Annotated in this window: 44 protein-coding genes; 25 read left to right on the top strand and 19 right to left on the bottom strand. The window is 41.4% G+C overall.

Annotated features, from left to right (window positions below; translation table 11 throughout):
• The 7 genes from A3G3_RS14605 to A3G3_RS14490 form a co-directional block, all read left to right on the top strand.
• Positions 1-652, top strand: a 652-nt coding sequence (locus A3G3_RS14605; protein WP_040631390.1) for an SEL1-like repeat protein, incomplete at its 5' end; no start/stop codon positions are given.
• Between the two features lie 61 nt (positions 653-713).
• Positions 714-1,145 (top strand): hypothetical protein, encoded by a 432-nt coding sequence (locus tag A3G3_RS0106415; RefSeq protein WP_019519716.1) that lies wholly within the window; start codon positions 714-716, stop codon positions 1,143-1,145.
• A gap of 74 nt (positions 1,146-1,219) precedes the next feature.
• Positions 1,220-1,744 (top strand): DUF4189 domain-containing protein, encoded by a 525-nt coding sequence (locus A3G3_RS0106420; RefSeq protein ID WP_019519717.1) that lies wholly within the window; start codon positions 1,220-1,222, stop codon positions 1,742-1,744.
• A 159-nt stretch (positions 1,745-1,903) separates the two neighbouring features.
• The gene (locus A3G3_RS0106425; RefSeq protein ID WP_019519718.1) at positions 1,904-2,443 is read left to right on the top strand and encodes a DUF4189 domain-containing protein; all 540 of its coding nucleotides are present in this window, start codon (positions 1,904-1,906) and stop codon (positions 2,441-2,443) included.
• Positions 2,444-2,513: 70 nt separating this feature from the next.
• Positions 2,514-2,993 (top strand): hypothetical protein, encoded by a 480-nt coding sequence (locus A3G3_RS0106430; protein WP_019519719.1) that lies wholly within the window; start codon positions 2,514-2,516, stop codon positions 2,991-2,993.
• Positions 2,994-3,014: 21 nt separating this feature from the next.
• Positions 3,015-3,290, top strand: coding sequence for a hypothetical protein (locus tag A3G3_RS0106435; protein WP_019519720.1), 276 nt, complete (start codon positions 3,015-3,017; stop codon positions 3,288-3,290).
• A gap of 86 nt (positions 3,291-3,376) precedes the next feature.
• Positions 3,377-3,523: a hypothetical protein gene (locus tag A3G3_RS14490; RefSeq protein ID WP_019519721.1), complete on the top strand. Its 147-nt coding sequence runs from the start codon at positions 3,377-3,379 to the stop codon at positions 3,521-3,523.
• Between the two features lie 6 nt (positions 3,524-3,529).
• On the opposite strand, the gene purE is transcribed toward A3G3_RS14490, so the two are convergent.
• Complete coding sequence (gene purE / locus A3G3_RS0106445) at positions 3,530-4,063, bottom strand: 5-(carboxyamino)imidazole ribonucleotide mutase (protein WP_019519722.1); 534 nt, start codon at positions 4,061-4,063, stop codon at positions 3,530-3,532.
• An 884-nt stretch (positions 4,064-4,947) separates the two neighbouring features.
• Entirely contained in the window at positions 4,948-5,418 is a 471-nt protein-coding gene (locus A3G3_RS0106455; RefSeq protein ID WP_019519724.1) for a glycine-rich domain-containing protein, read from the bottom strand.
• Between the two features lie 62 nt (positions 5,419-5,480).
• Here A3G3_RS0106455 and A3G3_RS0106460 point away from each other — a divergent pair, with 62 nt between their 5' ends.
• A complete protein-coding gene (locus A3G3_RS0106460) occupies positions 5,481-5,738 on the top strand; it encodes a helix-turn-helix domain-containing protein (RefSeq protein ID WP_019519725.1) in 258 nt (85 codons plus the stop codon).
• A 50-nt stretch (positions 5,739-5,788) separates the two neighbouring features.
• Here the strand turns inward: A3G3_RS0106460 and uvrA are convergent, their stop codons facing one another.
• Both uvrA and A3G3_RS0106470 read right to left on the bottom strand, forming a co-directional pair.
• Positions 5,789-8,635: an excinuclease ABC subunit UvrA gene (gene uvrA / locus A3G3_RS0106465; protein ID WP_019519726.1), complete on the bottom strand. Its 2,847-nt coding sequence runs from the start codon at positions 8,633-8,635 to the stop codon at positions 5,789-5,791.
• 80 nt (positions 8,636-8,715) lie between these two features.
• The gene (locus A3G3_RS0106470; protein ID WP_019519727.1) at positions 8,716-9,099 is read right to left on the bottom strand and encodes a transcriptional regulator; all 384 of its coding nucleotides are present in this window, start codon (positions 9,097-9,099) and stop codon (positions 8,716-8,718) included.
• 106 nt (positions 9,100-9,205) lie between these two features.
• Here A3G3_RS0106470 and A3G3_RS0106475 point away from each other — a divergent pair, with 106 nt between their 5' ends.
• Positions 9,206-9,838: a hypothetical protein gene (locus tag A3G3_RS0106475; protein ID WP_019519728.1), complete on the top strand. Its 633-nt coding sequence runs from the start codon at positions 9,206-9,208 to the stop codon at positions 9,836-9,838.
• A gap of 52 nt (positions 9,839-9,890) precedes the next feature.
• Here A3G3_RS0106475 and A3G3_RS14925 read toward each other — a convergent pair whose 3' ends face one another.
• On the bottom strand, positions 9,891-9,998 hold the full coding sequence (locus A3G3_RS14925; RefSeq protein ID WP_407635255.1) for a hypothetical protein: 108 nt from the start codon (positions 9,996-9,998) through the stop codon (positions 9,891-9,893).
• 93 nt (positions 9,999-10,091) lie between these two features.
• Here A3G3_RS14925 and modA point away from each other — a divergent pair, with 93 nt between their 5' ends.
• The gene (gene modA, locus A3G3_RS0106480; RefSeq protein WP_019519729.1) at positions 10,092-10,850 is read left to right on the top strand and encodes a molybdate ABC transporter substrate-binding protein; all 759 of its coding nucleotides are present in this window, start codon (positions 10,092-10,094) and stop codon (positions 10,848-10,850) included.
• A 73-nt stretch (positions 10,851-10,923) separates the two neighbouring features.
• On the opposite strand, the gene nfuA is transcribed toward modA, so the two are convergent.
• Positions 10,924-11,565 (bottom strand): Fe-S biogenesis protein NfuA, encoded by a 642-nt coding sequence (gene nfuA / locus A3G3_RS0106485; protein WP_019519730.1) that lies wholly within the window; start codon positions 11,563-11,565, stop codon positions 10,924-10,926.
• 280 nt (positions 11,566-11,845) lie between these two features.
• Here nfuA and A3G3_RS0106495 point away from each other — a divergent pair, with 280 nt between their 5' ends.
• The 4 genes from A3G3_RS0106495 to fadA all read left to right on the top strand — a co-directional run bounded on the left by A3G3_RS0106495 (position 11,846) and on the right by fadA (position 18,159).
• Positions 11,846-12,934: a bifunctional nicotinamide-nucleotide adenylyltransferase/Nudix hydroxylase gene (locus tag A3G3_RS0106495; RefSeq protein WP_019519732.1), complete on the top strand. Its 1,089-nt coding sequence runs from the start codon at positions 11,846-11,848 to the stop codon at positions 12,932-12,934.
• A gap of 251 nt (positions 12,935-13,185) precedes the next feature.
• Positions 13,186-14,589: a nicotinate phosphoribosyltransferase gene (locus tag A3G3_RS0106505; protein WP_019519734.1), complete on the top strand. Its 1,404-nt coding sequence runs from the start codon at positions 13,186-13,188 to the stop codon at positions 14,587-14,589.
• Positions 14,590-14,695: 106 nt separating this feature from the next.
• Entirely contained in the window at positions 14,696-16,852 is a 2,157-nt protein-coding gene (fadB, locus tag A3G3_RS0106510) for a fatty acid oxidation complex subunit alpha FadB (protein ID WP_019519735.1), read from the top strand.
• 134 nt (positions 16,853-16,986) lie between these two features.
• A complete protein-coding gene (gene fadA / locus A3G3_RS0106515) occupies positions 16,987-18,159 on the top strand; it encodes an acetyl-CoA C-acyltransferase FadA (protein WP_019519736.1) in 1,173 nt (390 codons plus the stop codon).
• Between the two features lie 83 nt (positions 18,160-18,242).
• Here the strand turns inward: fadA and ribA are convergent, their stop codons facing one another.
• Positions 18,243-18,824, bottom strand: a complete 582-nt coding sequence (gene ribA / locus A3G3_RS0106520; protein ID WP_019519737.1) for a GTP cyclohydrolase II — start codon at positions 18,822-18,824, stop codon at positions 18,243-18,245.
• Between the two features lie 263 nt (positions 18,825-19,087).
• Between ribA and A3G3_RS0106525 the strand changes: the two genes are divergently transcribed.
• Positions 19,088-21,247 carry a 1-deoxy-D-xylulose-5-phosphate synthase gene (locus A3G3_RS0106525; RefSeq protein WP_156802121.1) on the top strand — a complete coding sequence of 720 codons (2,160 nt, stop codon included), beginning with the start codon at positions 19,088-19,090 and terminating at the stop codon, positions 21,245-21,247.
• Between the two features lie 64 nt (positions 21,248-21,311).
• The gene (locus A3G3_RS0106530) at positions 21,312-22,145 is read left to right on the top strand and encodes an inositol monophosphatase family protein (protein WP_019519739.1); all 834 of its coding nucleotides are present in this window, start codon (positions 21,312-21,314) and stop codon (positions 22,143-22,145) included.
• Between the two features lies 1 nt (position 22,146).
• Here the strand turns inward: A3G3_RS0106530 and bioB are convergent, their stop codons facing one another.
• Positions 22,147-23,181, bottom strand: a complete 1,035-nt coding sequence (bioB, locus tag A3G3_RS0106535) for a biotin synthase BioB (protein ID WP_019519740.1) — start codon at positions 23,179-23,181, stop codon at positions 22,147-22,149.
• A gap of 179 nt (positions 23,182-23,360) precedes the next feature.
• Here bioB and A3G3_RS0106540 point away from each other — a divergent pair, with 179 nt between their 5' ends.
• Positions 23,361-24,455: an FAD:protein FMN transferase gene (locus A3G3_RS0106540; protein WP_019519741.1), complete on the top strand. Its 1,095-nt coding sequence runs from the start codon at positions 23,361-23,363 to the stop codon at positions 24,453-24,455.
• A 47-nt stretch (positions 24,456-24,502) separates the two neighbouring features.
• Here the strand turns inward: A3G3_RS0106540 and A3G3_RS0106545 are convergent, their stop codons facing one another.
• The 4 genes from A3G3_RS0106545 to A3G3_RS0106560 are packed head-to-tail and all read right to left on the bottom strand — an operon-like array spanning position 24,503 to position 29,255.
• Entirely contained in the window at positions 24,503-25,912 is a 1,410-nt protein-coding gene (locus tag A3G3_RS0106545) for an ABC transporter ATP-binding protein (RefSeq protein ID WP_019519742.1), read from the bottom strand.
• 4 nt (positions 25,913-25,916) lie between these two features.
• On the bottom strand, positions 25,917-26,705 hold the full coding sequence (locus A3G3_RS0106550; RefSeq protein WP_019519743.1) for an ABC transporter permease: 789 nt from the start codon (positions 26,703-26,705) through the stop codon (positions 25,917-25,919).
• An 8-nt stretch (positions 26,706-26,713) separates the two neighbouring features.
• Entirely contained in the window at positions 26,714-27,661 is a 948-nt protein-coding gene (locus tag A3G3_RS0106555; protein ID WP_019519744.1) for an ABC transporter permease, read from the bottom strand.
• Positions 27,662-27,665: 4 nt separating this feature from the next.
• Positions 27,666-29,255 carry an ABC transporter substrate-binding protein gene (locus A3G3_RS0106560; protein ID WP_019519745.1) on the bottom strand — a complete coding sequence of 530 codons (1,590 nt, stop codon included), beginning with the start codon at positions 29,253-29,255 and terminating at the stop codon, positions 27,666-27,668.
• Between the two features lie 173 nt (positions 29,256-29,428).
• On the opposite strand from A3G3_RS0106560, the gene A3G3_RS0106565 reads away from it, so the two are divergent.
• The 3 genes from A3G3_RS0106565 to hemH are packed head-to-tail and all read left to right on the top strand — an operon-like array spanning position 29,429 to position 31,046.
• Positions 29,429-29,647: a hypothetical protein gene (locus A3G3_RS0106565; protein WP_156802122.1), complete on the top strand. Its 219-nt coding sequence runs from the start codon at positions 29,429-29,431 to the stop codon at positions 29,645-29,647.
• Between the two features lie 2 nt (positions 29,648-29,649).
• Positions 29,650-30,015 carry a PIN domain-containing protein gene (locus A3G3_RS0106570; protein WP_040631392.1) on the top strand — a complete coding sequence of 122 codons (366 nt, stop codon included), beginning with the start codon at positions 29,650-29,652 and terminating at the stop codon, positions 30,013-30,015.
• On the top strand, positions 30,012-31,046 hold the full coding sequence (gene hemH / locus A3G3_RS0106575; RefSeq protein WP_019519748.1) for a ferrochelatase: 1,035 nt from the start codon (positions 30,012-30,014) through the stop codon (positions 31,044-31,046). Before A3G3_RS0106570 ends, hemH begins: the two co-directional genes overlap by 4 nt.
• Positions 31,047-31,074: 28 nt before the next feature.
• Here hemH and A3G3_RS0106580 read toward each other — a convergent pair whose 3' ends face one another.
• Both A3G3_RS0106580 and A3G3_RS0106585 read right to left on the bottom strand, forming a co-directional pair.
• A complete protein-coding gene (locus A3G3_RS0106580) occupies positions 31,075-32,367 on the bottom strand; it encodes a hemolysin family protein (protein WP_407635256.1) in 1,293 nt (430 codons plus the stop codon).
• 119 nt (positions 32,368-32,486) lie between these two features.
• Positions 32,487-33,284, bottom strand: a complete 798-nt coding sequence (locus tag A3G3_RS0106585) for a cytochrome C assembly family protein (RefSeq protein ID WP_019519750.1) — start codon at positions 33,282-33,284, stop codon at positions 32,487-32,489.
• 164 nt (positions 33,285-33,448) lie between these two features.
• Between A3G3_RS0106585 and ffh the strand changes: the two genes are divergently transcribed.
• Positions 33,449-34,945: a signal recognition particle protein gene (gene ffh / locus A3G3_RS0106590; RefSeq protein WP_019519751.1), complete on the top strand. Its 1,497-nt coding sequence runs from the start codon at positions 33,449-33,451 to the stop codon at positions 34,943-34,945.
• Positions 34,946-35,196: 251 nt separating this feature from the next.
• Here the strand turns inward: ffh and A3G3_RS0106600 are convergent, their stop codons facing one another.
• The 4 genes from A3G3_RS0106600 to A3G3_RS0106615 form a co-directional block, all read right to left on the bottom strand.
• Positions 35,197-36,198, bottom strand: a complete 1,002-nt coding sequence (locus tag A3G3_RS0106600; protein ID WP_019519753.1) for a bile acid:sodium symporter family protein — start codon at positions 36,196-36,198, stop codon at positions 35,197-35,199.
• A gap of 112 nt (positions 36,199-36,310) precedes the next feature.
• Positions 36,311-36,799, bottom strand: a complete 489-nt coding sequence (locus tag A3G3_RS0106605) for a flavin reductase (protein WP_019519754.1) — start codon at positions 36,797-36,799, stop codon at positions 36,311-36,313.
• 15 nt (positions 36,800-36,814) lie between these two features.
• On the bottom strand, positions 36,815-37,864 hold the full coding sequence (locus tag A3G3_RS0106610) for a methionine synthase (RefSeq protein WP_019519755.1): 1,050 nt from the start codon (positions 37,862-37,864) through the stop codon (positions 36,815-36,817).
• A 137-nt stretch (positions 37,865-38,001) separates the two neighbouring features.
• Positions 38,002-38,979, bottom strand: a complete 978-nt coding sequence (locus A3G3_RS0106615; RefSeq protein ID WP_019519756.1) for a DUF1852 domain-containing protein — start codon at positions 38,977-38,979, stop codon at positions 38,002-38,004.
• 305 nt (positions 38,980-39,284) lie between these two features.
• Here A3G3_RS0106615 and A3G3_RS0106620 point away from each other — a divergent pair, with 305 nt between their 5' ends.
• From A3G3_RS0106620 to pepD, 4 genes are all read left to right on the top strand, one after another.
• Positions 39,285-39,854: a YceI family protein gene (locus A3G3_RS0106620; protein WP_019519757.1), complete on the top strand. Its 570-nt coding sequence runs from the start codon at positions 39,285-39,287 to the stop codon at positions 39,852-39,854.
• A 200-nt stretch (positions 39,855-40,054) separates the two neighbouring features.
• Positions 40,055-40,678: a PH domain-containing protein gene (locus tag A3G3_RS0106625; protein WP_019519758.1), complete on the top strand. Its 624-nt coding sequence runs from the start codon at positions 40,055-40,057 to the stop codon at positions 40,676-40,678.
• A 183-nt stretch (positions 40,679-40,861) separates the two neighbouring features.
• Complete coding sequence (locus A3G3_RS0106630; RefSeq protein ID WP_019519759.1) at positions 40,862-42,193, top strand: homoserine dehydrogenase; 1,332 nt, start codon at positions 40,862-40,864, stop codon at positions 42,191-42,193.
• Between the two features lie 11 nt (positions 42,194-42,204).
• Positions 42,205-43,692, top strand: a complete 1,488-nt coding sequence (gene pepD, locus A3G3_RS0106635; RefSeq protein WP_019519760.1) for a beta-Ala-His dipeptidase — start codon at positions 42,205-42,207, stop codon at positions 43,690-43,692.
• Positions 43,693-43,813: 121 nt separating this feature from the next.
• Here the strand turns inward: pepD and tnpA are convergent.
• The coding region (gene tnpA / locus A3G3_RS14265; protein WP_019519761.1) for an IS200/IS605 family transposase at positions 43,814-44,015 on the bottom strand (202 nt) is incomplete at its 5' end.

Genomic DNA, 44,015 nt, shown 5'->3' on the forward strand with positions numbered 1-44,015 from the left:
TGCGATGAATAATTATGCCAATTATTTAAGCGAAGATGACGCCTTAGCATGGTATAAAAAGGCGAGCGAATTAAATCAACCGCACGCCAAAATGGCTTTGGCAATGTATTATATTAACAGCAAAAGCAATATTCAAAAAGGCGTGGATTTGTTATTAGAGCTTGGTGAAAATGGCTTTGCTCCTGCTTATCTTTTATTATCGCAATTGTCTGACGAATTGCCTACGGACATTTATCAAAAACTGTATCCCAATAAAAAAGGCTCAGTCCATCATATCATCAAATCTGCCGAAATGGGATATAGCCACGCCCAAGTGTATTTGGCACAGTTTTCTGGTATGTTATTTTTCTTTGGGGCGGATATTGACGAAAATGGCGAAAAAGCCGATGATGACAATGCGATATTATCAAAATCAAAACAAAATATCGTCAATTCTTATGGCTGGGCAAAACGAGCCTGTAATAATGGCAATGAGTTGGGCTGTCAATCCGCAGAATATTATGATGAGTTAAGAACTCGGGATTTAAGCGAGTTTAAAAAAGAATGCGAAAGCCAAACAGACCAAAAATTAAAACAAGACTTTTGCCGAGCCTATGAATTTAATAATGACATCAAAAACGAGCTAGACAATATATACAAACGCTATGAATGATGAGTTAATCAAATTTTAATGTCGTTTTTTAATTCAGTTTTAATTTACTTAAAAGAAAACCATGAAAAAATTTATTTTACCTTTAACCCTTGCTTTAATCGCAAGTCCTGCCTTTGCCGAAACGGTGTTTTTGTGCGATACTACAAACGGCAAACAAATTAAGCTTATAGATAATGGCAATTCATTTACTTATGAGTTTAGCAAGGGCAAAAAGACCGAGCTTAACTTTTCTATTGCCAAACATAAAATTGACTACACAGAAGGGGCTTGGAAGGCAGAAAGTGGGTATTATTGGACAATGCCTTATAAAGGCAATACCTACACCGTCTTTTCTAGTATGATTAATTTGGACGAAAATAGTAAAGAATTCTCAGAGCCTAAAAAAGAAGCAGGGATCATTGTCAATCAAGACAAACCCAATTCAAAAACCATTTTGTGCAATCCCAAACAAATTAAAGTTGATGAGCTTGAAAATTATGGTACACCAAACTAATTTTTAAGCCAAAAACTAAAACGGTGCGTTGTACACACCTTAGGATTTAATCTTAACTTTAAAAGGAAAAATTTATGAAAATTTTAAAACTCTCCGCCACCGCCCTAATCATCGCAGGGGCAAATATGTTATTAAGCCAATCGGCTTTGGCGTGCCAAGACGGTGGTTCTGGGCGTTGTGGCAATGTTGGCTGGACAGGAAATCGTGATAATAGTGCATATTATGGCGGTTATGGCAATTCTGGCGGTGGCTATAGCGGTGGTTATATTGACAAGTATTTGGGGCTTGCGTGGACAAAAGACGGTAAACCATTCTTTTATAATGCACAATATCGTACTAACTATGGCTTTACAGAAAACCATTTTAAACAAAGTGATGCTGACACACTATATGAATGCAATAAAAGCAGTCGCCGTAGCCCTTGCAAATTTGCCACCTCGTGGATAAATGGCTGTATCGCCATCGCCAAAGTTGGTGAGGTGATGTATAGCGACGGCGGTGCAACTTGCAATGAAGCCAAACAAAAAGCAATGCAACTTTGCCAAGCCTACGATAGCAATCCTAATGCTTGTAAAATTTACAAAACCAGAAAGTCTTAATTTTTTAAGTCTAATTCATTAAAAAAAATTGGGCGAAAGTGTTTATTTTTATTCGCCCAAAAAAGTAAGGTGCGTAATACGCACCATTAAAAACCTAAGACAAAAATGGTGCGTTGTACACACATTAGGATTTAATCTTAACTTTAAAAGGAAAAATTTATGAAAATTTTAAAACTTTCTGCCACCGCCCTAGTTATCGTAGGGGCAAATATGTTGTTTAGTCAATCGGCTTTGGCGTGCCAAGACAGTGGTTCTGGGCGTTGTGGTAATCAAGGATATTCAGGTAATACCTATAATGGCGGTTATGGTTATGGTAATTCTGGCGGTTATGGTAATGCTAATTCTGGTGGTTATAGTGGTACACAGCATAAATACATTGGGCTTGCTTGGACAAAAGACAACAAGCCATTTTTTGATAATAGCATCATGATTACACTGTCTGATACACCCACCGAAAATGATTGGACAATACAAGACAAGCTTACGCTTGGTCAATGCGAGCAAAGCAGTCGCCGTAGCCCTTGCAGAATGGCTCATTCTATGACAAATGGCTGTATCGCCATCGCCAAAGTAGGCGAGATGATGTATGCTGATGGCGGTGCAACTTGCAATGAAGCCAAACAAAAAGCAATGCAACTTTGCCAAGCCGAAGAAAATAATCCTAATGCCTGTAAAATTCATACAAGCAAAAAATCCTAATAAATGCCAAACACACCATTTAAAATAAATCTTTAAATGGTGTGTGCCAATTCATTTAAGAGAAATTTTAATGAAAAAACTTACTTTATCTACCATAGCCTTAATCGCTTTTGCCAATTTATCAGGCTGTATGTCCATCGTCTCTGAAATTAAAAATGAGCGAGAAAAAGCCGTTGCCGACTGTGATAAATTCCCAAAAATTAAAGGGCATCATTTGACCTATTGCCCGAACACCCATTATGCCATCGCCAAAAAAGATATGGGGCAATACACGCTTATCAAACCGACAGGCGAAATGAGTGCTTATTATGATAATATAAATTTTTCAACTCGTCATAAAGAGCAGTTTTATTTTATTGTCAAGCAAAATAAGCAAATGGGCGTGATGAATTTGGACGGAAAAATGATTTTGCCATTGGATAATTATACAGGTTTTATCAGTTATGATTATACTAATGGCTTTGCTGTTTGTGGGGCATTTGGCAGTATTGGCGATGCAGGCTATCAAAAAATTTGCTATGATGAAAATGGCAATAAAACCACAGCTTAACTGATTTAAAAGGAAACCGTGATGAAAAAGTTAATGTTATTCGCTTTAATAAGTACGGTTTTATGTTCTAATATTACCGTTGCCCAAACTTTTATCAAAATTCATCATTTACCCGAAAATATCAAAAGCCATGATGAATTGGTACAAATAACCACCCCCATCGCCAATTCAAATCCTAATTCTTACTATGCGTTTGAATTTGAATTGATTGGTGTGCCGAAAAATTTGGAGCTTATCTCGGTCAATGGTAACTATTGGGCGAATAATTGCTTTTATTCTTTATACGGTAAGCGATAATAAATATACGGTGCGTATTGATGATGATTATTGATAAAATTAAGATTATTTAAAAAATGGCGTGATATGTGAATGGAAACTCAATCATGGCGAATTTGTTTTTTGTCTTTGTCCAAAAAGACAATCCCAATTTAACCCAAAAAAATACCATGACCTTTGATGATTTTATCAAGAAAAACCACCCACAAAAGCCCTATGCTCTCATGGATTTGTCAATCATTTTATCAATTTAGGGGCAATCAATTCATAACGCCGGGAATAGGGTTATCCAAGATAGTTTGCGTTTGTTTGGCACGGAATTCAGCAACTTTGTCACCCAAGGTTGCATCGTTAATCGCCAGCATTTGCACCGCCAACAGACCTGCATTAAACGCTCCCGCCGTCCCAATCGCAAGTGTACCAACCGCTACCCCTTTGGGCATTTGCACAATGGATAACAGGCTATCCCAACCGCTTAGCATGGATGATTTAACAGGCACACCAAGCACAGGTAAATCGGTCTGTGAAGCACACATCCCCGGTAAATGTGCCGCTCCGCCTGCCCCTGCGATGATGACCGACAAGCCACGCGTTTTGGCAGATTTGGCATACTCAAACAGGCGATCAGGCGTGCGGTGGGCAGACACCACTTCGCATTCAAATGCCACGCCAAAATCGGCTAATATTTGGGCGGAATGTTGCATGGTTTCCCAGTCGGACTGAGAGCCCATGATGATGCCGACTTTTGGGTTGCCGTCTGGGGAATGGATGGGAGCTGGTAGTTGGTTTGACATTTTTTACTCCAAAAAATTATTTAAATTGTGCAGCTATTTGAATCATGATAATTACAATGATAAAAACACTTAAAAGAACGCCTATGTTAATTATCCAGCGTCTTTTATTACCTTCATTTAATTGATTATATAGCTTTGTTGGGTTTCTATTAATTGTTCAGCTAACTGTATTGGAACTTCAGTCATGCGTCCTTCATGATAGGCATGACGATTAATAGAAAACTTAACTTGATTGGTATTAAAACCCTTTTCATCAATATATTAAAACCCTTTTCATCAATATGATAATTCTTATCTCTGCTTAGTAGGTAATGATAAAGCTTAATTGATAAAAAATTTGCTAAAAGTTTATAAAAACTTAAACCAATCAACGCACCAATAAAAAAACCAGTTTTGAAAGCGGATATAACTATTTTAGCTTGATTTGGCATTAAAAAATAGATGATTGTAAACGATGCTACAAAAACAATCAACATATTGAAAAAAGATAACATCAGTCGCTCAGACTGATTGAAAAATCTGTTTTGTTGTCTAAAAAATAAATGTGATGTTTATAAACGCACTTGCCATTGAGCTGACCAATATACCAACAGATTTATTCACGAAAACCGCAATTAAAATTGAAAATACAATATCTAATAGACAAAAACATAATAGATAAGGTAGTAATGAAGCTTTTGATTGGTTGGGATACATGATTATCTTTTGTAAAATTATAAAATTACATTTTTTGGCAACATCGGACGCTTATCATCTTTTGTAAACATTTGGGAGTTGGTTTGTGAAAAAGGGGATTTATTGTACTGATTTTATAGGGGGTTGTAAATAAAAAAGCATAACTTGGGGTTATGCTTTTATTTTAGGTGTTAATGAAATAATTATGCTTATGCAACTCTTAATGTAGGTCTGATATCCATTGCATACATTGTTGTATTTGTTGGTGAACGTCTTCCACAATTTGGGCAACGTGCAGAGCCAACCCATAACTCACTTAATGAACCAAAGCGATTCTTGTATAAATTACAAGTTTCTTCCCAAGCATTTGATAAATTTTTTGCATCTTCTTCGCCACGCATCCCAAAATATGGGAAATGATGTAAAAAATACCCAAAAATTATTTGACAATCTTCAGCATATTTTTGTGTATCAAGGATATGTAAATGCCAAAAATCATCAATCATTTTTGCAGGGACGATGGCTTTATTTGTATAATCTAAACATAAGGTTAAGTATTTTTTATATTCTTCAGCGATTTGCTGAGCAAACTCTAAAGTCCACCCATAGCCTTCTTCGCTATCCATTGCTTTCACAATAATGGGGTCTAAATCTAAATTTTTGATTACATCGGGATACATCTTTTTGCCCCTATTTTGCACCTAAAACAGGTGCATTATATAATATCTCTATAATTATTGCAATGAAAAATTTACGATTATCCGTACATTCCCAAGAACATTTAGCCCTTAGAACCTTGTTGATTAATCGGCGGTTAGAACTTAACCTTAGCCAAAGAGCCTTAGCTACTAAGTTGGATGTAGTGTATTCTTTTGTGGGTAAAGTAGAAACAGGTGATAGGCGATTGGATATTTTTGAGTTATCTGTTTATTGTCAGGCATTGGAGTTGGATATTCAAGATTTGATTGTTCAGTTAAAAAAGCAAAACTATATAAAATAAAAAACGCACTAAAATTAGTGCGTCTTGATACGATTAATATTGAGTTAAAATTATTTTAACATCGGCTTTAAAAACCGCCCAGTATGCGATTTTTTGTCTTTAGCGACTTCTTCAGGCGTGCCTTCGGCAACAATTTCACCACCGCCACTGCCGCCTTCATAACCCAAATCCACAATCCAATCCGCTGTTTTTATCACGTCCAAATTATGCTCAATCACTACCACTGTATTGCCTTTATCTCGCAAAGTGTGCAAAATATCCAGCAGTTTGGCAATATCATGAAAATGTAGCCCTGTGGTTGGCTCGTCCAAAATATATAAGGTTTGTCCTGTATCCCGTTTTGACAGTTCTTTTGCCAATTTAACCCGTTGGGCTTCGCCACCTGATAGGGTTGGGGCAGATTGTCCTAGCGTGATATAGCTTAGCCCCACGTCCATTAACGCCTGTAATTTGCGGTGAATGGACGGAATGGCTTCAAAAAACGCGGTCGCATCTTCCACCGTCATGTTTAGTATCTCATTGATATTTTTACCTTTATAACGGATTTCTAGCGTTTCACGGTTATAGCGTTTGCCCTGACAGGCATCGCATGGCACATACATATCAGGCAAAAAGTGCATTTCTACCTTGATTAAGCCATCGCCTTGACAAGTTTCGCAACGTCCGCCTTTGACGTTAAAACTAAAACGCCCTGCCTGATAGCCACGAGCTTTGGCATCAGGCGTTTGGGCGAACAAATCACGAATATTGGTAAACACGCCTGTATAAGTGGCAGGGTTAGAACGTGGCGTGCGACCGATTGGGCTTTGGTCAATGTCCACCACTTTATCAAGATGTTCTAATCCTGTGATACTGTCAAATTTTTCCGCAACGTGGGTGGTGGCATTGTTGAGTTGCGTGGTGGCAAGTGGCAACAGGGTTCGGTTAATCAAGGTAGATTTGCCAGAGCCTGACACGCCAGTAACACAAGTCAAAATGCCAATCGGCAATTTTAAGGTAACATTTTTGAGATTATTGCCACTTGCCCCAGTCAAAGTGAGCATTTTTGGCTGACCTTTGTCGTCTTTTTGGGCTTGATGACGCACCTTTGGCACAGCAATTTTTTGTTTGCCTGATAAATATTGACCTGTTAAAGAGTTTTTATTTTTGGCAATCTCGTCCGCTGTGCCTTGTGCAATCACGCTTCCGCCATGCACGCCAGCCCCCACGCCAATGTCAATGATATGGTCAGCAAGGCGAATCGCATCTTCATCATGCTCTACCACAATCACCGTATTGCCCAAATCTCGCAAACGTGTCAAAGTCTGCAAAAGTCGGTCATTGTCTCGTTGGTGCAAGCCGATTGACGGCTCATCAAGCACATACATCACGCCCATCAAGCCTGCACCAATCTGACTGGCTAGGCGGATACGTTGGGCTTCACCGCCTGACAAGGTTTCGGCAGAACGAGCCAATGTCAAATAATCCAAGCCCACACTGACTAAAAATTCTAAACGTTCACGGATTTCCTTGATAATTTTATCGGCAATTTCGCCCTTTGCTCCGTGCAATTTTAACGATTGATAATAAGTTTGAGCATCGCCAATGGACTTTTGCACAATGTCAAAAATGGTGGTATTGTCAATTTGTACATGACGAGCGATTTCGTTCAAGCGTGAGCCATGACAACTGTCGCAGGTTACGTCCGCTAGATATTTTGCCAATTCATCACGCACAAGGTTGCTTTGCGTGGACTGATAACGGCGTTGCATATAGGGCAATACACCTTCAAACGCCACAGTTTTGGTGGATTTTCGCCCACGTTCGTCCACAAAATTAAAGGTCATTTTATCCTTGCCAGAGCCATTTAAAATAATTTGTTGTTGTTTTTTTGGTAAATCTTGCCATGCCATATCCATGTCAATTTTATAAAACTCGGCAACGGTTTGCAAAAGCCCGAAATAATAAGCATGGCGTTTATCCCAACCTGTGATTGCCCCTTGATTGAGCGATTTTTCAGGGTGGCTAATCAATTTTTCTGCTGAAAAATATTGGCGTTTTCCCAAACCATCGCACACAGGACAAGCCCCATGCGGATTATTAAAACTAAATAACTTTGGCTCAAGTTCAGCAACCGCACGGTCGCAAGCAGGGCAGGCGTGTTTGGCGGACAAAACTTGCTCATCTCGTTCACCGTCCATAAAATGCAAAATCGCAATATCGTTACCCAAATTCAGAGCTGTCTCCAAACTTTCTGCCACACGATTACCCAAGTCATCACGCACTTTAAAACGGTCAATCACCACATCAATAGTATGTTTAAAGGTTTTGGCAAGGGCTGGCACTTCGTCAATGTCGTACACCGTGCCGTCCACTCGCAACTTGGTAAAACCTTGACTTTGTAACTGTTCAATCACCGCCAAATGTTCGCCTTTTCGGTCGTCAATCACACGAGCCAAAATCATCAATTTGGTATCGGTGGGCAATGCCATAACCGTATCCACCATTTCGGTAACGGTTTGGGCGACCATTGGTAAATGGTGTTCTGGACAAAAGGGCGTTCCCACACGAGCATAAAGCAAACGCAAATAATCATAAATCTCGGTAATCGTGCCAACGGTAGAGCGTGGGTTATGATTGGTAGATTTTTGTTCAATGGCAATGGCAGGGGATAAACCGTCAATGCTATCCACATCAGGTTTATCCATTTGCGACAAAAATTGGCGTGCATAGGCGGACAGGCTTTCTACATAACGGCGTTGCCCTTCGGCATACAGGGTATCAAAGGCAAGGGATGATTTGCCAGAGCCTGAAAGCCCTGTGATAACCACCAGTTTATCTCGTGGAATGTCAAGGTCAATGTTTTTTAGGTTATGGGTTTTTGCCCCACGGATTTTGATAAACTCGTGCTGTGCCATGGTGTACTTCTTATTTTGCTAAAATGGGAAAAGATAGCTGTTTAATGGGGGAAATTGGGGGCGGTTTCAAGTATTAATATTCATTCTTTCTTTGGTAAAAGCGATGTTACCAAATCCATCACAATTTTTTGATGCGTAGGGCTTAATAAAGCAAAACCTTTAATAAGCAAGGCTTGGTCGCCAATCGCCCCTAACATGACTGGCTTGGTGTTATCGCCAAAGCGTAGCCATTGGCTATCCACAGAAAGCCAATTTGCCAACACTTGCAATTTATCTTGGCTAGGGATAGCCACGCCTGATAGCCAGTTACTCGCTGTTTGGATACTAATGGGTTTGCCGTCATATCGCTCGTTAAAGGCATTACGCAGGGCGGTCGGGCTTGGGCTGATATCGCAATTATTGAGTGCGATTTTTAGCCGTTGGCTAAATTCAGTTTTGATGTTTTGGGCTGGGTCATTTTTCATATCAATAAATTAACAGAAAATTATTCAAATTTTTATTGAAAATTTTATCAATCAATATTGGAATATGAAAACTTTTACATTTTTAACATTTCACAAGGATTTTCGTATGAAAAAATTGCTTGCTCTTTCAATCAGCTCAATACTACTTACAGCTTGTGGTGGTGGCTCGGACGGTGGTGCTACAAAATCAACGCCAACGCCTACAACACCAAGCATTCAAACCCCAACAACCAAATTACAAACTAACAATCCAAGCATTGGTCAAAAATTGGTCTTTGGTAATGGGGCGTTAAAAGCGGATAATATTGCAGGCAAAAAATATTATGCTCGTTATGCCTATTGCCCCACCCATTGTAGTGTGGGTGTCAATGTTGGTGAGATGAATTTTAGCCTTGAAAAAGATGGTGATACTTTTAAAGTCAGCCAAAACAGCGTCAGTGTGGATAAATTTGGTAATATTCACTTTTTTAAAAATGGACAAGGTGGTGTGCAATGGACACAAAAACGGGTAAAATATATAGAAAAGCTAATTAATGCTTTAGAAAAAGGTGATAGCCAAGAAGCGATTACCAATATGGCTTTACTTGCCAATAGCTTGTATGGTACGGATTTACAGAATATTAACTTGTTACCAGCCGATATTGATGAGTACCTAGTGCATATTGGCGTAGATAGCAATGCAAGATTGGCAATTAAAGATTATATTCAAGAGAACCTGCATCACATTAGGGAACTGTAAATTTGGTATCAACTAACATAATATAGTAGAAAGATTAACTTCTCTACTACATTTAAACGCTTAAAAATTCTATTCTATCCAACACAACGCTTTCCCCAGTCCACAATTCAAAACTTAACGCCCCTTGATTAATCAGCATTCCCAAGCCATCATAACAAATCGCCTGATTTTACCCACTTTAGGAGTATCGTTTTTTGCGATGAAATTGCTTATAATCAAAACAATTTTATCAAACTGATTTTAAAGGAAAAATATGAAAGCTTTATCAAAAATTGCCTTAACCGTCCTTGCATTTTTTTCCCTTTCCACCTTAACCGCCCACGCCGACGTTACCGTGTACGCTGCCACAAGTCTAACTGATGCCATGAGTGACGTGAACAAGCTTTACCAAAAAAAATACGGCACGCACGTAAAATCATCTTTTTCCGCATCATCAACCCTTGGCAAACAAATCCAAAATGGGGCAAAAGCAGACGTTTATCTATCTGCAGACATCGCATGGATGACACATTTACAAAACAAAAATTTGGTAAAATCAGCAAATCTTACCCATTTAGTCGGTAATCGTTTGGTAATTATCGCCCCAAAATCTAGCCCAATCCAAACCATTAACCTAAAAGCCCCAACCCTTACCAACCAATTCACAGGCAAACTTTGCACAGGTAACACCGACTCTGTCCCTGTCGGCAAATATGCCAAAACTGCGATGAAAAACCTAAACTGGTGGGGTGATGTACAATCTCGTATTGTCGGCACCTCAGATGTACGGTCGGCGTTAAACTTTGTGGATAGGGGCGAATGCGGACTGGGTATCGTGTACGCCACCGATGCCAAAATTGCCAAAAATGTGAAAGTAGTCGGCACATTCCCGCTCACCACGCACACGCCAATCATCTATCCTGTCGGACTTATCAATGATAAAAATACCGATGCCAAACGCTATTATCAGTTTTTACAAACGAGTGATGCCAAACAAATCTTTGTGAAATATGGATTCGAATATTTGAAATAGTTTTTAGTTTTTTTAAAAAACTACAAAGGTAACATATTGATTACGTTACCTTTTTTACTGTTTAAATGAAGGTTTATTTATAAAACGCATTGGCTTTATAACTATGGTCAGTTTCGTCAACCACTTGGGTGAGTTCAGGAATTTGTTGTTTTAGGGTAACTTCGACGCCTTGTTTTAAGGTCATATCCACTGCGGAGCAACCTTGGCAACCACCGCCAAATTTTAACACAGCGGTGACGCCAACGCCTTCTTCTTCAATCAAATCAACCAGTTGCACATTACCGCCATGCGATGCAAGGTTTGGGTTGACTTCCGCTTGTAGCACGTAGTTGATACGCTCTTCAAGGCTTGCATTTTCGCCAACTTGTGGCACTTTTGAATTGGGGGCTCTAAAAGTTAATTGTCCACCAAAACGGTCTTTGTTGTAGTCAATCACCGCATCTTGCAAATACGGAATAGACGGCGTGTCAATATATGCCGAAAACGCTGGGTAATCCAATTTTAAATCATCAGGATTATGCTCGTCAGGCTGGCTATAAGACATACAGCATTCCGCCCGTGGCGTGCCTGCGTGTTCCACAAAAATCCGCACGCCGATACCGTCCGTTTCTTGTTTGGCTAATAACTCTGTTAAGTATTGTTGAGCAGAATCGGTGATTTTGATATTGGTGGTTTTTTCGGTGATGTCCGCTTCGGTGGTTTGTTCAGTTGTCATGCGAGTTCTCGGTGTTTTGAATGTTTTTAACGATAAAATGAAAAGTTGAGCAGAATACTCAAGTTTATGCTTATATTATGGCATTGAAAAAAGATTTATCAAGCAAATTTTGTCAAATTATGCCTTAAAATAAAGTTAAAAAAACAACCACAAAAAATCGCTTGATTTTTTGTTGAAAACTGAGCAATATACTTGACAACCTTTTAATATTTTTCATTAATATTTTCCACCCTATCACTTTGGATAGACCGAAGTGGCTTTTTTCTGCAAGGAGCTTGCAATGACTGACCAAATTTTTGCTGTTGATGATAACGATTTAGCTACCAATCATTTTACCAAAGCTACTAACACAGATGGTTATGCCTATGATTATTTGGTGTTTATTGGGCGTTTTCAGCCGTTTCACCTTGGGCATAAATCGGTGGTGGATGAAGCGTTAAAACTCGCCAAACATGTGATTATTTTAATCGGTTCGGCAAATTTACCCAGAAGCACGCGTAATAGCTTTAGTTTTAGCGAGCGTCAGTCGATGATTTTGGGAGCGTTTTCATCTGCAGAAGCCAAGCGTATTCATTGTGTGGCGTTAGATGATGTGTTATATAACGATACTCGCTGGTTGCAATATGTACAGCAATGCGTGAAGTCGGTCACAGGTGATTTGTCAGCAAATATTGGGTTGATTGGGCATTCTAAAGATAGTTCGTCTTATTATTTATCGTTGTTTCCAAATTGGCAATCGGTCGCTGTGCCAAATTTTCACAATTTATCCGCCACGCCGATTCGTGAAGGGTTTTTGCTTGGGGCTGACCCACTCGTGGATTTAGTGCCAGAATCCACCGTGGCGGTGATGCGTGCGTTTAAGCAAACGGCAGAATTTGAGCGTTTGCACAAAGAAGCAGGTTTTATTGACAAATATAAAAAACAATGGGATAACGCCCCATATCCACCGACTTTTATGACGGTTGATGCGGTGGTGGTGCAGTCTGGGCATATTTTGCTGGTGGAACGGCGTGGTATGCCAGGACAAGGGCTGTGGGCGTTACCGGGCGGATTTGTTGATCCAAAAGAAACTTTGTTTGATGCGTGTATCCGTGAATTGCGTGAAGAAACTCGCCTAAAAGTGCCAGACCCTGTATTGCGTGGTTCTCGCCATAGTCAGCATACGTTTGACGACCCTTATCGTTCGGCTCGTGGGCGTACGATTACGCAGGCGTTTTATTTTGTGTTAAAAAATGACCCAAAAGGTTTGCCACCTGTCAAAGGCGGTGATGATGCGGTGCGGGCGTTTTGGTTGCCGTTGGCACAGTTGCAAGCGGATAAAATTTTTGAAGACCATTATGCGATTATTTGTAAAATGGTTGGTTTATAGACAATTTTTAGGGAAAAACCATGTCTGATAGCCAAAAAAAGTTGATGAACACCAATACAAAAGTGACAAAAAATTATGATGACTATTTTTTTGATTTTTGTTTTCATGTTTTGGATTTAGTATTGATATTGCCAAGATTAATTGGTTGTTTTTTAATCAGAATGCTTTAAGTTTAACGAGAGTTTTTAGCGGATATTTCATCAACCCCAAGCCGATAGACGGTTTGGTTTTTTACAACAGAGGAGTTCTGTATGTTTAGTTCAAATTTTCATAACTTTATTTTAAACACCGACAGCTACAAAACATCGCATTGGCGACAGTATCCACCCAATACCGAGTATGTTTCTAGCTATATTGAGGCTCGTGGCGGACAAAATAGCTTTGAAAATGTACTATTTTTTGGCTTGCAGGCTTTTATCAAAGAATATTTAACCAAACCGATTTGTCAAGCCGATATTGACGAAGCAAAAATTATTTTTCAAGCCCACGGCGTACCGTTTAACGAGCAAGGTTGGCAACGTTTGATTGATAAGCATGGCGGATTTTTGCCCCTGCGTATCCAAGCCGTGCCTGAGGGTATGGTTATCCCCACAGGGCAGGTGCTATGCCAAGTGGTGAATACTGACCTAGAATTTTATTGGCTAACCAGCTATATAGAAACATCGCTGTTGCGAGCGATTTGGTATCCATCCACGGTGGCAAGTTTATCTTATTATTGTAAACAAGTTATTAAGGCAAGTTTAGAAAAATCGGCAGATAACTTGGATAGTTTGCCTTTTAAATTGCATGATTTTGGGGCAAGGGGCGTGTCTAGTCTTGAGTCGGCAGGCTTGGGCGGTTTGGCACATTTGGTCAATTTTTTGGGAACGGATACGGTGAGTGCCTTGGTGGCAGGCAGTCGTTGGTACGGCATGAATGACACCTTGGCGGGCTTTTCCATTCCTGCTGCTGAACACAGCACCATGACGGCGTGGGGGCGTGAGTTTGAAGCCGATGCCTATGCCAATATGTTAAAGCAGTTTGGCGGACAAGGGCAGACGGTTGCGGTGGTGAGCGATAGTTATGACTTGTGGAAAGCAATTGATAATATTTGGGGCAATGAGTTAAAATCGCAGATTGAAAGCATGGGGGGTACGCTCGTCATTCGCCCTGACAGTGGCGACCCGATTAAGGTGGTGCGTGAAGCCCTGCAACGGCTTGCGGTCAAATTTGGCACGACAATCAATAGCAAAGGCTATAAAGTATTGCCAAATTATATCCGACTGATTCAAGGTGATGGTATCAATCCAAGCAGTATCGGCAAAATCATTGATGCGGTGTTAGACGCAGGATTTAGCCTTGATAATATTAGCTTTGGTATGGGTGGTGGGCTACTGCAACAGGTGAACCGTGATACGCTTGGCTGGGCGATGAAAACCAGTAGTGCCAGAGTCGATGGCTATTGGCGAGATGTCTACAAAGACCCAATTACCAGCGTGAGCAAACGTAGCAAACGTGGGCGGTTGGCATTGGTGCGTCATCAGGGCAGTTATATGACGGTGCGTGAAGATGAGCTTGCTGAACAAAATAATCTGTTGCAAGATGTGTTTTTAAACGGTGAATTATTGGTAGATGATAGTTTGGTAGCGATTAGAGAGCGGTCATTACACAAATAAAAAAAGATGACTTATCAGTCATTTGACATTGCCCAATTTATCCCAAAAATAACCTAAACTATAGCGAATTTATTTTTTAACTGTAACCAAAAAAAGGACTAAGGATATGAGCCAAACACTCTATCAATCAAATAGCATCACGGTATCACGCCTTGATGACGGTATTGTCAAATTTCATTTTGATAACCAAACCGAAAGCGTCAATAAATTTGACAAAGCCACCAATGAAGCATTTGCCGAAGCAGTAACCGTTCTAGAAAATACAAGCGATATCAAAGGCTTAATCGTGACTTCTGGTAAAAAAGTATTTATCGCAGGGGCAGATATTACCGAATTTGTTGGTTATTTTAACCAAGACGAACACGAAATTGAACAATGGATTGTGGAGATTAACAAAGTCTTTAACCGTTTTGAAGATTTGCCATTTCCAAAAGTGTGTGCCATTAATGGTCCAGCATTGGGCGGTGGTTGTGAAATGACATTGGTGTGCGATTATCGGGTGATTAGCCAGACAGCGAGCATCGGTTTGCCAGAGGTTAGCCTTGGTATTTTCCCGGGTTTTGGCGGTTCTGTGCGGACGCCACGCTTGATTGGTGTGGATAATGCCCTAGAAATTATTGCCAATGCCAAACCGTTAAAACCTAATGATGCGTTAAAAATCGGCTTGGTAGATGCAATAGTATCAGCAGAAAACCTTGAGCAATCCGCAATTGACACCGTGAAAAAATGTATCAAAGGTGAGTTAGATTGGCAAGCTCGGGTTCAAGAAAAACTAAACCCTGTTAAACTCAATCCACTTGAACAGGCCATGGCGTTTAACTCAGCCAAAGGCGTGCTACTAAGTAAAGCAAATCCTGCTCAATACCCAGCCCCAAAAATTGCGTTAGATGCAATTGAAAAACACGCCACTCTGCCACGTGATGAGGCGTTATTGGTAGAAGCTAAAGGTTTTGCTAAAGCTGCCAAAACCCCACAAGCAACGGCGTTGGTTGGTTTATTTTTAAACGACCAAGTGGTCAAAAAGCTTGCCAAAAAACATAGCCAAAATGCCCACGATATCAAAGAAGCCGCCGTACTTGGTGCAGGGATTATGGGTGGTGGTATCGCTTATCAATCGGCTTCAAAAGGCTTGCCGATTATCATGAAAGACATCAAGGCAGAACAGCTTGAACTTGGCATGAACGAAGCGAGTAAATTGTTATCAAAACAAGTGGAACAAGGGCGTTCAACCCCTGCCAAAATGGGCGAAACCTTAAGCCGTATCCGCCCAACCTTAAATTATGGCGACTTTGGTTCTACCGATATCGTGATTGAAGCAGTGGTTGAAAATCCAAAAATCAAAACCGCCGTATTGGCAGAAGTGGAAGATTTGGTCAAAGATGATTGTATTTTGGCATCAAATACCTCAACGATTTCAATTACGTATCTTGCTAAGTCCCTAAAACGCCCAGAAAATTTTGTCGGTATGCACTTTTTTAACCCTGTGCATAAAATGCCACTGGTTGAAGTTATCCGTGGTGAAAAATCAAGCGAGCAGGCGATAGCGACCACCGTTGCCTTAGCCGAAAAAATGGGTAAAGTGCCTGTTGTGGTCAATGATTGCCCCGGATTTTTGGTAAACCGTGTGTTGTTCCCATATTTTGGGGCGTTTGATTTGTTGTTAAAAGACGGTGCGGATTTTACCCAAATTGACAAGACCATGGAAAAATTTGGCTGGCCGATGGGTCCTGCGTATCTGATTGACGTCGTCGGTCTTGACACAGGTGTGCATGGGGCGGACGTGATGGCAGAAGGTTTCCCAGACCGCATGAAACCTGATTATAAAGGCAGTATTCAAGCACTGTTTGAAGCGAGCCGTTTGGGTCAAAAAAATGGCGTGGGCTTTTATAAATACGAGCTTGACAAAAAAGGAAAACCTGCCAAAAAAACTGACCCTGCCACGCTTGACGTGTTAAAGACAGTGGTAAGCGAGCCAAAAGCCTTTGACGACCAAGAAATCATTGACCGCATGATGTTAGCCCTGTGCAACGAAACGGTGCGTTGTTTAGAAGACAATATCGTGGCAACCCCGTCAGAAGCGGACATGGCGATGATTATGGGGATTGGTTTTCCGCCGTTCCGTGGTGGACCATGCCGTTATATTGACCAAGTTGGTGTGGCAAATTATGTGGCATTGTGCAACAAATACGCCCAACTTGGCAAGGCGTATGAAGCACCACAAATGTTAAGAGAAATGGCGGAAAACGGTAAGTCGTTTTATTAATTAAAATTGATTGATAAAAAAATGTAGCGTAAGTTAATCCCATCAAAATATCGGATTTTAACGTGGTGGGTAGAACCCGCCCTACTATCAATCAATAAAAAGACTAAATTGACAAAATTTTTAAGGAAAAACTTATGACAACTCTAAACCCAAAAGATGTCGTCATTGTGGACGGTGTACGCTCTGCGATGGGCAAATCCAAAAATGGTATGTTTCGTAACGTGCGTGCGGACAATCTATCTGCTGAAGTCGTTCGCCAACTGTTAAAACGCAACGAATTTGACCTAAATCTGGTAGAAGACGTGGTGTGGGGTGCGGTAAACCAAACGCTTGAACAAGGCTGGAATATCGCTCGCCATATTGGACTACTTGCTGGCATCCCAAAAACAGCAGGCGGACAAACGGTCAATCGTCTGTGTGGTTCGTCCATGCAAGCCCTGCACACAGCAGCGGCTCAAATCATGACCAATCAAGGTGATGTGTTTATCATCGGTGGTGTGGAACATATGGGGCACGTCAATATGATGCACGGTGTGGATTTAAATCCACAAGCATCAAAACATTATGCCAAAGCGTCCAACATGATGGGCTTAACTGCCGAAATGCTCGGTCGTATGAATGGTATTACCCGTGAAGAGCAAGATGCCTTTGGCGTGCAATCGCACAAACGTGCGTGGGACGCAACCGTCAATGGTCGTTTTGATAATGAAATTGTGGGCGTAGAAGGTCACGATGAAAACGGCAATTTACAACTTTGCACCGTAGATGAAGTGATTCGCCCTGATGCTAATTTGGAAGCCTTCCAAGCCCTAAAACCTGTGTTTGATCCAAAAGGTGGTACTGTTACTGCAGGCACCGCATCTGCCTTGTCGGACGGTGCGTGTGCGATGCTTATCATGTCAGCTCAAAAAGCCAAAGACTTAGGGTTAAAACCACGAGCTAGAATTCGTGGTATGGCAATCGCAGGCTGTGATGCTGCGATTATGGGCTATGGACCTGTACCAGCCACCCAAAAAGCGTTAAAACGTGCGGGCATGAGTATGGACGATATTCAAACCATTGAATTAAACGAAGCCTTTGCTGCCCAAGGTCTATCGGTGATGAAAGGCTTAAACATCAGCGATAAGCAAGACATCATTAACCTAAACGGCGGTGCGATTGCACTTGGACACCCATTAGGCTGTTCTGGGGCAAGAATTACCACGACCTTACTAAACGTCATGGAACAACAAGACACTCAAATCGGTCTTGCTACCATGTGTATTGGTTTAGGTCAAGGCATTGCTACGATTATTGAAAGAGTGTAATGCTTTTTTAAAAAGCACAAAAAACCCCAAAATTTACGATTTTGGGGTTTTACTTTTAATATTTGTTAAATTTAAGTTTAAAATTAAATCAAATGTCCCATACGTTGTTTTTTGGTATTGAGATAATCTTGATTAAAGTCATTTACCCCCACCAGTAACGGCACTCTCTCTACCACTTTCACACCAATTTCATTTAAATAATTCATTTTATTGGGATTGTTGGTGATTAATTTGACTTGGTTTACCCCAACGTGGTTCAGCATCGGACGGCACATTTCATAAGTACGAGCATCGGCAGGCAAGCCTAGCAACAAATTGGCATCTAGCGTATCATGTCCTTGGTCTTGTAGCGCGTAGGCACGGATTTTATTCACCAGTCCAATGCCACGTCCTTCTTGGCGTAGGTACAAAATCGCTCCACAGCCATATGCCTGTATCATCTGCATGGTGGCGTTTAACTGTGGACCGCAATCGCATTTTAGTGAGCTAAACGCATCGCCTGTCAAGCACTCAGAATGAATCCGTACAAGTGGAATTTTATCGTCCGTAGGTAGCCCCACTGTGAGCATGACGTGTTCTTGTTTTTCTTCATTTTCAAACACATGAATGTCAAACCCTCCATGAGCGGTCGGCAATTTGGCTTGACTGATAAATTGATACGGCACGACATTTCCTTAATAAAACAAAATGTAAAAAATTGCACTTTTTATAGGCATTTTTTTAATAAAATCAAGGTAAAAACCAACCGAACAACGATTTTTTCACAAAACTTTTAAAAAAAGCAAAAAAATTCACCATTTTTTCACTGATAAATAGGTGTGGTAATTGTCAAAAAATGCTATCATGCACGCTAAATTTTAACGTTTTTTCCAAAACAATTAGCCAATTTATTTTAGCCAAAAAATTGATACAAAAAAGACACGCCAAAATGCCAAACAACGATTTACATACCGATTTGAACAAAAACACCCTAACCATTTTTCATGAGTTACCGACTGTGCGTCCGTCTACGCCGTTACTAGATACTGTGAATAGTCCTGATGATTTAACGCATTTTTCTGATGATAAACTCGTGCAACTTGCCAATGAATTGCGTGAATTTTTGCTGTATTCAGTGGGGCAGAGTGGGGGGCATTTTGGGGCGAATTTGGGGGTAGTGGAGCTGACCGTTGCACTTCATAAAGTGTTTGATGCTCCAAACGATAAACTTGTGTGGGATGTCGGTCATCAGGCATATCCGCACAAGATTTTGACAGGTCGGCGTGAGCGATTGACGAGTATCCGTAGTAAAGACGGCTTGACCGCTTTTCCTGAGCGTTCTGAGAGCGTTTATGATAGCTTTGGTGTGGGGCATAGTTCTACGGCGATTTCGGCAGGGCTTGGTATGAGCCTTGCGATGCGGTATCAGGGTAAGTCTAATAGCGTAGTGGCAATCGTTGGCGACGGTGCGATGACAGGGGGCATGGCGTTTGAAGCGATGAACGATGCGGTGCAACAAAACGCCGATATTATCGTGGTGCTAAACGACAATGATATGTCCATTTCACAGGCAACAGGCGGATTTTCCAAGCATCTAGCGACTCTTTGGCAACGTGGGCTTGCGGTGGATATTGACAAACTTGGCAATCCGATTATCACGCACCGCACCATTTCTAGCGATGACAGACGTATTCGCCATTACTTGCACATGGCAGGCGATGCTTTTGATGATTTGTCAGTGAAAATCCCAAAAAAATTGAGCGAAAAAATTGCTGAAAAAATTGCCGAAGGTTTGCCAACGCCTGCCCAAATTATTCATTTACCTGAAAAAATTGCCAATAAAATTGCCGATAATATGTTTCCTGAAAACTTATTTAAGGCAATCGGTTTTCAATATTTTGGGCCGTTTGACGGTCATGACGTGGTAAAACTATCGCAAGTTTTTGAACGTATTAAATATCTAAAAGGGGCGGTTTTGGTCCACGTTCATACCGTGAAAGGCAAAGGCTTTTCCCCTGCTGAGCACGACCCAATCGGTTATCATGCGATTGGCAAATTACCAAAAAATGACTTGGCAAAACAACCTGTACCATTAACCAATGCTCATAAAAACGTTAAAAAATATTCTCAAGTATTCGGCGAGTTTTTAATGGATACCGCCAAAACCGACAAAAAACTTATCGCAATCACCCCAGCCATGGCGGAAGGTTCAGGCATGGTGGCATTTGCCAAAGCATTCCCAAATCAGTATTTTGACGTGGCAATCGCCGAACAGCACGCCGTAACCTTGGCAGGAGGCATGGCGTGCGAAGGGCTAAAACCGATTGTGGCGATTTATTCCACGTTCTTACAGCGTGGCTACGACCAGTTAATCCACGATATCGCCCTGCAAAACCTAGATGTTACCTTTGCCATTGATAGGGCAGGGCTTGTCGGTGAGGACGGGGCGACCCACGCAGGCGTGTTTGACATGAGTTTTATGCGGTGCGTGCCGAACATGGTGATTGCCTGTCCGTCTGACGAAAACGAGTGTTATCAACTACTTAACGCCTGTTATCAATACCAAGGCACGTCTGCAGTGCGTTATCCACGGGGCGAAGGCGTGGGCGTAGAAATTGATAAAGCGGGAATTGACAAAAATGGGGCGAATAATGCCAATCATTTTGCGATTGGTAAGGCGGTGCTTGATTGCCAATTTAACAATAAAAATCAAAAAGTTAATAAAAAAATTGCCGTGCTTGCCTTTGGTTCAATGTTAAAAACTGCCAAACACGCGTGTGAAATTATCGCAAAAAATTCCCCTAAAACTCAATTTTCGGTTTATAATATGCGGTTTGTCAAACCGCTTGATAATGAGTTGATTGACACGCTGATTAGAGAGGATTACCACATTATCACCCTAGAAGAACATCAGCTAATGGGCGGTGCAGGCAGTGCGGTTAATGAATATATTTTGTCAAAAACCTACATGACATCCGTGCCAAACGTGCTAAATATCGGCATTGATGATAAATTTATCCCGCACGGTAGCCATAGCCAACAGCTTGAATATTGTGGGTTAGATGTGAATGGGGTAGTGCAAAAAATGAATCATTTTTTACATCATTAACCTTTTTTATCATAAATTCTTTTTAAATATCTTTATGAATCATTTTAATTTTTAAGGTACATATATGGAACCAATGGTCGTCATGGCAGTGCGTGCTGCTCAAAAAGTAGGCAATGAGATTTTAAATGCTCACTTTAATCGGCATAAAATTGAGCTAAACATTGAAAGCAAAGGCTTGGACGGTTTGGTTACCCAAATTGACCGTTATAGTGAAGAATTGCTAATCGCCACTTTAAAAGAAAGTTATCCAACCCATTCATTTTTGGGTGAAGAATTTGGCTTGCAACAAGGCAAGGGCAACGACCAAGATTGGTGTTGGGTCATTGACCCATTGGACGGTACGCATAACTTTGTGCATGGTTTACCGCATTTTTGCGTGTCTATCGGCGTGCAAAAAAATGGTGTTACCGAACACGCAGTTATCTACGACCCTGTACGTGATGAAGTGTTTTCAGCGAGTCGTGGTAAAGGGGCGAGATTAAACCAACGCCGTATCAGTGTGAGCGAGCATAAAACCATTCAAGGCGGTTTTTTTACCACAGGTCACCCGCTAGAACGTAACCGACATGACGGTGTGCATTCGTATGCCAAAGAACATTTTGAAACCTTGCAAAAAATCTGCGAACAAGGTGGCCAAGTGCGTCGTCTAGGTTCGGCGGCCTTGGATTTGGCGTATGTGGCGAGTGGGCGAGTGGACGGCTATTTTGAAATGTCTATCAAACCGTGGGATATCTGTGCAGGTGAGTTGATTGTCAGCGAAGCCCGTGGCACGGTGGTTGACCATACAGGGGCTCACGAAGCGATGAGTACAGGCTCGGTGTTTGCCTGTAATGTCAAACTGTTAAAACCGCTTATGCAATTAGTTGTGCCTGTGTGGGGAAATGCGGTTAAAGGGTAATTTAACCGTTTAATATCCCAATCCGACCATTTACTGCATCGGTAATTGGAATTTGGCGAGGCATGGCTGTTTCTACGGTTAGCCCCAAGGTTTTTATCAATTCATCATCGTGATGGGTGGTGGCGTTGTCGGTAGTTAATAATTTATCGCCATAAAAAAACGAATTTGCCCCTGCCATAAATAATAAAGCCTGCTCAGCATCGCTGAGTTGCTCACGCCCTGCGGAAATGCGGACATAACTGGTTGGACAACATAGCCGTGCCACTGCAATCGTGCGTGCCCATTCTAAAACAGGCAGGCGAGTTTCGCCGAGTTTATCCGCAACTGGCGTTCCTTTAATTGGCACAAGCATATTAATCGGAATAGACTGGGGCAGTGTTGGCAAATTGGCAAGTTCAAACAACAAATCAATGCGGTCATCACGGCTCTCGCCCATGCCAATAATACCGCCACTGCACACGTTAATCCCTGCACGGCGTACACATTCAAGCGTATTTAAACGGTCGTCAAAGGTGCGTGTGCCAATGATTTTTGGATAAAAATCCCTCGACGTATCTAAATTATGGTTATAATAATCAAGCCCCGCATCGGCAAGCAGTTGTGCTTGATTTTGCGTGAGCATTCCGAGCGTCATGCAGGTTTCTAGTCCCAACGCTTTCACTTCTTTTACCAACTCAAGCACATACGGCATATCCCTATCGTGTGGATTTCGCCAACCTGCCCCCATACAAAAACGGCTAGAACCTTTTGCTTTGGCAAGACGAGCCTGCTCAATCACAGTTGCCACTGCCAGTTTTTTTTCACCTTGCAAATCGGTGCGATGATGTCCTGACTGCGAACAATAACCACAATCTTCAGGGCAATTTCCTGTTTTGATTGATAATAAGGTACTGATTTGTACCGTATTTTTGGGAAAATGCTCACGCAACGTTTGTTGTGCTAATAACAATAAATCCATGAGTGGTAGCTCAAACCATGTTTGAATTTGGTTTCGGCTTGGTGTATTTTTTAGATTGTGATTGGTAGTAGATGCCATTTTTTATCCTTAAACGGTTGATTATTCGGCTGATTTAATTGTGGCAAAATCGTTATTGTATAAGTAAACATCTGTTAACGCAAGGCTATTTTGATTGAAAAACTTTTGGCAAAAATACGCAATCAGTCGTAAAAAATGTTAAAATAACGCCTATTTTTTAGTTTGATTAGCAACCATTTATGAAAAAAAATATCAACACCACTTTTGCTATCAGCGTGATTGTCGCATTGACAATCAGTGCAATTGCCTGTCAACAACCGCCGACTTATCAAAGTCTTGAAGGTAAAACCATGGGAACAAGCTACCATATTAGCTTTGAAATGCCCAAAAATACCGATTTGGCAAGCATTCAAGCCAGTATTGATAAACGTTTGTTGGATATTAACAAAAGTATGTCCACTTATGACGACACGGCGACCATTATGGCGTTTAACCGTGCCAAAGTTGGTGAAAAAGTACACATTGACCCCGATTTTATCCAAGTGTTGAATGCTTCTAAAACCATTTATCAAGCATCAAAGGGGGCATTTGACCCAACCGTGATGCCGTTGGTGAGCTTGTGGGGATTTGGCAAAGAAATGCGGATTGACCGTTTGCAATCACCGCCCACCCCAGCCGAAATTAACCAAGCTCGCAGTTTGATTGACTTTGACAGCGTGGTGTTACAAGCCAATCAATTAAGCAAAAATAAAGCGGGTGTGGCGTTGGATTTTTCAGCGATTGCCAAGGGTTATGGCGTGGATGTGGTCGCTGATGTACTAAAATCTGAGTATAAAATTAACAATTATATGGTAGAAATCGGTGGCGAAGTAGCGACACTTGGCAAAAACGCCAAAGGGCAGGCGTGGCAACTAGGGATTGATGAGCCTGTCATTAACAGTAGCGTGAGCAACCGCAATACCATTGCACTCATTCGTGAGCCAAAGCAAGGCAAAATTAACCTTGCCACATCAGGTAATTACCGCAATTCGCTCGTGTATAACGGCGTTCGCTATAGCCACACGATTGACCCTGATACAGGCAGTCCTGTGGTAAATGGGGCATCCTCCGTAACCGTGGTGCATGACACGACCGCATTGGCGGATGGTTGGGCGACCGCACTCACGGCGATGCCTTATGAAAAAGCGTTAAAAACCGCCCAAGATAACCAACTTGCGGTGCTATTTATCGTGCATCAAGACATGAGTAAAGCCAACCAAAATGACGAGAAAGCCCAAGATTGGCAAATCGTAGAAACGGATAAAATGAAAGCGTTGCGAGCTAGGACACCTTAATGTTGGTTAAAAAATACTAAAGGTTTTAAATATACTGAATAATTAAATTAAGACTGAAACTGTGTCAAATCCAACACTTTATCTGCATAATAATCCACCAAATGCCTATCATGGCTGACGATAACCAGTGTACAGTCACAGGCTTTACACTGTTCTATCAATAAATCCATGGTCTGCTGTTGGGTAATTGGGTCTAGCCGATTGGTAACTTCATCTGCAAATAAAAGCACAGGATTAAACAATAACGCTCGCAAAATCGCAATGCGTTGCAACTCACCGCCTGACACATTTAACGCACTGCGATTTAACAAGTCTGGGTTAAGTTTTAATGCTTTTAACAGTTTTGGCACACGGCTTTTGTCAAGTTTGTGCTTGTCAATGACATCATTTAGCAAGGTTTGCAAGCTGACATGACTGGCAAAGGCAGACGGCGGGTCTTGGTACAGTTTTAGCACTTGGTGACGTTTTGGTGGTTGTTGCCAATGGATTTTGCCCGATTTGGGTTTTAACAAACCGCACAACGCATCACCTAATGAGCTTTTGCCAATGCCACTATCGCCCACCAATCCCAACACTTCACCAACTTTTAACTCAAAATTTAAGCCACAAAACAAGTCACGATGACCACGAGCAAGGCTCAAATCTGTAACGGTTAATAAAGTTTTGCTCTGATAGTCGGCTTTTGTGTTTTTTTGCCAGTTGGCAGGGGCAGATGCGATGAGTTGTCTGGCATAGTCTGATGTGGGATTGTTTAATAGCGTTTTGGCATCACCTTGTTCCAAAAGTTTGCCATTTTTCATCACCATGATTTCATCGCTTAACGCTGTTGCTACGTCAATGTCGTGGGTGATTGTCAAAAGCGTTCCACCGTTTTTGGCAATTTGTTGTAGTAGCTGTATGACGATTTGTTTGTTTTTTTCGTCCAGTCCTTTGGTCGGTTCATCGGCAATGACGATGTTCGCACCGCCTGTGGTCGCAACCGCAATAGACGCACGCTGTGCCATACCGCCCGATAATTCATGGGGATAATACTCACAAAATTTTGCTAAGCCCAGTTGTTCCAATATGGTTTTGCTTGAGTTTTTGGCAGTTTGGTTGTCTTTTTTTGCCACAAAAAACAGGCTTTCCCACGTTTGCCAAAAAATATTCATGGTTGGGTCAAGGCTTCTGGTCGGCTCTTGTGGTAGCATGGCAATCTCATGCCCCCAGTAGCGTTCACAGTCGGCTTGTTGCAGTAATTGTGCATTTAGCCACACTTCACCTGTTTGTATCAACCCTGCTGGTAAAGCCCCCATAATCGCCTGTGCCAATAGGCTTTTGCCTGAGCCTGTCTCGCCAAGAATGGTTAAATTTTTGCCTTGATACAACTGTAAACTAATCGGTTCAACCAAACAATGCTTGTCTGTGGTAAAAACGCTTAAATCTTTGGTTTTGATTAAAATTTTTGGGTTTTGCATAGGTTTATTTTACCTGACCTGATAGCAGTTGAAAACTTAACACCAACAAAAACACGGCAATAATCGGCTGTGCAAAAATCATTGGTGCTTCATAATAATATGGAAATAACTCCGTCATCATTAAGCCAAGCTCGGCTGTGGGTGGGCGTAATCCCACATTGACAAAGCCCAAAGTTGCCAAAGCTAACACCGCATTGCCTGCACTAAACGCACTTAAGGTCATCATCACTGGGGCAAGTTTTGGTAAAAAATGGCGTTTCACACAATACCAAAAATCCATGCCCATCAGCCGTGAGCTTTCTATTTCTGGGCTTTTGGCAAGGGTTTTGCTAATGGCTCGTGTCATGCGAAAAAACTCCACCCACATCACCAGCGAAATACCCAAATATAACGCCAAAAATGAATTGGGAGCGATAGAAGCAAACAATAAAATAAACAAAAGTCCGGGCAATGCCATAATCATATCGCACAAAAAACCCAAAACTTTGTCAAACATTCCGCCAAAATACCCTGCAATAATGCCCGTTATCAGCCCTGACACCAGTGAACACAACACCGAAATCACAATCAGCGAAAAGGATAAACGAATGGCGGAAGCAAGCCGTGAAAGCATATCTCGCCCAAAATGGTCTGTGCCAAACCAATATTTTGGCGAGCTTGCCTGCAAGGTTGCGTTGAGATGTTGCAAATTTTCATCGGTCGGATAATAAAATGGCTGTAAATAAGCGAATGCCAGTAAAACTGTTAAAATTATCAGTCCAAGCCATTGCGATTTTTTAAATTGTTTTAACATAAAAATCCTTACACCGCCTGATGGGTATCGCCAATGCGTGGGTCTATCATCGCATTTAACATATCCACCAAAGTATTTAACAACACAAACAGCCCACCCATCACCAATGCCGTGCCTTGTATCATCGGCACATCACGGGCAATCACCGCATGAACCAAAGCATGACCAGAACCCGGCCAAGCAAACAACGACTCTACCACGACCACGCCTTCAATCAAATAAATCAACTGCACCGAATGATACGCCAAAATCGGAATGGCAACATTGCGTAACCCATGCCTTGTAAACGTGCGAAACTTGTCCAAGCCTTTTAAACGTGAAAACTCATAATACGACATATTTTGCACATCCGCCATCGCATGACGGCTGACACGCACCGACACCACCGACAACCCCAACGCCAACGTCAAAGCAGGCAAAATAAAATGATACCACTCGCCATAACCTGCCACAGGTAACCATTTTAGCCATACCGCAAACAGCATCATCAGCAAAATACCAATGATAAAAGACGGCATAGACCGCACCACCGTACTCACCACCAAGCTCAAACGGTCAAAAAAACCGTTCGGTTTTTGGGCAATCAACAAGCCAAGCGGTGGACCAATCAACAATGATATTAACAACGCCACCAACGCCAGCGACAACGTATGCCCAAACTGATGAGCAATCTCTGTCCACACACGCTCACCACTCACCAAAGAATTGCCCAAATTCAACTGAGCCAAATCGCCAAGCCACGAGCCATAGGCTTGCCACCAAGGTTTATCCAAATCTAGCTCTTGACGTACCAACTCGGCAGATGTTGCATTGGTCTGGTCGTAGCCATAACGACTGGCAGCAATACGATACGCCATATCGCCTGACAAACTTCGCATCAACACAAAAGTGAGCGTTCCCACCGACCACATCACTAAAATCAGCTGAATAAATCTAGCGAATAATAACTTTAACATAAGCTTACCAAGATAGTTTATTCAAACGGAAATGACGCTCAAATGGGTCTATTTCCAAGCCTTTTAATGACTTACCAACAGCCACATTCTGCTGATAATACAATACAGGGGTTACAGGGCGTTCGTCTACCAAGATTTGGGCGACTTTTTGTTTTAAGGCTTTTGATTCTGGATTATCACTCGTCATACGATTTAATTTTTCTAACGAATCTATCAAATCTGCGTTATGCCAGTTCATCGCCCCCCAGTCTGCCCCTTCTGCAGAAAAATCTTCCATTAAAGCCCCAAGTGGGTCAGGAATTAAGCCGTAATTGCGTGCGTACAATGCCATTTGCAATGTGCCATTTTGGTGCGAAGCAGGAATATCAGAAAAATTACCCACCGCAACATCAACGTCTATACCAACCTGTTTCCACTGATTTTGCAAGGCGGTGGCAATAATCGGTAATTCTGGACGGTCAGAAAAGGTTTTTAAGCTAAATTTAAAGGGCTTTCCGTCTTTGATTAACATACCCTTGGCATCTTGCTGATAGCCAAGATTGATAAATTGTTGCTTGATTGCGGGATAATCTGGTGCTTGAGACTCAGTTTTCACTTGCCAATCGTGAAAAATTGGTGGCAAAATCTGTTCTGCCATACCGTCTTTGATATTTAACACCGCCTCGGCAATGCCTTGTCTGTCAATGGCTTGCGACATTAATTGACGTACTTTGACATCGGTAAATAGCGGGTCTTTGGCATTGACTTTAAACTGAATAGTACGGGCGATAGACTGCGATAATACTTGGATATTTGGGTCGGCTTGTAGGCGTTTGACACTGGCAGAATCAAGGTTGTAAACCAGATAATTGGGCTTACTTTGTGCCAACAGGGTGCGTGTTTCGCTACGGCTGTTGGCAAGGTAAGTTACGTTTTTGATTTTGGCTTTTTCACCCCAGTAATGTTCAAATGCCACCTGTTCCATTTTTTGCGGTGGCTCTATTTTGGTTGCCTTGTACGCCCCTGTAGCGATAAGTTTTTTCACATTATTTTTGTCATCAAAGGCAGATTTTGCCAAAATAATACTGGTAGAATGTGCCAAATAAGCAGGAAAATTCGTTAAAGGTTTTTTTAACACAAACTGCACCGTCATCGGGTCAATTTTGTTCACCTTTTCAATATTGGCTTTTTCCAGTGCGGTCGGTTTGCTCAATGCCACATTTAAACTTTGCACCACGTTATCGGCGGTAAAATCGCTATTGTCATGGAATTTGACATTTTCACGCAGGCTAAACGTCCACGTCTTGCCGTTGTCATCGGATTGCCATTTGCTTGCCAAGCCTGCCACAAGCTTGCCCTGATTGTCCACTTCAACCAAGGTTTCAGCAATCCCCAATCGCTGAAACAAAAAACCTGATTTACTGGGGTCTTCGGACGTGATTTCCCAAGGCGTCACCACGATAAGCTCGTCATGTTGCTCATGGCTGTGGTCGTGTCCGTCATGATTGTGTCCGTCATGATTATGGGCTTTTGTTTGCTCTGGTGTACGGTTTATCATCACCACAACCGCACCCAAAATCGCCAAAATCACCGCAAGTGGGGCAAATTTTTTCATACCAAATTTTCCTATTATCAAAGTTACGTTATATTATAACAAAGTTGCTCACTATAGCAAAAATGTTAATAAATTGCATTAAAAATTTCTATCATCAAAAATTTTTATCAAGCTAGGATTTGTGCTATGATAAGGCAAATTTTATCAAAACTGGCAAATTACGGAGAAAAATGATGATAATGTTAGAATTACCACCACAATTAGAACAACAAATTATCGTTCAAGCTGAGCAACAAAATTTGAGTATTCAAGCTTATATTTTGTCAAAATTGACCCCAAAAAACGAACAAAAATCTGAAACTTTAAGCGAAGTTTTTGCCAATGTTCAACTCACCAATATGCAAGGCGACCCTGTTGCTATTCAACAAACATTGCGTGATGAATGGGCGTAATAATGCAAAGAAAATATTTATTAGACACCTGTTTTATTTTAGGTTTGATTAACAAAAATGAAAAGGCATTACAAAGTTTTGGTAACATCTCTGTAAATAGCTGTTTTATCAGTGTGATTAATCGGATTGAATTGCTTGGATTTGCTCATGCAAATGAACAAGAAGAGCATAGTATTGTTGTTGCTTTGTCAAAAATTCATTGCTTACGATTATCAGAAGATGTGGAAAACAAAACCATTGAACTTCGCAAACGGCATAAAATCAAATTGCCTGATGCCATTGTATTGGCGACGAGTCTGGTATATGATTTAGAACTTTTAACCCTTGATAGCAAATTGGCAAAACTTTATCAACAGGAAACGCAATGAAACCACAATCCGCCCCAAAAATCGCTGTCGTTCTTGTCAATCTTGGCACGCCCGATGCACCGACCACCCAAGCAGTCAAAAGCTATTTACGCCAGTTTTTATCCGACCAACGTGTGATAGAAATCCCAAAATTTGTTTGGCAAATTATCCTAAACCTGTTTGTGCTAACCACTCGCCCGCCCAAAGTTGCTCACGCTTATCAAAGCATTTGGCAAGATGGTTCACCGTTACGCAACATCGCCTTTGAACAGACCAAACTGTTACAACAACGTTTTGATAATGAGAAAAACAATGATTTATTAGCAGGATTTGATATTCAAGTATTTACAGGTATGACCTATTGCGAACCTGCCTTAAAAGATGTTTTAACTAAAATAAACAACGAAAAATTTGAACAAATCGTCATTTTACCGCTGTATCCGCAATATTCGGCAACCACGACAGGGGCGGTGTTTGATGTGATAGCACGTTGGGGCATGAAAGAGCGAAATTTGCCTGCGATAAGTTTTGTGAAAGATTATTTTGCAAATCCATTATATATTAAGGCATTGGCAGAAAGTATTCGCACTTTTCAAGCCACGCATGGCAAGCCTGAAAAGCTGTTAATGAGTTTTCACGGTATTCCACAACCTTATGCCGATAAAGGCGACCCCTACGCAAGCCGTTGTCGCTGTACGGCAGGGCATTTGGCAAAAGAGCTTGGCTTACATGATGATGAGTGGCTGTGCAGTTTTCAGTCTCGTTTTGGTAAACAAGAATGGGTAAAACCCTATACCGATGCGACTTTGACCGAGTGGGGCAAACAGGGCGTGAAGTCAGTTCAGGTGATTAGCCCTGCGTTTTCGGCGGATTGTTTGGAGACGTTGGAAGAGCTTGCGGTGGAAAATCGGGATATCTTCCAGTCTAATGGCGGTGGTGAGTATCATTATATTCCTGCGTTAAATAGCCAAAGTTTACATATTGATTTGATTTGGCAGTTGGTGTTACCGCACGTTTTGGCACATAAGGATAATAAGGCAAATTGGGTTTAAGGCTTTACCAAAAACACAACCGTTTTTATCATTCCAAAATCTCTTTGACATCCACAGGTAATTTGGTGACTAATAATTGGTCAATTTTGTGATGGTCAATATCGACCACTTCAAATTTGTAGCCTTCATGCTCCACAAAATCTGCAGGGCGAGGGATTTTTCGTAGCTTAAACATCATAAAGCCTGCAATGGTTTCATAATTATCCCAATCAGGGAAATTTTCAATATTTAAAGCGTGCATCACATCTTCAATCGGTGTAATGCCGTCAATCAGCCACGATTGCTCATCACGTTGGATAATGTTTTGTTCATCTTCCATCGGCGTGACCCAATCGCCCATCACCGTCATCATGATATCCGACAGCGTAATCACACCCACTACTAACGCGTATTCATTCATCACCACCGCAAATTTTTCTTTACTTGAGCGAAAACGGTCTAATAATTCCGACAACGTCAAGGTATCAGGCACGATTAACACGTTGCGAATGGTGGTTTCATTGAGCTGAATTTGGCTTTGATTATTCATCAATTTTACTAAAATATCTTTGGTATCAACATAACCAATCACTTGGTCAATCGTGCCATTACATACCAAAAATTTTGAGTAAGGATAATCCGCAATTTTTTGACGAATACTGTCTGCTGACTCACCAAGGGTAAAAAACACCACATCTTCGCGCACCGTCATACCTGACGGCACGGTGCGTTCTTCTAGTTCAAATACATTTTCAATAAAATGTTGCTCTTGTTGTAACACCACGCCCGCCTCAGCACCTGCATCCATGATTGCTGATACATCGTCAAAGGTAATATTTTCTTCACGGGTGGTATTGACCTTAAAAATACGAAAAATCAGATTTGCCAAGCCATTGATAATCCATGCCAGTGGTTTACACAGCTTAATCACCCACAACACAGGGGTAATTACCGCAAGCGATGCTTTTTCAGGATTAATCATTGCCAAACGTTTTGGGATTAAATCGGCAAACAAAATAAATAGCAATGTCACGACCAAAAAAGAGGCAAAAAACGCCATATTTTCTAGCCATGCTCCTTGATAAAATTTTGCAAAAAATGCCTGAAAGTACGGACGTAACGCCGATTCACCGACAGAACCGCCCAAAATTGCCACCGCATTTAGACCAATCTGCGATGTGGCAAAAAACTCAGCAGAATTTTCCTGTAAGTGTAAAATTTTATCGGCTCGTGTGTCGCCACTTTCGGACAAAAGTTTAAGTTTGATACGTCTTGCCCCTGCTAACGCAATCTCGGAAATTGAAAAAAAACTTGACGTCAAAATTAACGCCAAAATAATCATCGAAGTTTCAAATAAATTCACATGACACCTATAAGTCAATCTTTATCATACAATAACACAATTTTACAAAAAGTCGCTTTAATTTTTGTTAACTTTGGTTGGCTAGTGCGTATTTTTGCTCATTTATTCAAAATGATTTCAAGTACAAATTTTGTCCCAATAAAGGCAATTCCAAGCAATCCCACGCCATACAGCGTCATATTACTGGCTTTTACGCCACGCCAACCATACCGCCAATGCCCAAATAATAACGCCCCAAACACCAGCCACGACAGCACGCTAAACACGCTTTTGTGTGCCAAATGTTGCTCCAACAAATCATGCGTATCCATAAACCCAAGTCCAAGCGAAATAGACAACAGCACAAATCCGAGTGTTATCATATCAAACAGCAGGTTTTCCATATCTTGCAAGGCAGGTAATTTTGCCACCCAAACACGGTGAATGGTCTGATGTTTTAATTCACGAATTTGCAAACGAAGCATCACCGCTTGTACTGCTGACATAAACAAAATGGAATATGCCCCCAATGCCAACAAAATATGCCCTTGCAAAATCCCACTCATTTGGGTCAATGGCTGATACGGAGCATTGCCAAAATAACCAATCAACACCCCAACCAATGCCAACGGCGTCGCCAAAATCCCAAATGGCAAAATTGCCCGATACCAACTAAACCCCCAATAAAACAACAACATAAACAAACTGGTCAACGAAATCATGTTAAATAAATTAAAATTTAAGCCGTATAAGGTCATGATTTTGGGGTAAAGTGTCCCTGCGTGTGCCAACAAGCCTACTGCCAAGAACCCAAGCGTCATCCCTTTGTGAATGGGTTTTTGCAAACTTAACGCCCACATCAGATAAACACTGGTTAACAAATAACACACAAGCGATAAAATTAGCAGTAAAAACACGAATTTTTCCCCAAAATAGTTTGATTGTGTTAAAATCTTATTATTTTAACAAATTTCAACGAAATAATCGGCTATTTTATCAGTATTTTGTTAGCAGTTTGACAAAATTTCGCATAAAATATCGTTATTATTTTTAACAGACAGATAACATACAGAGAACGCTCATGTTTGAAACTTTAACCGAACGCTTATCAACCAGTCTGCGTAACGTGGCAGGCACAGGACAGCTAACCGAAGATAATATCAAAGACACCTTGCGTGAGGTGCGTATGGCACTTTTAGAAGCGGACGTGGCATTGCCAATCGCCCGTGATTTTGTGGCTCGTGTCAAAGACAAAGCCCTTGGGCAAGAAGTGCTAAAAGAATTGCAACCAGGGCAAGCCTTTGTCAAAATCGTGTATGATGAGCTGACCGAAATGATGGGTAGCGAAAACCAACAGCTTGAATTAACAGGCAAACCGCCTGTGATTTACCTGATGGCAGGCTTGCAAGGGGCGGGAAAAACCACCACCACAGGTAAATTAGCAAAATATTTACAAGACCGTCATAACAAAAAAGTCATGCTCGTGTCAGCGGATGTGTACCGACCTGCCGCGATTAAACAGCTTGAACAAGTTGCGGAGCAAGTCGGAGCGAGTTTTGTGGCATCGCACGCCGATGAAAATCCGATTGACATTGCCAAACGTGCCATTGAACAAGCCAAAATCCAATATCAAGACGTGTTAATCATTGACACGGCAGGGCGTTTGCACGTTGACAACGAAATGATGGACGAAATCAAAGCCCTAACCGCCGAAGTCAATCCAACAGAAACGCTATTTGTCGTGGACTCGATGACAGGGCAAGATGCGGCGAATACCGCCAAAGCCTTTAATGATGCCTTGCCATTGACAGGCGTGATTTTGACCAAAACTGACGGTGATGCTCGTGGTGGTGCGGCGTTGTCGGTGCGTGCGATTACAGGCAAGCCGATTAAATTTTTGGGTCGTGGTGAAAAACTAGAAGCCTTAGAACCGTTCCACCCAGAACGGGTCGCACAGCGGATTTTGGGTATGGGCGATGTGTTAAGTTTGGTTGAAGAAGTTGAAAACAAAATTGACCGTGAAAAAGCCGAACGCATGGCGAAAAAAATCCAAAAAGGCGGTGAGTTTGACCTTGAAGATTTATTGACCCAGTTCCAGCAAATGCGTAATTTGGGCGGTATGGCAGGTTTTCTTGACAAAATGCCAGGCATGAGCGGTGCAGACATCCAAAAAGCGGTGCAAGAAGCCAAACCTGAAGAAAAGGTAAAAGAAATGGAAGCTTTAATTCATTCAATGACACCTTTTGAACGTCAAAATCCTGATAAAATCAACCCAAGCCGTAAACGTCGTATCGCTGACGGCTCAGGTAAAACGGTGCAAGACGTGAATGCCTTGTTAAAACAACACAAACAAATGGCAAAAATGATGAAAATGCTATCTGACCCATCAGGTATCAGCAAAATGATGCGTGCAGTACAAGGCTTAACCAAAGGTATGAGCGGTGGCGGTGGTCCCTTGTTTGGCGGTAATCAAGCTGAGCAACAACCTGCCCCTGTCATGGGACAAAGCATTGATGTTAACAGTGTTAATGCGAATTTGGCAAACCAACCAGCTCCAAAATTTAAAACACGGTTTTAGAACCTGTATTCACAACCTTACGCAGTTGATTGTCACTTTGTAAAATAAAATAACAGTTTGCTTTTGCATAAAAACTGGCTAAATCTTGCTTTTCTGCGTCAAAAACTTGTTTGATAGAATGACTATCAACCTGCGTTTTTTCCTTGAAAAGCGGGCGATTTATTGTATTTTTCATTGCAAAAACGTTATGAATACAGGCTCTTAAAATTTTGGCTAATCATAAAAAAGCGTATCAGTGGGATACGCTTTTTTTACGCATCATTTTTGTCATGTCCAAGACTATCATTGGCAAAGCGACTGGCTAAAATACCACAAACAATCAGCTGAATTTGATGAAACAGCATAAGTGGTAAAATTAATAAGCCGTACGGTTGCCCCGCAAATAAAATTTTTGCCATTGGCACGCCACTAGCAAGTGTTTTTTTAGAGCCACAAAATAAAATGGTGGTTTGGTCGGCACGATTAAAGCCCAATTTTTTGCCAGAAAAATGTAAAAGCACCATAACGCTAAAGAGTAAAACCATGCAAATTACAATCAGATAGACCAACACCTGCCACGACACTTGTCGCCAAATACCTTCTATAACCGCTGCACTAAACGCTGAATACACCACCATTAAAATTGAGCCTTGATCCACCATTTTGACAATTTTGGCGTTGTTTTTTAAAAAATTTTTCATTTTATTTCTGGCTAATTGCCCAAGCACAAACGGTACAAGTAACAAAAAAATGATTTTTAGCATCACGCCTAACCCCACATCATTGGCAACGTTATTGGCATGAAGATTTTGGCTTAAAAATAACCCAACCAAAAGTGGTGTTAAAAATATGCCGATGATGTTGGACGCCGATGCACTACATACCGCCCCTGCAACGTTGCCCTTAGCGACCGACACAAAAGCAATGGACGATTGCACCGTGGACGGTAATAAGCACAAATACAAAAATCCAAGAGATAACTCATGACCAACTAACGGCGTGATGAGTGGTTTGATAAATAAACCCAAAATAGGATATAGCACAAAGGTACTGGCAAAAATCATGGCGTGCAATCGCCAATGCGTAATCCCTTCAATGACAGCTTCTCTGGATAATTTTGCTCCGTGCAAAAAAAACAGCAAAGCGATGGCAAAATCGGTCAAATGGCTAAAAATAACCGCAGGCTGTCCTGCAATTGGCAAAATGCTTGCCACCACAACCATTAGCATGATAAGCAGGCTAAAATTGTCGGGTAAATATTTGGGTCGGGCCATAAAATGCACTCAATACTTGTAGTGATTGGGTAAGGCTTATATTTAGAATGCTAGTAATAAAATACAAGGGTGAGTAATGCCCACCCTTGTATTTATAAGATTAATAAAAGGTTTAAAAAACCTTGTGGTATTTGCGATTAAAGTAAACCAAGCCCTTTTTCTCATGTGTCTCATCGCCGTGTTGATAAATCGCTACAATCTTACACATAAAAATCCCATGCGTGCCAACGGTGCTAACCTCATCAATGACACAATCAAAACTCACCAAAGCATTGGTTAAAATTGGCGAGCCTGTGACAAGGCTTGTCCATTGTGCTTGGGCAAAACGTTCAGCTGATGTCAGACGAGAAGCAAAAGTGTTGGATAGCTCTTCATGAAATTCCGATAACACATTAACCGCCAAAATTTTGTTTTTGGTAAAATATGGATACGAAAATGACCCACTATTCATGCACACAAGTAAGGTCGGCGGTGTATCGGTAACACTGCACACCGCCGATGCGGTAAAGCCGTGCTGACCGTCATCCCCTTGTGTGGTAACGACACTGACCGCACTTGACAGTAGTGACATGGCGTTTTTAAAATCGGTAACATCAACCATTTTTTTATCCAATTATTATGAGCGACTTGCCAAAATTTCGTTGCGGACGATGGATGCCCCTTGTACCAAAGCGTGCAACTTGCCACGAGCCACCGTGCGAGATAAAGGTGTCATACCGCAGTTGGTTGATGGGTATAGTTTGTCCGCATCAACAAACTGTAAGGCACGACGCAAGGTATCAGCAACTTGCTCTGGTGTTTCAATGGTGCTAGTTGCCACGTCAATCGCTCCAACCATTACTTTTTTACCACGAATTAACTCAATCAAATCCATTGGCACGTGTGAGTTTTGGCATTCTAGTGAAACGATATCAATCTTTGATGCTTGTAATTTTGGGAAGCTCTCTTCGTATTGTCGCCATTCATTGCCAAGCGTTTTTTTCCAATCGGTATTGGCTTTAATACCATAACCATAGCAAATATGCACCGCTGTTTCGCATTTTAAGCCTTCAATGGCACGCTCCAAGGTTGCCACGCCCCAGTCGTTGACTTCATCAAAAAACACATTAAAGGCAGGTTCGTCAAACTGGATAATATCCACACCCACCGCTTCAAGTTCTTTGGCTTCTTCGTTTAGGATTTTGGCAAATTCCCACGCCAATTTTTCACGGCTTTTGTAATGACCGTCATACAGCGTGTCAATCATCGTCATAGGACCTGGCAACGCCCATTTAATGGGACGGTCGGTATGTTCACGCAAAAACTTGGCATCATCTACAAAAACCGCTTTTGGACGGCTGACAGCCCCAACCACGCTTGGCACGGATGCATCATAGCGATTGCGGATTTTGACAGTTTCTCGCTGATTAAAATCCACACCGTCCAAATGCTCAATAAAGGTAGTCACAAAATGCTGGCGAGTCTGTTCGCCGTCGCTAACAATATCAATGCCAGCTTGGGCTTGTTCGGCAAGTGAGACAAGCAGGGCATCTTGTTTGGCTTGCTTTAAGTCATCGCCTGATAGTTTCCATTCTGACCACAATTTTTCAGGCTCGGCAATCCAAGACGGCTTTGGCAAACTACCAGCCGTTGAGGTAGGTAATAGTGTGTGAACTTGATTTGACATAAATTTTCCTTTAAAAAAATGCGTTGGGTCATACCCACTTTTTAAAATTTTAATTGTATCATATTGTGACGACAGGTTTTAAAATTTTAACACAATAAGGCGGGCAATGCCCACCTTAAGCTAGGTTACATTAAACGTTACAATATTTCGGTATTTGCCCATTTTGCCAAAATTTCACGATGCGGTTTGATAAAATGCTCACCTGCAAACTGCCCTTGCTTAATGGCTAATTGCGTACGTTCTTCTCGGTCGTACTCAATTTTAGTCAATGAGTAATCTTGATAATTTAGGCTTGGCTGATAAATTTTCCCTGCAACTGAATTGGCGTTATAAATTTCTGGACGATAGATTTTTTGAAATGTTTCCATGGTCGCAATCGTACTAATAAGCTCAAGATTGCTGTAATCATTTAACAAATCACCCTTAAAATAAAACACATACGGTGCAACGGATTTTGGTGGCATAAAATAACGCACGCTCATACCCATTTTGGCAAAATATTCATCGGTTAATGAATAGGCCTCTTGGGTGTATTCCTGCCCCAGAATTGGGTGGTAATTGCAGGTTTGCTGATAAATACGGGTGTTAGAGACGCTCAAACAAAATACAGGTGGCTTATCAAAATGTTCCCCATAAACCTCCGACTGCAACAATAAATCAAACAACTTACCGTGCAACTCTCCATAATTTGCAGGCGTGCCAAAACTTTGTTTGTCTTTGTTGTGATTTAATAGCAATACACTAAAATCATAATCACGCACATAAGATGAGTAGTTATTACCAACGATGCCATCAATGCGTTTGCCAGTTTGTTGGTCAATCACATAAGTTTTTAGCATTTCAATAGCAGGAAATGGCTCATCCACACCATCAATCAAAAAGTCTGCCGACACAATATCAAGCTCAACCAAGTAACGGTCACCGTTTGGGTTATCCCAATGGGCTAAATCGTTAAAGCGATTATTAATCATGGTGATGGTGTTTTGTAGGTTTTTTTGGCGGTTGTCGCCACGAGCCAAGTTAGCAAAATTGGTCGTCAAGCGTGTGCTGTGGGCTGGCTCATAATTTTCATCAAAGCGATGTGTCTTAATGGTGTAATGAAAGGGTGCAGTCATAGTAAATACCTCTTTTAAATAATTGAGCGTATTGTAGCCGATTTTTTAGATGAATAAAAACGAATTATTTTAAAAAAAACATGAATTTTATTCATTTTACGATTGGGGTATCGTTTGTGTTTATTTTATTGCAAAAATATTCAAATACAGGTTTTTACAATCTGATAAATAATTGTTACACAATTTTAATAGGAATATGCTAATATTTAAAAACCTTAACATTCCTGTGCTTTTGTTAAATTTTACTTCATAATCTTTGATAAGAATCACAGCTTTTCTTACGCTTTTTATTAATAGGAAAAATCATGAAATTGATGCAAATTATGTTGGCAGCTACTTTCGCATTCACAGGCGTTTCTGCGGTGGCAAGCACTTATATTATTGACCCATCGCATACCCACGCACGTTTTGCGATTGGACACATGGGAACGAGTACCAATATGGGTGGTTTTTATGAGTTGACAGGTCAAGTAGAATTTGATGCCAAAGCCAAAACAGGTTTTATTGGTATCACTATTCCGACCAATAGCCTAATCATGCCAACCAAAGCCTTTACCGAACATTTAAAAAGCGATGAATTTTTTGATGTCAAACAATACCCAACTGCTTATTTTAAATCAACAAAATGGTATTTTAACGGCGACAAACCAAGCAAAATTGACGGCGAATTGACACTAAAAGGCAAAACTTTACCAGTTACTTTGACCGCAACCCAGTTTGGTTGTTATGACAATCCATTTGTCAAAGCTCAAAGCTGTGGCGGTGATTTTACTACCACGATTGACCGCACCAAGTTCGGTATTTCAGCTTATTCAGGCAAGGGTGTGCCTGACGAAGTAAAATTAAACATTCAAATTGAAGCCTACAAAAAATAATGATAAATTAATTTAAAAAAAACTCACTGCTTTAAAAAATTTGTTGTAAAAATGCCAATTTCTTTACCTTTTTTAAGGCTGGGGAATTGGTGTTTTTTTTGTCGTCTTTTATAACATGGCTGGGTTAATTTGACAATTTAGCAAAAATAACTTACAGTAAACTCAAATTTTTGCTATTTTTTTACAAAAAGGATAAAATGATGTTTAAAAGTCTAGCGTCTGATGCCTTTGGTTTAAGCGATATTGGTAAAATCATTCCACCTAATCAATTTAACCAAACCGATATTGATGATTATATTTTTCACGAAGATGATGAAAAAATTTATTTTGTGATAAAGTCTAAGACCGATGAATATTGCTTTACCAATGTGGCATTTTTGCACCTTGATGGGCAGTCAGCGACCAGCAAAAAACGTTTGCTCAAACGCTATCCTTACCGTTATTATCAGCCTGCCAATATTATGATTGAGACCGCAGGGACAATGGACTTGGACGCAGAGTTAAAATTTAGTTTGGCTGGTCAGGTGTTTTCTATTGACATTGACAAAAACCAAATTGAACAAGTGCGAGATATTTACAAGGCATTGACTGCGATTAGCGAGCGGTGCAAACGCATTGCCCACGAAGAAGCGGTGTTGGATAAGAGTTTTGACACGGTAACGCAGATGTTTGGCTTACGCACGTTACCTGAAAATGTGGTGCTAAGTTTGCCTGATATCATTAATCAAACCGTAGCTCAAGTAGAAACGGCGTATGCTGAGCGGTTGGGGGAAATTCGCCAGTATGATTTTGGCAAAGTTTTTGAACATTATTTGCACCAGTAATTTTTGACGACGTTTGTATAATTACAAAAATTGGCGGATTTTAGCAAGTATGGGAAATGTTGCAAGGCGATTGCGTTGTGATATTTCCTATTTTTTTTGCAAAAAAGTTCACAATCTTTTTGACAATGTGACATTTTTTGTTATTATTGACAGGTTATTTTTTTGGTTTTTAAGAAGATAGTTATGAATAAGCAACCTATTCGTTTGGCGGTTTTGGGGCTTGGTACGGTTGGTACTGGCGTGGTGCAGTTGTTGCAGACAAATTTTGATGAAATCAAGCGTCGCACAGGGCGTGAGATTGTGATTACTCACGTAGGGACACGACGTGAGCGTGATGATATTGACAGCAGTGTGAAACAATCGGCAGATTTGCTAAATATTGTCGCACAAGATGACGTGGATATCGTGGTGGAAGTCATGGGTGGGACGACCGTTGCCAAAGATGTGATTATTGAAGCGATTAAACAGGGTAAACACGTGGTTACCGCAAACAAGGCGTTGTTAGCAGAGCATGGCAATGAGATTTTTGCGTTGGCGGATAAACACCATGTCAAAGTGGCGTACGAAGCATCGGTGGCAGGCGGTATTCCAATTATCAAAATCGTGCGTGAAGCGTTATCTGCCAATAAAATTGATTGGTTAGCAGGGATTATCAATGGTACAGGTAACTTTATTTTGACCGAAATGCGTGATAAAGCCCGTACTTTTGAAGATGTGCTTGCCGAAGCCCAAGCATTAGGCTATGCTGAAGCTGACCCGACCTTTGACGTGGAAGGCATTGATGCTGGGCATAAGTTGACTTTGTTGGCATCAATTGCCTTTGGCATTCCGCTACAGTTTGACAAGGTATATTGCGAAGGAATCACCAAAATTACCACGCAAGATGTGAAATATGCCGAAGAGTTAGGCTATCGCATTAAACATTTAGGCTTTGCGGTACGTCGTGCGTTGCCAAATGGCGAACAAGGCATTGAATTGCGGGTGCATCCAACCTTAATCCCTGAAGACAAACTACTAGCGAATGTCAATGGGGTAAAAAATGCGGTACTCGTGGACGCTCACCCTGTGGGACAAACGTTGTATTATGGAGCAGGGGCAGGGGCAGGGGCGACGGCATCAGCCGTTATGGCAGATGTCACCGATATCGTACGAATGATGAATGATAGTGACAATCGTAACCCAAACCTTGTACCACATTTGGCATTTTTACCCCAAAATCTTAGTCATACACGGATTTTATCTGCAGATGAAATTATCTCAGGGTATTATTTACGGGTACAAGTCAAAGACGATGTTGGCGTTTTGGCAAAAATTACCCATATACTAAGCCAATTAGAAATCAGCATTGATGCGATTTTGCAAAAACCTGCTCATGAACTTGGCGAAGTGCCTGTGATTATCATGGTTGACCCTGTGATAGAAGGTAAAATGAACGAAGCGATTGCCCATATTGAAGCCTTAGATAGTGTGGTGGATAAAGTGGTGCGTATTCGTTTGGATGAATTGGTGGAATAGGGAGATAAATAATGACTGACATTCGTCAATTACAACCAGCAAATGTTTGGCAATGGTTCGCTGATATCTGTAGCGTGCCACATCCGACTTTTCACGAGCATCAATTAGCCGATTTTATTACAGATAAAGTGAAAACGGATGGACAAAAGTTTGGTTTAACCGTAGAAAAAGATGCAGTAGGTAATCTACTCATCCAAAAACCTGCTAGTCAAGGCATGGAACAGCACGCCCCTGTCGCTATCCAAGCCCACTATGACATGGTCGCCCAAAAAGGTACGGGTTCAAATCATAACTTTGAAACTGACCCAATTGAAACCGTTATTAAAGACGGTTGGGTGTGGGCGAATGATACCACGCTTGGGGCAGATAATGGGATTGGTTTGGCAATGGGATTGGCGGTGGCATTTAGTGACGATATCGCTCATCCTCCATTGCGATTGATTATCACCAGCGAAGAAGAAATCGGCATGGGTGGCGTGCAAGGCTTGTCACCTGATTGGTTACAAGTGCCTTATTTGCTTAATTTGGACTCAGAAGATAGCGGTGAATTGTTTATCGGTTGTGCAGGTGGGCGTGATATTACTTTTAGCAAAACTTATCAAACCCAAGCATTAAATTTAACCAATCAACCGTTACTGACTTTAAAAGTATCAGGCTTGCACGGTGGACACTCGGGTATTGATATTCACAAAGGGGTTGCCAATGCTAACTTGTTATTAGCACGACTGTTGTCGGTGGCGTTTCAAGCATCGCCGTTTGGCTTGGTGTCGCTCTATGGCGGAACGCTCAGAAACGTGATTACCCGAGAAGCCGAAGCAGTGTTGGTGGGTGATAAACAAGCGTTGCAAGCGGTTATTGACCAAGAAACTGCGATTATCAAACATGAATTACAATTTTCTGAAGAAAATTTAAGCATTGAACTTGTTGAAACCGATACGCAAAACAGCCAACCAACCGCTGAATTAAGCGTATTATCTGCCCATGATAGCAAACACATCATTGACTTGTTAAACGCCATTCCAAACGGTGTGATACGCATGAGTGATAGCTTTATCGGTGTGGTGGAAACCTCCATTAGCCTTGGTGTATTGCGACTAGAACAGGGCGAATTAAGCGTTAAATCGCTGATGCGGTCACTCGGTGAAAGCCAAAAAGATGCGTTGGCAAATAAAATACAAGCATTGGCGGATTTGGCTGATGTGGCGGTGGCGTTTAGTGCTGATTATCCCGGTTGGTTGCCTGACCCTAGCTCGTATTTGCTAGCAACAGGACAAACGATTATGCAGGATTATTTTGGCAAAGCCCCAAAAATCCAAGTTATTCATGCAGGGCTAGAGTGCGGATTTTTAAAGGCAAAAGCACCGAGTACCGATATGATTTCGTTTGGACCAAATATCCGATCAGCTCACTCACCCAAAGAACGTGTGGAGATTGACAGCGTGGCACAAAATTTTGAAATTTTGCTAACCTTCTTAAAGCAAATGCCGAAAGTGGCTTAAGAAGTAAAAAATCCCCTGAGTGGGGATTTTTTGGTTTTTATCCTCTGTTGCTGTAAAACCACCGACTTCAGGCGGTGGATATAAGGCAACTCCGTAACCATGCTTACGCACAGAAAGTTGTTTAATGTGGTGTATTCTGCTGTTCAATATACTGGCGGATAATCTCGATTGGAGCACCACCACAAGACCCTGCAAAATAGCTAGGCGACCACAATGCATCGCCCCATAATTGTTGCTTAATGGAGGGATATTCTTTCTTACGCAATAGCCGACTAGAAACACCTTTCAGACTATTAACTAGACTAGAAATAGCCACTTTAGGC

Origin of the sequence: Moraxella boevrei DSM 14165, assembly GCF_000379845.1 — a bacterium.
Lineage (GTDB): Bacteria > Pseudomonadota > Gammaproteobacteria > Pseudomonadales > Moraxellaceae > Faucicola > Faucicola boevrei.

Coding starts and splice junctions, on each gene's coding strand:
- A3G3_RS0106415 (WP_019519716.1), top strand. CDS start 714: ATGAAAAAATTTATTTTACCTTTAACCCTTGCTTTAATCGCAAGTCCT.
- A3G3_RS0106420 (WP_019519717.1), top strand. CDS start 1,220: ATGAAAATTTTAAAACTCTCCGCCACCGCCCTAATCATCGCAGGGGCA.
- A3G3_RS0106425 (WP_019519718.1), top strand. CDS start 1,904: ATGAAAATTTTAAAACTTTCTGCCACCGCCCTAGTTATCGTAGGGGCA.
- A3G3_RS0106430 (WP_019519719.1), top strand. CDS start 2,514: ATGAAAAAACTTACTTTATCTACCATAGCCTTAATCGCTTTTGCCAAT.
- A3G3_RS0106435 (WP_019519720.1), top strand. CDS start 3,015: ATGAAAAAGTTAATGTTATTCGCTTTAATAAGTACGGTTTTATGTTCT.
- A3G3_RS14490 (WP_019519721.1), top strand. CDS start 3,377: ATGGCGAATTTGTTTTTTGTCTTTGTCCAAAAAGACAATCCCAATTTA.
- purE (WP_019519722.1), bottom strand. CDS start 4,063: ATGTCAAACCAACTACCAGCTCCCATCCATTCCCCAGACGGCAACCCA.
- A3G3_RS0106455 (WP_019519724.1), bottom strand. CDS start 5,418: ATGTATCCCGATGTAATCAAAAATTTAGATTTAGACCCCATTATTGTG.
- A3G3_RS0106460 (WP_019519725.1), top strand. CDS start 5,481: ATGAAAAATTTACGATTATCCGTACATTCCCAAGAACATTTAGCCCTT.
- uvrA (WP_019519726.1), bottom strand. CDS start 8,635: ATGGCACAGCACGAGTTTATCAAAATCCGTGGGGCAAAAACCCATAAC.
- A3G3_RS0106470 (WP_019519727.1), bottom strand. CDS start 9,099: ATGAAAAATGACCCAGCCCAAAACATCAAAACTGAATTTAGCCAACGG.
- A3G3_RS0106475 (WP_019519728.1), top strand. CDS start 9,206: ATGAAAAAATTGCTTGCTCTTTCAATCAGCTCAATACTACTTACAGCT.
- modA (WP_019519729.1), top strand. CDS start 10,092: ATGAAAGCTTTATCAAAAATTGCCTTAACCGTCCTTGCATTTTTTTCC.
- nfuA (WP_019519730.1), bottom strand. CDS start 11,565: ATGACAACTGAACAAACCACCGAAGCGGACATCACCGAAAAAACCACC.
- A3G3_RS0106495 (WP_019519732.1), top strand. CDS start 11,846: ATGACTGACCAAATTTTTGCTGTTGATGATAACGATTTAGCTACCAAT.
- A3G3_RS0106505 (WP_019519734.1), top strand. CDS start 13,186: ATGTTTAGTTCAAATTTTCATAACTTTATTTTAAACACCGACAGCTAC.
- fadB (WP_019519735.1), top strand. CDS start 14,696: ATGAGCCAAACACTCTATCAATCAAATAGCATCACGGTATCACGCCTT.
- fadA (WP_019519736.1), top strand. CDS start 16,987: ATGACAACTCTAAACCCAAAAGATGTCGTCATTGTGGACGGTGTACGC.
- A3G3_RS0106525 (WP_156802121.1), top strand. CDS start 19,088: ATGCCAAACAACGATTTACATACCGATTTGAACAAAAACACCCTAACC.
- A3G3_RS0106530 (WP_019519739.1), top strand. CDS start 21,312: ATGGAACCAATGGTCGTCATGGCAGTGCGTGCTGCTCAAAAAGTAGGC.
- bioB (WP_019519740.1), bottom strand. CDS start 23,181: ATGGCATCTACTACCAATCACAATCTAAAAAATACACCAAGCCGAAAC.
- A3G3_RS0106540 (WP_019519741.1), top strand. CDS start 23,361: ATGAAAAAAAATATCAACACCACTTTTGCTATCAGCGTGATTGTCGCA.
- A3G3_RS0106545 (WP_019519742.1), bottom strand. CDS start 25,912: ATGCAAAACCCAAAAATTTTAATCAAAACCAAAGATTTAAGCGTTTTT.
- A3G3_RS0106550 (WP_019519743.1), bottom strand. CDS start 26,705: ATGTTAAAACAATTTAAAAAATCGCAATGGCTTGGACTGATAATTTTA.
- A3G3_RS0106555 (WP_019519744.1), bottom strand. CDS start 27,661: ATGTTAAAGTTATTATTCGCTAGATTTATTCAGCTGATTTTAGTGATG.
- A3G3_RS0106560 (WP_019519745.1), bottom strand. CDS start 29,255: ATGAAAAAATTTGCCCCACTTGCGGTGATTTTGGCGATTTTGGGTGCG.
- A3G3_RS0106565 (WP_156802122.1), top strand. CDS start 29,429: ATGATAATGTTAGAATTACCACCACAATTAGAACAACAAATTATCGTT.
- A3G3_RS0106570 (WP_040631392.1), top strand. CDS start 29,650: ATGCAAAGAAAATATTTATTAGACACCTGTTTTATTTTAGGTTTGATT.
- hemH (WP_019519748.1), top strand. CDS start 30,012: ATGAAACCACAATCCGCCCCAAAAATCGCTGTCGTTCTTGTCAATCTT.
- A3G3_RS0106580 (WP_407635256.1), bottom strand. CDS start 32,367: ATGATTATTTTGGCGTTAATTTTGACGTCAAGTTTTTTTTCAATTTCC.
- ffh (WP_019519751.1), top strand. CDS start 33,449: ATGTTTGAAACTTTAACCGAACGCTTATCAACCAGTCTGCGTAACGTG.
- A3G3_RS0106600 (WP_019519753.1), bottom strand. CDS start 36,198: ATGGCCCGACCCAAATATTTACCCGACAATTTTAGCCTGCTTATCATG.
- A3G3_RS0106605 (WP_019519754.1), bottom strand. CDS start 36,799: ATGGTTGATGTTACCGATTTTAAAAACGCCATGTCACTACTGTCAAGT.
- A3G3_RS0106610 (WP_019519755.1), bottom strand. CDS start 37,864: ATGTCAAATCAAGTTCACACACTATTACCTACCTCAACGGCTGGTAGT.
- A3G3_RS0106615 (WP_019519756.1), bottom strand. CDS start 38,979: ATGACTGCACCCTTTCATTACACCATTAAGACACATCGCTTTGATGAA.
- A3G3_RS0106620 (WP_019519757.1), top strand. CDS start 39,285: ATGAAATTGATGCAAATTATGTTGGCAGCTACTTTCGCATTCACAGGC.
- A3G3_RS0106625 (WP_019519758.1), top strand. CDS start 40,055: ATGTTTAAAAGTCTAGCGTCTGATGCCTTTGGTTTAAGCGATATTGGT.
- A3G3_RS0106630 (WP_019519759.1), top strand. CDS start 40,862: ATGAATAAGCAACCTATTCGTTTGGCGGTTTTGGGGCTTGGTACGGTT.
- pepD (WP_019519760.1), top strand. CDS start 42,205: ATGACTGACATTCGTCAATTACAACCAGCAAATGTTTGGCAATGGTTC.